General features: G+C 70.8%; 59 protein-coding genes and 1 pseudogene (2 of these 60 only partly in view). 34 read left to right on the top strand and 26 right to left on the bottom strand.

Features of this window, described 5'->3' with window-relative positions:
• Window positions 1–449: the 5' portion of a hypothetical protein gene (locus ACIA77_RS10035; RefSeq protein WP_395885435.1), read on the bottom strand. 424 nt of this gene lie to the left of the window's left edge; only the first 449 of its 873 coding nucleotides appear in the window; its start codon is at window positions 447–449; its stop codon lies beyond the left edge, outside the window.
• On the opposite strand from ACIA77_RS10035, the gene ACIA77_RS10030 reads away from it, so the two are divergent.
• The 12 genes from ACIA77_RS10030 to ACIA77_RS09975 all read left to right on the top strand — a co-directional run bounded on the left by ACIA77_RS10030 (window position 427) and on the right by ACIA77_RS09975 (window position 11,219).
• Window positions 427–1,194: an SDR family NAD(P)-dependent oxidoreductase gene (locus tag ACIA77_RS10030; RefSeq protein WP_395885434.1), complete on the top strand. Its 768-nt coding sequence runs from the start codon at window positions 427–429 to the stop codon at window positions 1,192–1,194. The genes ACIA77_RS10035 and ACIA77_RS10030 overlap by 23 nt on opposite strands.
• Window positions 1,195–1,270: 76 nt before the next feature.
• Window positions 1,271–2,014 carry an ABC transporter ATP-binding protein gene (locus tag ACIA77_RS10025; protein WP_395885433.1) on the top strand — a complete coding sequence of 248 codons (744 nt, stop codon included), beginning with the start codon at window positions 1,271–1,273 and terminating at the stop codon, window positions 2,012–2,014.
• On the top strand, window positions 2,014–4,500 hold the full coding sequence (locus tag ACIA77_RS10020; RefSeq protein WP_395885432.1) for an ABC transporter permease: 2,487 nt from the start codon (window positions 2,014–2,016) through the stop codon (window positions 4,498–4,500). Before ACIA77_RS10025 ends, ACIA77_RS10020 begins: the two co-directional genes overlap by 1 nt.
• Before the next feature lie 40 nt (window positions 4,501–4,540).
• On the top strand, window positions 4,541–5,104 hold the full coding sequence (gene pyrE / locus ACIA77_RS10015) for an orotate phosphoribosyltransferase (protein ID WP_395885431.1): 564 nt from the start codon (window positions 4,541–4,543) through the stop codon (window positions 5,102–5,104).
• A gap of 80 nt (window positions 5,105–5,184) precedes the next feature.
• Window positions 5,185–5,739, top strand: a complete 555-nt coding sequence (locus ACIA77_RS10010) for an RNA polymerase sigma factor (protein ID WP_395885430.1) — start codon at window positions 5,185–5,187, stop codon at window positions 5,737–5,739.
• On the top strand, window positions 5,730–6,305 hold the full coding sequence (locus ACIA77_RS10005) for an Asp23/Gls24 family envelope stress response protein (protein ID WP_395885429.1): 576 nt from the start codon (window positions 5,730–5,732) through the stop codon (window positions 6,303–6,305). Before ACIA77_RS10010 ends, ACIA77_RS10005 begins: the two co-directional genes overlap by 10 nt.
• Window positions 6,302–6,670 (top strand): Asp23/Gls24 family envelope stress response protein, encoded by a 369-nt coding sequence (locus tag ACIA77_RS10000; protein WP_395885428.1) that lies wholly within the window; start codon window positions 6,302–6,304, stop codon window positions 6,668–6,670. The genes ACIA77_RS10005 and ACIA77_RS10000 overlap by 4 nt, the downstream gene beginning before the upstream one ends.
• Window positions 6,655–6,930: a hypothetical protein gene (locus tag ACIA77_RS09995; RefSeq protein WP_395885427.1), complete on the top strand. Its 276-nt coding sequence runs from the start codon at window positions 6,655–6,657 to the stop codon at window positions 6,928–6,930. The genes ACIA77_RS10000 and ACIA77_RS09995 overlap by 16 nt, the downstream gene beginning before the upstream one ends.
• Window positions 6,931–7,017: 87 nt before the next feature.
• Window positions 7,018–7,449 (top strand): Asp23/Gls24 family envelope stress response protein, encoded by a 432-nt coding sequence (locus tag ACIA77_RS09990; RefSeq protein ID WP_395885426.1) that lies wholly within the window; start codon window positions 7,018–7,020, stop codon window positions 7,447–7,449.
• A 179-nt stretch (window positions 7,450–7,628) separates the two neighbouring features.
• Window positions 7,629–8,012, top strand: a complete 384-nt coding sequence (locus ACIA77_RS09985) for a DUF2784 domain-containing protein (protein ID WP_395885425.1) — start codon at window positions 7,629–7,631, stop codon at window positions 8,010–8,012.
• A gap of 16 nt (window positions 8,013–8,028) precedes the next feature.
• Window positions 8,029–8,685, top strand: a complete 657-nt coding sequence (locus ACIA77_RS09980; protein ID WP_395885424.1) for a TrmH family RNA methyltransferase — start codon at window positions 8,029–8,031, stop codon at window positions 8,683–8,685.
• A gap of 1,517 nt (window positions 8,686–10,202) precedes the next feature.
• Window positions 10,203–11,219, top strand: a complete 1,017-nt coding sequence (locus ACIA77_RS09975; RefSeq protein ID WP_395885423.1) for a glycoside hydrolase family 76 protein — start codon at window positions 10,203–10,205, stop codon at window positions 11,217–11,219.
• A gap of 3 nt (window positions 11,220–11,222) precedes the next feature.
• Here the strand turns inward: ACIA77_RS09975 and ACIA77_RS09970 are convergent, their stop codons facing one another.
• Complete coding sequence (locus ACIA77_RS09970) at window positions 11,223–12,089, bottom strand: LacI family DNA-binding transcriptional regulator (protein WP_395885422.1); 867 nt, start codon at window positions 12,087–12,089, stop codon at window positions 11,223–11,225.
• A 107-nt stretch (window positions 12,090–12,196) separates the two neighbouring features.
• A complete protein-coding gene (locus ACIA77_RS09965) occupies window positions 12,197–13,225 on the bottom strand; it encodes a LacI family DNA-binding transcriptional regulator (RefSeq protein ID WP_395885421.1) in 1,029 nt (342 codons plus the stop codon).
• Window positions 13,226–13,332: 107 nt separating this feature from the next.
• On the opposite strand from ACIA77_RS09965, the gene ACIA77_RS09960 reads away from it, so the two are divergent.
• The 7 genes from ACIA77_RS09960 to ACIA77_RS09930 all read left to right on the top strand — a co-directional run bounded on the left by ACIA77_RS09960 (window position 13,333) and on the right by ACIA77_RS09930 (window position 19,100).
• Window positions 13,333–14,352: a substrate-binding domain-containing protein gene (locus ACIA77_RS09960; protein WP_395885420.1), complete on the top strand. Its 1,020-nt coding sequence runs from the start codon at window positions 13,333–13,335 to the stop codon at window positions 14,350–14,352.
• A complete protein-coding gene (locus tag ACIA77_RS09955; protein WP_395885419.1) occupies window positions 14,349–15,344 on the top strand; it encodes an ABC transporter permease in 996 nt (331 codons plus the stop codon). Before ACIA77_RS09960 ends, ACIA77_RS09955 begins: the two co-directional genes overlap by 4 nt.
• The gene (locus tag ACIA77_RS09950) at window positions 15,341–16,165 is read left to right on the top strand and encodes an ATP-binding cassette domain-containing protein (RefSeq protein ID WP_395885418.1); all 825 of its coding nucleotides are present in this window, start codon (window positions 15,341–15,343) and stop codon (window positions 16,163–16,165) included. Before ACIA77_RS09955 ends, ACIA77_RS09950 begins: the two co-directional genes overlap by 4 nt.
• Before the next feature lie 7 nt (window positions 16,166–16,172).
• On the top strand, window positions 16,173–17,027 hold the full coding sequence (locus ACIA77_RS09945; protein ID WP_395885639.1) for a PfkB family carbohydrate kinase: 855 nt from the start codon (window positions 16,173–16,175) through the stop codon (window positions 17,025–17,027).
• A complete protein-coding gene (locus ACIA77_RS09940; RefSeq protein ID WP_395885417.1) occupies window positions 17,024–17,659 on the top strand; it encodes a nucleoside/nucleotide kinase family protein in 636 nt (211 codons plus the stop codon). Before ACIA77_RS09945 ends, ACIA77_RS09940 begins: the two co-directional genes overlap by 4 nt.
• Window positions 17,656–18,402 (top strand): SDR family oxidoreductase, encoded by a 747-nt coding sequence (locus ACIA77_RS09935; RefSeq protein ID WP_395885416.1) that lies wholly within the window; start codon window positions 17,656–17,658, stop codon window positions 18,400–18,402. The genes ACIA77_RS09940 and ACIA77_RS09935 overlap by 4 nt, the downstream gene beginning before the upstream one ends.
• Window positions 18,403–18,686: 284 nt before the next feature.
• The gene (locus ACIA77_RS09930) at window positions 18,687–19,100 is read left to right on the top strand and encodes a VOC family protein (RefSeq protein ID WP_395885415.1); all 414 of its coding nucleotides are present in this window, start codon (window positions 18,687–18,689) and stop codon (window positions 19,098–19,100) included.
• 7 nt (window positions 19,101–19,107) lie between these two features.
• On the opposite strand, the gene ACIA77_RS09925 is transcribed toward ACIA77_RS09930, so the two are convergent.
• The 4 genes from ACIA77_RS09925 to ACIA77_RS09910 form a co-directional block, all read right to left on the bottom strand.
• Complete coding sequence (locus ACIA77_RS09925; protein ID WP_395885414.1) at window positions 19,108–19,797, bottom strand: DedA family protein; 690 nt, start codon at window positions 19,795–19,797, stop codon at window positions 19,108–19,110.
• A 191-nt stretch (window positions 19,798–19,988) separates the two neighbouring features.
• Window positions 19,989–20,813: a YceI family protein gene (locus tag ACIA77_RS09920; RefSeq protein WP_395885413.1), complete on the bottom strand. Its 825-nt coding sequence runs from the start codon at window positions 20,811–20,813 to the stop codon at window positions 19,989–19,991.
• The gene (locus tag ACIA77_RS09915) at window positions 20,810–23,434 is read right to left on the bottom strand and encodes an MFS transporter (protein WP_395885412.1); all 2,625 of its coding nucleotides are present in this window, start codon (window positions 23,432–23,434) and stop codon (window positions 20,810–20,812) included. The genes ACIA77_RS09920 and ACIA77_RS09915 overlap by 4 nt, the downstream gene beginning before the upstream one ends.
• 7 nt (window positions 23,435–23,441) lie before the next feature.
• Entirely contained in the window at window positions 23,442–23,960 is a 519-nt protein-coding gene (locus tag ACIA77_RS09910; protein WP_395885411.1) for a MarR family winged helix-turn-helix transcriptional regulator, read from the bottom strand.
• A 245-nt stretch (window positions 23,961–24,205) separates the two neighbouring features.
• Between ACIA77_RS09910 and ACIA77_RS09905 the strand changes: the two genes are divergently transcribed.
• Both ACIA77_RS09905 and ACIA77_RS09900 read left to right on the top strand, forming a co-directional pair.
• Window positions 24,206–24,631 (top strand): PPOX class F420-dependent oxidoreductase, encoded by a 426-nt coding sequence (locus ACIA77_RS09905; protein WP_395885410.1) that lies wholly within the window; start codon window positions 24,206–24,208, stop codon window positions 24,629–24,631.
• 63 nt (window positions 24,632–24,694) lie between these two features.
• The gene (locus tag ACIA77_RS09900; protein ID WP_395885409.1) at window positions 24,695–26,089 is read left to right on the top strand and encodes an FAD-binding oxidoreductase; all 1,395 of its coding nucleotides are present in this window, start codon (window positions 24,695–24,697) and stop codon (window positions 26,087–26,089) included.
• Window positions 26,090–26,166: 77 nt separating this feature from the next.
• Here the strand turns inward: ACIA77_RS09900 and ACIA77_RS09895 are convergent, their stop codons facing one another.
• The 4 genes from ACIA77_RS09895 to ACIA77_RS09880 form a co-directional block, all read right to left on the bottom strand.
• On the bottom strand, window positions 26,167–26,880 hold the full coding sequence (locus ACIA77_RS09895) for a DedA family protein (RefSeq protein ID WP_395885408.1): 714 nt from the start codon (window positions 26,878–26,880) through the stop codon (window positions 26,167–26,169).
• Window positions 26,881–26,970: 90 nt separating this feature from the next.
• Window positions 26,971–27,330, bottom strand: coding sequence for a hypothetical protein (locus ACIA77_RS09890; RefSeq protein ID WP_395885407.1), 360 nt, complete (start codon window positions 27,328–27,330; stop codon window positions 26,971–26,973).
• A 30-nt stretch (window positions 27,331–27,360) separates the two neighbouring features.
• Window positions 27,361–28,551, bottom strand: a complete 1,191-nt coding sequence (nagA, locus tag ACIA77_RS09885) for an N-acetylglucosamine-6-phosphate deacetylase (protein ID WP_395885406.1) — start codon at window positions 28,549–28,551, stop codon at window positions 27,361–27,363.
• A 59-nt stretch (window positions 28,552–28,610) separates the two neighbouring features.
• Complete coding sequence (locus ACIA77_RS09880) at window positions 28,611–29,198, bottom strand: SigE family RNA polymerase sigma factor (RefSeq protein WP_395885405.1); 588 nt, start codon at window positions 29,196–29,198, stop codon at window positions 28,611–28,613.
• Window positions 29,199–29,375: 177 nt separating this feature from the next.
• On the opposite strand from ACIA77_RS09880, the gene ACIA77_RS09875 reads away from it, so the two are divergent.
• Window positions 29,376–29,657: a YciI family protein gene (locus ACIA77_RS09875; protein WP_395885404.1), complete on the top strand. Its 282-nt coding sequence runs from the start codon at window positions 29,376–29,378 to the stop codon at window positions 29,655–29,657.
• Here the strand turns inward: ACIA77_RS09875 and ACIA77_RS09870 are convergent, their stop codons facing one another.
• From ACIA77_RS09870 to ACIA77_RS09850, 5 genes are all read right to left on the bottom strand, one after another.
• A complete protein-coding gene (locus tag ACIA77_RS09870) occupies window positions 29,658–30,602 on the bottom strand; it encodes a PDR/VanB family oxidoreductase (protein ID WP_395885638.1) in 945 nt (314 codons plus the stop codon). It lies immediately after the preceding gene.
• Between the two features lie 50 nt (window positions 30,603–30,652).
• Window positions 30,653–31,513, bottom strand: a complete 861-nt coding sequence (locus tag ACIA77_RS09865; protein WP_395885403.1) for a metal-dependent hydrolase — start codon at window positions 31,511–31,513, stop codon at window positions 30,653–30,655.
• The gene (locus ACIA77_RS09860; protein WP_395885402.1) at window positions 31,510–32,982 is read right to left on the bottom strand and encodes a flavin-containing monooxygenase; all 1,473 of its coding nucleotides are present in this window, start codon (window positions 32,980–32,982) and stop codon (window positions 31,510–31,512) included. The genes ACIA77_RS09865 and ACIA77_RS09860 overlap by 4 nt, the downstream gene beginning before the upstream one ends.
• Before the next feature lie 149 nt (window positions 32,983–33,131).
• Entirely contained in the window at window positions 33,132–33,605 is a 474-nt protein-coding gene (locus ACIA77_RS09855; protein WP_395885401.1) for a pyridoxamine 5'-phosphate oxidase family protein, read from the bottom strand.
• An 11-nt stretch (window positions 33,606–33,616) separates the two neighbouring features.
• The gene (locus tag ACIA77_RS09850; protein WP_395885637.1) at window positions 33,617–34,498 is read right to left on the bottom strand and encodes an SDR family oxidoreductase; all 882 of its coding nucleotides are present in this window, start codon (window positions 34,496–34,498) and stop codon (window positions 33,617–33,619) included.
• Window positions 34,499–34,600: 102 nt separating this feature from the next.
• Here ACIA77_RS09850 and ACIA77_RS09845 point away from each other — a divergent pair, with 102 nt between their 5' ends.
• Complete coding sequence (locus tag ACIA77_RS09845; protein ID WP_395885400.1) at window positions 34,601–35,242, top strand: maleylpyruvate isomerase N-terminal domain-containing protein; 642 nt, start codon at window positions 34,601–34,603, stop codon at window positions 35,240–35,242.
• A gap of 43 nt (window positions 35,243–35,285) precedes the next feature.
• Here the strand turns inward: ACIA77_RS09845 and ACIA77_RS09840 are convergent, their stop codons facing one another.
• Window positions 35,286–36,200 carry an aldo/keto reductase gene (locus ACIA77_RS09840; protein ID WP_395885399.1) on the bottom strand — a complete coding sequence of 305 codons (915 nt, stop codon included), beginning with the start codon at window positions 36,198–36,200 and terminating at the stop codon, window positions 35,286–35,288.
• A gap of 61 nt (window positions 36,201–36,261) precedes the next feature.
• Here ACIA77_RS09840 and ACIA77_RS09835 point away from each other — a divergent pair, with 61 nt between their 5' ends.
• Both ACIA77_RS09835 and fbaA read left to right on the top strand, forming a co-directional pair.
• On the top strand, window positions 36,262–37,083 hold the full coding sequence (locus ACIA77_RS09835; protein ID WP_395885398.1) for an LLM class F420-dependent oxidoreductase: 822 nt from the start codon (window positions 36,262–36,264) through the stop codon (window positions 37,081–37,083).
• A 115-nt stretch (window positions 37,084–37,198) separates the two neighbouring features.
• Complete coding sequence (gene fbaA, locus ACIA77_RS09830) at window positions 37,199–38,230, top strand: class II fructose-bisphosphate aldolase (protein ID WP_395885397.1); 1,032 nt, start codon at window positions 37,199–37,201, stop codon at window positions 38,228–38,230.
• Window positions 38,231–38,277: 47 nt separating this feature from the next.
• Here fbaA and ACIA77_RS09825 read toward each other — a convergent pair whose 3' ends face one another.
• From ACIA77_RS09825 to ACIA77_RS09815, 3 genes are read right to left on the bottom strand one after another with little or no spacing between them, the layout of a single operon-like run.
• The gene (locus ACIA77_RS09825; RefSeq protein ID WP_395885396.1) at window positions 38,278–38,658 is read right to left on the bottom strand and encodes a type II toxin-antitoxin system VapC family toxin; all 381 of its coding nucleotides are present in this window, start codon (window positions 38,656–38,658) and stop codon (window positions 38,278–38,280) included.
• Between the two features lie 16 nt (window positions 38,659–38,674).
• Window positions 38,675–38,956 carry a type II toxin-antitoxin system Phd/YefM family antitoxin gene (locus tag ACIA77_RS09820; RefSeq protein WP_395885395.1) on the bottom strand — a complete coding sequence of 94 codons (282 nt, stop codon included), beginning with the start codon at window positions 38,954–38,956 and terminating at the stop codon, window positions 38,675–38,677.
• A gap of 32 nt (window positions 38,957–38,988) precedes the next feature.
• On the bottom strand, window positions 38,989–40,152 hold the full coding sequence (locus ACIA77_RS09815; protein ID WP_395885394.1) for a hypothetical protein: 1,164 nt from the start codon (window positions 40,150–40,152) through the stop codon (window positions 38,989–38,991).
• Between the two features lie 370 nt (window positions 40,153–40,522).
• Between ACIA77_RS09815 and ACIA77_RS09810 the strand changes: the two genes are divergently transcribed.
• The 3 genes from ACIA77_RS09810 (at window position 40,523) to ACIA77_RS09800 (ending at window position 42,031) form a co-directional block, all read left to right on the top strand.
• Window positions 40,523–40,933 carry a DUF3151 domain-containing protein gene (locus tag ACIA77_RS09810; RefSeq protein WP_395885393.1) on the top strand — a complete coding sequence of 137 codons (411 nt, stop codon included), beginning with the start codon at window positions 40,523–40,525 and terminating at the stop codon, window positions 40,931–40,933.
• Between the two features lie 71 nt (window positions 40,934–41,004).
• Entirely contained in the window at window positions 41,005–41,880 is an 876-nt protein-coding gene (locus ACIA77_RS09805; RefSeq protein WP_395885392.1) for a helix-turn-helix domain-containing protein, read from the top strand.
• Window positions 41,852–42,031, top strand: a complete 180-nt coding sequence (locus tag ACIA77_RS09800; RefSeq protein WP_395885391.1) for a DUF397 domain-containing protein — start codon at window positions 41,852–41,854, stop codon at window positions 42,029–42,031. The genes ACIA77_RS09805 and ACIA77_RS09800 overlap by 29 nt, the downstream gene beginning before the upstream one ends.
• On the opposite strand, the gene ACIA77_RS09795 is transcribed toward ACIA77_RS09800, so the two are convergent.
• The 3 genes from ACIA77_RS09795 to ACIA77_RS09785 form a co-directional block, all read right to left on the bottom strand.
• Entirely contained in the window at window positions 42,028–42,174 is a 147-nt protein-coding gene (locus tag ACIA77_RS09795) for a hypothetical protein (RefSeq protein ID WP_395885390.1), read from the bottom strand. The genes ACIA77_RS09800 and ACIA77_RS09795 overlap by 4 nt on opposite strands.
• Before the next feature lie 281 nt (window positions 42,175–42,455).
• Complete coding sequence (locus tag ACIA77_RS09790; RefSeq protein ID WP_395885389.1) at window positions 42,456–43,682, bottom strand: GGDEF domain-containing protein; 1,227 nt, start codon at window positions 43,680–43,682, stop codon at window positions 42,456–42,458.
• Window positions 43,683–44,189: 507 nt separating this feature from the next.
• The gene (locus ACIA77_RS09785) at window positions 44,190–45,458 is read right to left on the bottom strand and encodes an MFS transporter (RefSeq protein ID WP_395885388.1); all 1,269 of its coding nucleotides are present in this window, start codon (window positions 45,456–45,458) and stop codon (window positions 44,190–44,192) included.
• A 386-nt stretch (window positions 45,459–45,844) separates the two neighbouring features.
• On the opposite strand from ACIA77_RS09785, the gene ACIA77_RS09780 reads away from it, so the two are divergent.
• Window positions 45,845–47,740 (top strand): FAD/NAD(P)-binding protein, encoded by a 1,896-nt coding sequence (locus tag ACIA77_RS09780; protein WP_395885387.1) that lies wholly within the window; start codon window positions 45,845–45,847, stop codon window positions 47,738–47,740.
• Between the two features lie 39 nt (window positions 47,741–47,779).
• Here ACIA77_RS09780 and ACIA77_RS09775 read toward each other — a convergent pair whose 3' ends face one another.
• The 3 genes from ACIA77_RS09775 to ACIA77_RS09765 all read right to left on the bottom strand — a co-directional run bounded on the left by ACIA77_RS09775 (window position 47,780) and on the right by ACIA77_RS09765 (window position 50,015).
• On the bottom strand, window positions 47,780–48,160 hold the full coding sequence (locus ACIA77_RS09775; protein ID WP_395885386.1) for a hypothetical protein: 381 nt from the start codon (window positions 48,158–48,160) through the stop codon (window positions 47,780–47,782).
• 253 nt (window positions 48,161–48,413) lie between these two features.
• A complete protein-coding gene (locus tag ACIA77_RS09770; RefSeq protein ID WP_395885385.1) occupies window positions 48,414–48,626 on the bottom strand; it encodes a transposase in 213 nt (70 codons plus the stop codon).
• A 66-nt stretch (window positions 48,627–48,692) separates the two neighbouring features.
• On the bottom strand, window positions 48,693–50,015 hold the full coding sequence (locus ACIA77_RS09765; RefSeq protein ID WP_395885383.1) for a PQQ-binding-like beta-propeller repeat protein: 1,323 nt from the start codon (window positions 50,013–50,015) through the stop codon (window positions 48,693–48,695).
• A 192-nt stretch (window positions 50,016–50,207) separates the two neighbouring features.
• On the opposite strand from ACIA77_RS09765, the gene ACIA77_RS09760 reads away from it, so the two are divergent.
• From ACIA77_RS09760 to ACIA77_RS09740, 5 genes and pseudogenes are all read left to right on the top strand, one after another.
• Entirely contained in the window at window positions 50,208–50,762 is a 555-nt protein-coding gene (locus tag ACIA77_RS09760) for a hypothetical protein (RefSeq protein ID WP_395885382.1), read from the top strand.
• Between the two features lie 98 nt (window positions 50,763–50,860).
• Window positions 50,861–52,132 carry an acyl-CoA dehydrogenase family protein gene (locus ACIA77_RS09755; protein ID WP_395885381.1) on the top strand — a complete coding sequence of 424 codons (1,272 nt, stop codon included), beginning with the start codon at window positions 50,861–50,863 and terminating at the stop codon, window positions 52,130–52,132.
• Window positions 52,129–53,133 carry a phosphotransferase family protein gene (locus tag ACIA77_RS09750; protein ID WP_395885380.1) on the top strand — a complete coding sequence of 335 codons (1,005 nt, stop codon included), beginning with the start codon at window positions 52,129–52,131 and terminating at the stop codon, window positions 53,131–53,133. Before ACIA77_RS09755 ends, ACIA77_RS09750 begins: the two co-directional genes overlap by 4 nt.
• A gap of 101 nt (window positions 53,134–53,234) precedes the next feature.
• Window positions 53,235–54,272, top strand: a complete 1,038-nt coding sequence (locus tag ACIA77_RS09745) for an LLM class flavin-dependent oxidoreductase (protein WP_395885379.1) — start codon at window positions 53,235–53,237, stop codon at window positions 54,270–54,272.
• Window positions 54,269–54,537 (top strand): annotated as a pseudogene (locus tag ACIA77_RS09740) (AMP-binding protein) (its annotated part continues 822 nt past the right edge of the window); the annotation flags it as partial. The gene ACIA77_RS09745 and the pseudogene ACIA77_RS09740, both read left to right, overlap by 4 nt.

The following is a 54,537-nucleotide window of genomic DNA, read 5'->3' as shown; positions in this document are numbered from 1 at the left end:
CAAGCACCCTCCCGCACGGAACCGTCGAGGGCCGAAGCGGCCATCCGCGACGAATCGGCGGTCATCAGCTCCGCCGGCGAACCCAAACGCGGCGCTGGAGAAAAGCCGTTCGCCGACTTCACCGCAGTGAGTGAATTCGAAGGGTCGCACAGGACGAAATCCGACACCACCGCAGCGAGCGAAGGCCCCACCGACAGTTCGCGGGCCGCCGTGGCCAGGGGGTCCGGGACAGCGGCCAGCGGCAGGCCGTCGAGGGGAAGAGTGGGGTCGGCCAGGGACGGAGCGGGGGTGGTGGGCAGCAGTGCGCCGGGTGCGGCACCGGTGGCCACGGTCGGCAGGTGGCCGGGGGTTCGCTGGGTGTGCTTGCCCATGCGCCGGACCATACTTCGCGACTTGGACAAACGCACTTGCAGGTAGGTTCGGCCCATGACCGTCACCGCCGTGATCACCGGAGCCACCGCTGGCATCGGAGCGCAGTTCGCGCGCACGCTCGCCGCCGAGAAGTACGACCTCGTGCTCGTCGCCCGTGACCGGGAGCGCCTCGACGCGTTCGCCGGGCAGCTGCGTGAGCGCCACGGCGTGGCCGTCGAGGTGCTGCCGGCTGATCTGTCCGAAGTAGACGGACGCGCCGCCGTCGAAGAACGCCTCGCCGCGGGCCCCGTCGACCTCCTGGTCAACAACGCCGGCTTCGGCCTCTCCGGCGACTTCTGGCAGATCTCGCCCGACGCGCTGCAGCGCCAGCTCGACGTGAACGTCACCGCCGTCCTGCGCCTCACCCGCGCCGCCCTGCCGGGCATGGTCGAGCGCGGCCGCGGCGACGTCATCAACGTCTCCAGCGTCGCCGGCTTCTTCTCCGGCCGCGGCTCCACCTACACCGCCAGCAAGAACTGGGTCACGTCCTTCACCGAGGGCATCGCGACGTCGCTCCCGCCGGGCCTGCGCATGATGGCCCTGTGCCCCGGCTTCACCACCACCGAGTTCCACGAGCGCGCGGGCCTCGAGAAGGAAGGCCCCAAAGCCTTCTGGCTCGGCGTCGAGCAGGTCGTGGACGAAGCACTGACGGACCTGCGCCGCGGCAAGGTGATCTCCGTGCCGAGCCTGCAGTACAAGGCTTTGGTGGCCGTCGGCGGCCTCTTGCCGCGCGGTGTCCTGCGCCGGCTCTCGGCCGGGTTCGGCAACCGCAAGCGCACGTGAGGTAGGGCTGGCCCCACCGCGTCCCGGCGAGCTGGCACCAGGGTGCGAACCGCCGCCGATGCCTAGCGTTTCCCGCATGACGACGGATGAGGCGGTGCGGCTGCGCGCCGTGCGCAAGGTTTACGGGCGCGTGGCCGCGCTCGACGACGTCGACCTGTCGTTCCCGCGCGGCGGTTTCACCGCCGTGATGGGACCGTCGGGGTCGGGCAAGACGACGTTCCTGCACTGCGCGGCGGGCCTCGACCGGCCGACGGCGGGCACCGTGCACCTCGACGGCCAGGACCTCGCCGCCCTGTCGGAAACGCAGCTGACGAAGCTGCGCCGCGACAAGGTCGGGTTCGTGTTCCAGGCGTTCAACCTGCTGCCCGCGCTCACCGTCGAGCAGAACGTGGCGCTGCCGCTGCGGCTGGCCGGCCGCCGGGTCGACAAAGCGCTCGTGGCGCGGATGCTCGCGCACGTCGGGCTCGCCGAGCGGCGCCGGCACCGGCCCGGCGAGCTGTCCGGCGGCCAGCAGCAGCGCGTCGCGATCGCGCGGGCGCTGCTCACGCGCCCGGCCGTGCTCTTCGCCGACGAACCCACCGGCGCCCTCGACACCCGCACCGCGGCCGAAGTGCTGGCGCTGCTGGGTGCGTCCGTCCGCAGCGGGCTCACGGTGGTGATGGTGACGCACGACCCGGTCGCCGCGGCGCACGCCGATCGCGTGGTTTTCCTCGCCGACGGCCGCGTCGCCGGCGAGCTCGTGCGCCCCACGGCCGAGGCCGTGGCCGAGCGCATGACGCACCTGGGCGCGTGGGGCCGCGCCGCCGTGGGTGGTGCGTGATGTTCCGGCTCGCGCTGCGCACGCTCCGGCTGCGCAAGGGTGGTTTCCTCGCGACGTTCGTGGCCGCGTTCCTCGGCGCCGTCATCGTGTCCGCCTGCGGCGGCCTGATGGAGACGGGCATCCTGGCCGACGCGCCGCCGCAACGGCTGGCAGCCGCGCCGATCGTCGTCGCCGGGCAGCAGGAAACCGAGCTGCCCAAAAGGGATCCGGCCGAAGAAGACCCCAAAACGGAAAGCGTCCTGTTGCCCGAGCGCGTGCGGCTCGACCCGGGGCTGGCCGACCGCATTCGCTCGACGCCCGGCGTGTCCGCGGTGGTCGGTGACGTGACCGTGCCGGTCGTGACCCCCGGCGGTCCGGCGGCCGGGCACGGGTGGAACTCCGCTGTGCTGACGCCGTCTTCGCTGACCGCGGGCCACGCACCGGGGCCCGGGGAGGTCGTGGTCGCCGGGCTGCCCGCGCAGCCGGGCGCGATGATCCAGCTCGCGGCTCACGGCACCACCGGCCAGTACCGCGTCGCCGGAATCGCCGGCGCGACCCAGCCCGAGGTGTTCTTCACCGAAGCCGACGCCGAGAGCCTCGCCGGTGGTCAGGTCGACGACTTCGGTGTGTTCACCACGGAAAACCCCGAAACCGTGGCCGCCCGCCTGAACCTCGGGCCCGGCGTCGTCGCGCTCACCGGCGACGACCGCGGCCGTGCCGAGTTCCCGCAAGCCGAGGCGGCCGGTGAAGGCCTCGTGGCCCTCTCCGCCGTTTCCGGTGGGCTTTCGGTGCTGGTCGCGCTCTTCGTCGTCGCGAGCACGCTCGCGCTGGCCACGCAGCAACGCCGGCGCGAACTGGCTCTGCTGCGCGCCATCGGCACGACCCCCCGGCAGCTGCGGCGGATGGTGCTCGGCGAGGCCATGACGATCGGCGTGCTCGCGATCGCCGCGGCGGTCGCGCTCGGGCCGCTGCTCGGCCGCTGGCTCTTCGGCCGCCTCGTGAACGCGGGTGTCGTCCCGGAAGTCGTCCGGTTCCACCAGGGCTGGCTGCCGATGACCGTCGCGGCCGGAGCCACGGCGCTGGCCGTCCTGATCGCGGCGCTGGTCGCGGCCCGGCGCGTGAGCCGCATCCGGCCGACGGAGGCGCTGGCCGAGGCGAGTGTCGAACGCCGGTGGCTCACGCCGGTGCGGTTCGTCCTCGCGGTGCTCTGCTTCGGCGGCGGGACAGCGCTCGGGATCGTCACGCTCGCGGTGATGACCGGTCCCGTCGCGGCGAGCACGGCGGGACCCGCGGTGCTGTTGTGGGCGATCGGCGTCGCAGCGATCAGCCCCGGCGTCACGAAGCTGGTGGCGGCGCTGCTCCACGGCCCGGTGCGGCTGTTCGGGGGCGTCACCGGGTGGCTGGCGGTCGTGAACACGCGCGCCACCGCCACGCGGGTGTCGGGCGCGGTCACGCCGATCGTGCTCGCGGTGGGCATCGCCACGGGCAACATCTACCTCCAGACCACGCAGCAAGCCGTGTCGCAGCAGGCGTTCACCGAGGACCTGCGCGCCGACGCCGTGGTCGCCGCTCCCGCAGGCGTCAGCCCCGAGCTGCTCCACCGCGTGCAGCAGGCACCCGGCGTGGCAGCCGCTTCGGAGTACGCGACCAGCACGGTCTTCGTCACCGCGCCCTTCGACGACAGCCGGGACGGTCACCCCGCCCTCGGCCTCACCGCCGCGAGCGCCGCCGGCACGACGTCGGCCGCCGTCACCGGGGGCAGCCTCGGCGCGCTCACCGGCGACACCGTCGCGCTGCCGGACACCGTGGCCGCCGAACTGCACCGCGGTGTCGGTGATCCCGTCACGCTCCGGCTCGGCGACGGGCACGACGTGACCGTTCGCGTCGTCGCGCTGGTCGCTCAGCGCCCGGGCTTCGAGGCGCTGCTGTTCCCCGCCGGCCTGCTCGCCGCGCACACCACCGCCGGTCTCGCGCCGCAGGTGCTCGTGCGGGCCGCGCCCGGCGTGGACCACGCCCGGCTCGCAGCGAGCCTCACCGCGGCCACCGCGGGCGAGCCCGTGACGGTCGGCGACCGCGAGGCGCTGCTCGCCGCGCACGCCGCGGACGACGAGATCGGCGCGTGGGTCAACTACCTGATGCTCGCCATGATCATCGGCTACACCGTGATCTCCGTGGTGAACACGCTCGTGATGGCCACCGCGCGCCGCCGGCGCGAGTTCGGGCTCCAGCGCCTCGGCGGCTTCACGCGCACGCAGGTGCTGCGCATGGCCGGCGTCGAGGGCGGCGTGATCGCGGCGATCGGGATCCTGCTCGGCACGGTCGTGTCGGCGGGCGCGATCGTGCCCTTCTGCCTGGTGGCGACGGGCTCGCCGCTCCCGATCGGCCCGGCGGCGGTCTACCTCACCGTGATCGCCATCGCGGCAGTGCTCGCGCTGGGCGCGTCGGTGGTCCCCGCGTGGGTGGCGACGCGGGCGCGGCCCGTGACGGCTGTCGCGCTCGACGAGTGACGCGCCGGTGCGCGCGGCGGAGTGTGTAAGACTCTCGCCCGTGGCGTACCCCGGGTTGGATCAAACAGCGAAGCTCGAACTGGCCAGGCTGGTCACCGAACTGGCCGTGGTGCACGGCAAGGTGACCCTCGCGTCCGGCAAGGAAGCCGACTACTACGTCGACCTCCGCCGGGCGACCCTGCACCACGCGGCCGCGCCGCTGATCGGCAAGCTGCTCCGGCAGCTCACCGCCGACTGGGACTACGTGGCCGCAGGCGGGCTGACGCTCGGCGCCGACCCGGTGGCGCTGGCGATGCTGCACTCCGCGGCGACCGACGGGGTCGTGCTCGACGCGTTCGTCGTCCGCAAGGCGGTGAAGGAACACGGCATGCAGCGCCGCATCGAGGGTGTCGAGGTGCGCGGGCAGCGGGTGCTGGCCGTGGAGGACACGTCGACGACCGGCGGCAGCGTGCTCACGGCCGTCGAGGCGCTGCGCGAGGCCGGGGCGATCGTCGCGGGCGTCGCGACCGTCGTGGACCGCGACACGGGCGCGCGCGAGGCCATCGAGAAGGAAGGCCTCGAGTACCGCTACCTCCTGAGCAAGGACGACCTCGGCCTGGACTGAGCGCGTTCGCGCGCGTTCCCCGAGAATGCGTGCGTGACGATCACCCGCCCGGCCGTGTCCCCCTGGTGGAAGGGGGTGCCGTGACCGCGACCGGGACGCAGCTCGACGACGCCACGCTCGTCGGGCGGGCGCGCGATGGCGACGTCCGCGCCTACGAGCAGCTCGTGCTGCGCTACCAGGGCCCGATGTTCCGGCTCGCCGCGAAGATGCTCAACCACCGCGGCGACGCCGAGGACGTCGTGCAGGAGGTCTTCCTCGGCGCCTGGCGCAAGCTCGCGCAGCTCAACGACGACAGCGCGTTCGTCGGCTGGCTCTACCGCAGCACGGCCAACCGCTGCCTCAACGTGATCCGCGCGCGCCGGCCCCAGGCCGACGTCGACCTCGACCTGGCCGAGTCACCCCGCACCGACGCGCAACCCGAGCACGCCGCGCAGGTCAGCGGCCAGCTGGCGGCGCTCACCGAGGCGCTGCAGCAGCTCACGCCGCAGCAGCGCGCGTGCTGGCTCCTGCGTGAGGTCCACGGCCGCTCCTACGAGGAGATCGCCGAGGTCGTCGGTGCGAACCCCGTCGCCGTCCGGGGTCGCATCGCCCGGGCCCGCGCGCAGCTGGCGGAGGTGATGAAGCCGTGGCGGTGAACGAGAGCACGACCTACGAACTGCCGTGCGGCCGCGACCTGGACGACGTCTGGGCCCGGCTCGACTCGGACCGGCCGGACGAAACCGGGCACGCCGAGACCTGCCCGCACTGCCGCGGCGCGCGCGAGAGCCTGCTGGCGCTGCGCGAGGCGACGCGGGAGCTCATCGACGAACCCGATCCGCCGCCGCCGGACCTCGTCGGGCGCATCATGTCGGCCGTGCGCGCGGAGGCGCGCCGCGGCCGGGTGCTCGACTTGCCGACACCGGAGCCCGGCGGCGTGGCGGTGAGCGAAGCGGCCGTCGCGGTGGTGCTGCGGTACGCCGCCGACTCCGCGGGCGGCGTACGGGCCCGCCGCTGTCGCGTCCGGACGGTCGGCGTGACGCCCGAGGGCGCCGGCGTCGTCGAAGTCGAGCTCACCCTCGCGGTGCGGCTCGGGAACGCTGCGGGCGCCGAGACGTTGGCCCGGGTGCGGGAGCTCGTCACGGCCGCCGCCACGGCGCGCGTCGGGCTCTCGCTGGCGAAGCTGGACCTGCTGGTGGAAGACGTGTACGAGGACGGGGAATGACCGCGGAGGTCGAATACGTGATCGCCGACCCCGTGGTCGCGGGCGTCGCGGCGCGTGCGGCGCTCGACACCCCCGGGGTCGTGCGGCTCGAGCCGGGGCTGCGCGGCCTCGTCACGGCGTGGACGCGCACGGCGCGCGGCCGGTGGCAGGGGCTGGACCCGGCGCCGATCGACGGCGTGCGCGTGCGGACGTCGGCCGGGGCGCTGTCGGTGGAGGTCGACGTGGTGACCTCGGCGGCCGACCAGGCGGCGGCCGTGGGCCGGGCGGTGCAGCGAGCGGTGACGCGTGAAGTGGCCGCGCAGACGGGCCTCGCGGTCGACGCCGTTCTGGTGTCCATTGTGGACATCGAATGGACGCGCCGGTGAGCCGGGCCGTCGCCGACGGGATCGTCGCGGCGCTCGACGAGGTGGCGGGGTTGCGTCCGGCGGTGGCCCTGGGCGTGGCCGCGGCCGTGGAGCTGGGCCCGGACACGGTGCAGGTGCGGCTGATCGCCACGCGGCTGCCGTTGCCGCCCTTGCTCGAACAGGCCGAAGCCGTGGTCCGGCCCGTGCTCGCGGGCACGGAGTGGGCGGGCGCGAAGCTGCGGCTCGTCGTCGCGGACCTCGACGGCGGCGCGTTCGGCTGAGCTTCACCCGATCGGAGCGTGACGATCACCCGCCTGCCGGGTCGATAGCGGTGACGGGAATCGTTGGCCGATCCGAGGGAGAACTCGATGACCACTGCCGAAAAGTCCGCTGCGCTCGTCGTCGCACCGGGGCTCGTGACGGAGCAGGGCACCACGACGATCGCCGACGTGGTGGTGCAGAAGATCGCCGGCCTCGCGACGCGCGACGTGCCGGGCGTGCACGCGCTCGGCGGCGGGGCGGCGCGGGCGCTGGGCGCGCTGCGTGACCGCATCCCCGGCGCGTCGGCGAGCGCGGGGCAGGGCGTGGCCGTGGAGGTCGGTGAGAAACAGGCGGCGGTGGACCTCGAACTCGTCGTGGAGTACGGCGTGGCCATCGCGGATCTCGCGCGCCGGGTGCGCCGCGACGTCACCGACGCGATCGAGCGCATGACGGGCCTGGAGGTCGTCGAAGTCAACATCGCCGTCACCGACGTACACCTTGCGGACGAAGAGCCCACCGCGAGTGATCGAGTGCGGTAGCGGAAGTTCCCGGCACGATCTTCATACCCGGAGTGACCGCTCCGCTACGCCTCGGGTGAACCCGTTGCTCCTGTGGGTTGAACATCACAGCGGGTGAGCGTTATTCGCTCTCGCGTGCCGGTGATCAGGAGTAACGTCGCTGGTAGGGGCACGGAAAGGGGGCGGCGGTGAATCCTTCGGTGGCACACTTCCTCGCCGACGTGACGGTGGCGCTGCACATCATCGCGCTGCTGTTCATCGGCCTCGGTGGCTTCCTCGCCTGGCGCTGGCCGAAGGTTGCGTTCGTCCACATCTTCTTCGCGATCTGGGGCGTGCTGGTCAACGTCGCGCCGATCCCGTGCCCGCTCACCGCCGCCGAGAACGTCTTCCGCCACCAGGAGGGCCTGGGCGATCTGCCCGGCGGCTTCAACGCGTACTACCTGTACGACACGGTCGTGCCGCGCTCACTGCTGCCCGCCGTGGCCGTGATCGCGCTGGCGCTGGTGATCTTCTCGTACATCGGCGCCTACGTGCGCTGGCGCCACCGCCACGACACGCCGACTCACCGCGTCCGCCTGGGCTGAGCCAGAATCGTTCCCCGTGAGCGATGATCCCGAAGCCGGCCCGACCGAGTGGGCGGGCCGTGAACCGGTCGGCGTGGGCCCCTGGGAGGGCCCTTGGCCCACCGACCCGCGCTACGACCCGGAGCTGCTGGCGAACGGCGACCGGCGCAACGTCGTCGACGCCTACCGCTACTGGCGCCGCGAGTCCATCGTGTCCGATGTGGACGCCCGACGGCACCCGTTCCACGTCGCGATCGAAAACTTCCAGCACGACCACAACATCGGCACCGTGGTCCGCACGGCGAACGCCTTCGCCGCCGCCGAGGTCCACATCGTCGGCCGCCGCCGCTGGAACCGCCGCGGCGCGATGGTCACGGACCGCTACCAGCACCTCCGCCACCACGATGACGTCTCGGGCCTGGCGTCGTTCGCCACCGCGGCCGGCCTGACGGTGGTCGCGGTGGACAACACACCGGGTTCGTCGCCGGTGGAAGTGGCCGAACTGCCGCGCGACTGCGTGCTGCTGTTCGGGCAGGAGGGCCCGGGGCTGTCGGCGGAGGCGCAAGAGGTGGCGGCGATGGTGGTGTCGATCGCCCAGTTCGGGACGACGCGGTCGATCAACGCGGGGGTTGCGGCGGGGATCGTGATGCACAGTTGGGTGAGACAGCATGCGGATTTGTCGAGGGCTTGGTAGGGGTTTTGTGCGGGTTGTGTGAGGTTGGCTTGGGGCGGTTTGTCCCGGTGGGCGAAACCGCTTCCTTCGCCTGAAAACCGGCGCTCTTCGTACGGGAATCGGCAACGCGTATACGAAACCGGCGCGGACCCACGCAGATCTCAGTGCACCCAGACTCCGCCCTGCACCTCGATCCGAAGCCTCCACGCGGTCTGGATCATCTTGTCAAGGCACGCTTTCCAGCCTTGACAAGATGATCCAGACCGTCGTTACCATCATCGGCTTCGGGGTGCAGGACGAGTCTCGGGCGCAATGTCGCGCGCTAGCGCGGCGAGGCGTCCGTTTGAAGACGTGACGTTGAAACGCGGACGTGAAACGCAGACGTTGAAACGCAGACGTCGAACCCCAGGCTCTCAAGGCGAGACTTGAAGGACGCCCACGACTCGGCGCGCTGGCGCGCACCATCGTCGGGCGTAGGTCACGTGGGCACCCCGACCCCTGATGGTCACCACGGTCTGGACCACGTGTCAAGGCGGGAAAGAGTACCTTGACACGTGGTCCAGACCGCGGAGAAGGCGGGGATCGAGGTGCTGAGCGGGGGCTGGGTGCCTGGTTGGTTTTCGTAGTGGTGTTGCGGGGGCGTTCCGCGGTGCGGGTTTGGGTGGTCAGCGCGTCGGTTGCGGGGTGGTGTGCTGCAGGGCTGCTGCGGCGCGGCGGGCGGTGATTGCTTGGGCGATGGTGGAGCGCTTCGCTGCGCTCGGCGCCGTGGCCTCGGTGCGGCGGGTGGGTGCCGGGGTTGTGCGGTGTGCAGCCGGGGCGGTGGCCGCGGTGTGGCGGATCGCCGCCGCTGAGCGGTGCTGGGCCGGCGCGGAAGCAGAGGTGCGTCGCGCCGGGGCCGGTGTGGCAGTCCGGTTGGCAGGGGCAGGGCTGGCGGCCCGTCGAGCCGGAGCCGTAGTTCGGCTGGCAGGTGCCGGGGTGGCAGCGCGCCGCGCCGCAGCCGGAGCCGCGGTCCGACTGGCAGGCGCGGGAGTCGCAGCGCGTCGTGCCGGGGCCGGAGTCGTGGCCCGCCGTGCCGGGGCCGGAGTGCTGTCCCCACTGGCGGGCGCGGGAGCCGCAATGCGTCGTGCCGGGGCCGGAGCCGCAGTCCCGTCGGCAGGCGTCGGAGTCGTGGCCCGTCGAGCCGGGGCCGGTGTGGCAGTCCCACGAACGGGAGCCGGAGTCGCAGCGTGCCGTGCCGCGGCCTGTCGAGCTGGGGTCGGAGCAGCAGTCCCGCGAACGGGAGTCGAAGCCGGACCAGCGTTGTGCTGCGCGACCGGTGCCGGTGCTGGCGTGGCAGCATCGGCGGCCGGGGCGAGTAGGGCGAACGAGCCGGCCGCGGCGACGACGCTCAGGAGGCCGGCGGTGGTGAGGCGCTTGAGATTCACGGGGGAACTCCCATCAGTCGATCTTGGTCACGTCGACCGTAGGCACGGGTTGTCAGGAACCCGTGTCGATCGGATCAGGGCGCGATGTGGTGCGCGAACGGGCACAATCCAGGGATGGATGGGGCTGAGCGGGCCGCGGTGGCCGAACGGGCGGTGCGGGTGCGGCACCTGCGGCCGGTGTGGGGTGTGCCGGGCACGGTGCTCGGGCGGAGTGGGTGGCCGCCGAGTTTTGGGCAGCGGTGGCATTGGCATTGGAACTACTGGTGGCAGGCGCATCTGCTCGACTGCCTCGTCGACGCGCAGGTGCGGGATCCGCGCGAGGATCGGGCGAAGGTCATCGCCCGGTTCGTGAAGTCGGTGCGGTTCCGGAACTTCGGGAAGTGGACCAACGACTTCTACGACGACGTCGCATGGCTCGGTCTCGCGCTGCAGCGGGTTCGTGCGCTCGAGTTGTCCGATGTGGATGATGCGATCGCGGCGATCGATGAGCAGTTGCACGAAGGCTGGACTGATGATGCTGGCGGCGGGATCTGGTGGCGCCGGGGGGACAAGTTCAAGAACGCGCCCGCCAACGGGCCCGCCGCGATCTTCCACGCGCGGGAGGGTGACGCGAGCCGGGCGGCGGAGATGACGAGCTGGCTCACGCACACCCTCAAAGATCCTGCGACGGGCCTCGTCTGGGACGGCCTGCGGGTCGACACCGGGGAGCTGGTCAAGAACATCTTCACCTACTGCCAAGGCGTCTACCTCGGTGCCTGCCTCGAACAATCCGATGTGGACAACGCGGCGAGCACGATCGACGCCGTCGCCGAGTACCTCGCGCCCGGGGGCATCATCCGGGGCCAGAACGGCGGCGACGGGGGGCTCTTCGGGGCCATCCTCGCCCGGTACCTCGCCCTCGCGGCCAAGAAGCTCACCGGGCCGGCGGCGGACAAGGCGAAGCACCTCGTCCTCACCTCGGCCGACGCGTGCTGGGGTGGCGCGACGACAACGCTCACCGGCCCGCTGTTCAGCGCGGAATGGGCCGCTCCCGCGCCGCCGGACCCGCCGGAGAGCGGAGCGCCCGAGCGGGACTTGTCCGTCCAAACAGGAGCGTGGTTGCTGCTCGAAGCCGCGGCGACGCTGGGCTGAAAGTCAGCAGCCGCACGAAGCCCCGTGCATGAAGCGCGGCGCCAGCCGGACCGCTTCGGGCCGGCGGTCCGGCTCCCGGACCCGAGCCATCAGCAGCTGCACCGCGCGCCGGCCGATCTCGGCGATCGGTTGCGCCATCGTCGTCGCGGCGGGGGAAACCGTCCGCGCCCACGCGACGTCGCCGAACCCGACCAGCGCCAGTTCGGAACCGATGCGGATGCCGCGGCGGTGCGCTTCCCACTGGACGCCGATCAGCATCGCCTCGCCGGCCACGACGATGGCCGACGGCGAGGGCCAGCCGTCGAGCAGTTTGGCGGCGGCGCGCGCGGCGCCGCCCGGCGAGGACATGCCGCCGGCGACGAGTTCGGAGTTGTAGCGCAGGCCGGCGCGGTCCAGTCCGAGCCGGTAGCCGAGGGTGCGCTCTTCGCTCACCGCGGAGTCCGCCGCGCCCGTGATCATGGCGATGCGGCGGTGGCGCCGCGCCGCGAGGTGCTCGACCAGCGACGACACCGCCTGGATGTTCTCGGACCCCACCTGGTCGACGTCGTTGCGCCCGGCGATGCGGTCGACCAGCACCGTGGGCAGGCCCATGCGCACCAGGCCGTTGATCACGGCGTCGTCGCCCGGCGCGGGCACGAGCAGCACGCCGTCGACGCGGTCGGCTCGCAACGCGCGCACCGCGGCGGCCTCTTCGCTCACGGAGTCACGGGTGTCGGCGAGCATCAGGTCACAGCCCGCGCGGGCGGCGGCGCCGCGGATCGCGCGCAGGAGGTCACCCGTGTACGGGTTCGCGTGCATGCCCAGGGCAACACCGAACCGATGGGTGACCGGCGTGTCCCAAACCGGGATCTCCGGCGCCAGAGCGGTCATGTCCCGTGCCCTCGTCGTCGTGCTTACCCAACGGTAACCGGTGGGCGGGCCCCGCCGAGATGCGCGAGCGCTGATCAGCTCCAAGAATCACGCGTGTGAGTGAACCGTCAGGCCGCTCCGGAGCAGCCGCACGACTCTCGGTGGCACAACGTGGGCGGCAGCCGCACCGTCTCGGCCGCGCGCGACGGGTCGGCGATCCGCGCCAGGAGCAACCGCACGGCCTGGCGGCCGATCTCCTCGATCGGCTGCGCCATCGTCGTCAGCGGCGGGTCCACGAGATCGGCCCACTCCACTTCGTCGTACACCACCACCGGCAGGTCGCGCCCGATGCGCAAGCCGCGCCGGCGCGCTTCGTGCAGGACGCCGACCATCATGCTGTCGTTGGCCACCACCAGCGCGGTCGGCGGCTCGGGCAGCGCGAGCAGCGTGCTCAGCGCCAGCGCCCCGCCGTCGCGCCGGGAGTTCCCGCAGGCCACGAGGTCGGGCGACCACGCGAGCCCCGATCGGCCCAGCCCCAGCCGGTAGCCGAGCACGCGCTCGTCACTGGTCGTGAGCCCCGGCGCGCCGGAGATCATGCCGATCCGGCGGTGCCCCAGCGCCGCGAGGTGCGCGGTGAGCGCCGACGTCGCCTGGATGTTCTCCGCGCCCACCTGGTCGACGTCGCCGCGGGTCGCGAGGCGGTCGATCAGCACCGTCGGCACGTCGAGCGACACCAGCTCCCCGATCACGGCCCCGTCGCCCGGGGAAGGAGTCACCAACAGCCCGTCGACGCGACGGGACCGCAGGGCCCGCACCACGTCACGCTCGGACGCCACCGTGTCGTGCGTGTCGGCGAGCAGCACGGTGTACCCGTTGGCCGCCGCCTCCCGTTCGATCGCCTGCATCAGCGCCGCGAAGTACGGGTTCGCCACCAGCGAGATCGCCATGCCGATCGACCGCGTCCCGCCCGTGACCAGCGAACGCGCGATTGCGTCGCCCGTGTAGCCGGTCTTCTCGATCGCCCGCAGCACGGCGGTCTTCGTGTCCTCCGCGACCGCCCGCGTGCCGTTGACGACGTGCGAAACCGTCGTGATCGACACCCCGGCGAGATCGGCGATGTCGCGCTGGGTCGGGCGGGTGGAGCGGGGTCTCGGCATGTCAGTCCTTCACGGGAGCTCACTCGCAAGCGTTTGCGCAAACGCTTGCGACGTGCCGACAGTCTGTCTACCTTGCCGTCCATCGGCAACCTCGCAGGAGGGAATTCATGAGACAGCGCAGTCTCACCGCACTGGCTCTGGCGGCCGCCGTCTCGGTCGCCACCGCCGGCTGCACGGTCGAGCGCCACTGGGGCGGGAACACGAACACCGGCGGCAGCGGAAAGGCCAAGGTCGGCCTGGTCACCAAGACCGACACGAACCCGTACTTCGTCGAGCTGCGCAACGCGGCCCGCGCGGCCGCGGCCGCCAACGGCGCCGACTTCAGCGCGCTCGCCGGCCAGTTCGACGGGGACAACGACGGCCAGGTCCGCGCCATCGAGAACCTCACGCAGCAGGGCGTGAACACCATCCTGATCACCCCGAGCTCGTCCACCGGCGTGCTCAAGGCGATCAAGGACGCCCGCGACGCCGGGATCCTCGTGATCGCGCTCGACACCGCCACCGAGCCCGCGGACGCCGTCGACGCCACGTTCGCGACCGACAACTTCGCCGCCGGTCAGCAGCAGGGTGCCTACGTCAAAGCCGCGTTGCACGGCACCGACCCCAAGTTGCTGATGGTCGACGGGACCGCCGGCTCGTCGGTCGACACGCAGCGCCACGGCGGGTTCCTCAAGGGCATCGGGCTCACGGACTCCGCACCCGAGATCAAGGGCCACACCAACGCCAACGGCGACCAGAGCCAGGCCCAGCAGGGCATGGAGAACCTCCTGCAGCGCACCACGGACGTCAACGCCGTCTACTCCATGAACGAACCCATGGGCCGCGGCGCGTACGCCGCGCTGAAGGCCCGCGGGCTCACCGGCCAGCTCGTGATGGGCTCGATCGACGGCGGCTGCGAAGGCGTGCAGAACGTCAAGGACGGCCTGTACGCGGCCACCGTCATGCAGTTCCCCAAGAAGATGGCTGAACAGGGCGTGCTCGCCGCCGTGCAGTACGCGAAGACCGGCAAGAAGCCCACCGGGTTCGTCAACACCGGCTCCACCGTGATCACCGACAAGCCCCTGCCCGGCGTCCCGAGCCAGAACACCACGTGGGGCCTGCAGAACTGCTGGGGAGGCACCAAATGACGACGGCGACGGTGACCGGGACGCGTGAGCGCGAGTCGCTCGGCGAGTTCCTCCTGCGAGCGCCCGCCGTCGGCCCCGCGCTCGCGCTGATCGTGGCCATCGTGGTCTTCTCGCTGGCCACGGACACGTTCTTCGACCTCGACAACCTGTCCACGGTCGTGCAGCAGTCGCTCGTCGTCGGCACGCTCGCGCTCGGCCAGACGCTGATCATCCTGATCGCCGGCATCGACCTGTCCAACGCGTCGTCGATGGTCGTGGCCACGCTGGTCATGGCGAAGCTCGCCGCGGCCGGGACCAACGGCTTCGTCGCGCTGCTGGCGGGAATCGTGCTGACGATGATCGTCGGCCTGTTCATCGGCGGGCTGGTCACGCGGGTCAAGCTGCCCGCGTTCATCATCACGCTCGGCACGTTCACCGGCCTGACGGCCGTGGCGAAGCTGATCGCCGGCGGCCAGGCTGTGCCGGTCACCGACCCGCTGCTGCAGTGGCTCGGCACCAAGCGCTACCTCTTCGGCGGCATCCCGATCACCTACGGCATGACGCTCGCGCTGATCATGTTCCTGATCGTCTGGTACGCGCTCACGAAAACCGCGTGGGGCAAGCACGTCTACGCGGTGGGCAACGCGCCGGAATCCGCGCGTCTATCGGGCATCAAGGTCAACCGCACGGTGCTTTCGGTCTACCTGGTCGCGGGTTTCTGCTTCGGCATCGCCGCGTGGCAGGCGCTCGGCCGCACGCCCAACGCCGACCCGAACCAGTTCCAGCTGGGCAACCTCGACTCGATCACCGCCGTGGTGCTGGGTGGCACCAGCCTTTTCGGCGGCCGCGGTTCGGTGCTGGGCACGCTCTTCGGCGCGCTGGTCGTGGCCGTGCTGCGCTCGGGGCTGACGCAGATGGGCGTGGACGGCAACTACCAGGACCTCGCCACCGGCGCGCTGCTCATCGCGGCCGTGGTCGTCGACCGGATCGCACGGAGGCAGCAGCAGTCATGACTTCCGACAACGGCAAGCAGACCACCCTCTCGGCTCGCGGCCTGGTGAAGCGCTACGGCCGCGTGACCGCGATCGACGGCGCCGACTTCGACCTCCACCCCGGTGAGGTGCTCGCCGTGGTCGGCGACAACGGCGCCGGGAAGTCCAGCCTCATCAAGGCGTTGTCCGGCGCGCTGATCCCCGACGCGGGCGAGATCCGCGTGGACGGCGAGGTCGTGCACTTCAAGTCCCCTTTGGACGCTCGCCACCACGGGATCGAGACGGTGTACCAGGACCTGGCCGTCGCGCCGGCGCTGGACATCGCGTCGAACATGTTCCTGGGCCGGGAAAAGCGGCTGCGCGGGCCGTTCGGCGGGCTCGGCCGCAAGCTCGACACGGGCGAGATGCGGAAAGAAGCGCAGCGGATCCTCGACGAGCTGGGCATCAAGGTCAAGTCCATCACGCAGCCCGTCGAAACGCTCTCCGGCGGCCAACGCCAGGGTGTCGCGGTGGCGCGCGCCGCCGCGTTCGGCACCAAGGCCGTGATCATGGACGAGCCGACGGCCGCCCTCGGTGTCGCGGAGTCCGCGAAGGTGCTGGAGCTGATCGGCCGCATCCGCGACCGCGGGCTGCCGGTGGTGCTGATCAGCCACAACATGCCGCACGTGTTCGACATCGCCGACCGGATCCACGTGCACCGGCTCGGCAAGCGGGTGGCCGTGGTGTCGCCGGAGACGCACACGATGAACCAGGTCGTCGGCCTGCTCACGGGCGCGCTGCAGCTCGACGAGGCAGGTGGGGTCGTGGAGGTCGCGGCCACCACGCACGCCGGGCTGACCTGACGTGCGCGTGCTGCTGGCGGGGTTGTGCACCGTCGACGTCGTGCAACGGGTGTCGGAGTTCCCGGCGCCGGGCGAGAAGGTGCAGTCGCTGCGGGTCGACGTCGCGGCCGGGGGGCCCGCGACCAACGCCGCGGTGACCGTGGCCGCGCTCGGCGCCGGCGCGACGCTCGTGACGGTCGTCGGAGCGCACCCGCTGGCGGCCCTCGCGCACGGGGACCTCATCGCGTGCGGGGTCGACGTCGTGGACCTCGACCCCGAGCGCACCGACTCACCGCCGGTCAGCGCCGTGGTCGTGCGCGACTCCGACGGCGAGCGCACGGTCGTTTCGCGCAACGCGGCGGCCGACGCGCCGCTCACCGTCGGCGACGTCGAGCCGCTCGTGCGGGAAGCGGGCGCGGTGCTCGTCGACGGTCACCACCCGGAGCTCGCGCTGGCGGTCGCGCGCGCGGCGCGCTCACTCGGCGTGCCCGTCGTGCTCGACGCCGGCAGCTGGAAACCCGTCCTGGACGAACTGTTGCCGCTGGTCGACGTCGCCGCGTGCTCCGCGCACTTCCGCGCGCCCGGCGCGAACCTGCGTGAACGGGGAGTGCCCGTCGTGATCGTGACCGCGGGGCCGGATCCCGTTCGCTGGAGCAGTGCGGAAGACTCGGGACAGGTGCCTGTCAACGTTGTCGGAGCTCGGGACACACTGGGCGCCGGCGATGTGTGGCACGGTGCGCTGGCACACGCGGTCGCGAGCGGCCGCGCGTCGGTGCCCGAGTGGATCCGGCAAGCGAACGCGGTGGCCGCGGTGCGCGTCCGCCACGTCGGGCCACGGTCGTGGACGGCGGCCGTTTCGGAGTTGGGAGAAGGAGTGCGATGACTGCGTTCGAGGACCTCCTGGCGCGGGCCGAAGGGCTCGCCAAGCCGCGGCAGCGCAGCGTGCTGGGCATCGTCGGCGCGCCTGCCTCCGGCAAGACCACGCTGGCCTGGGCGATCGCCAGCGCGCTCGGCTCCCGCGCGGCCGTGGTCGGCATGGACGGCTTCCACCTCGCGCAGGTGGAGCTGCGGCGGCTCGGGCGCATCGAACGCAAGGGCGCGCCGGACACGTTCGACGCGGCCGGCTACGTCCACCTGATCGGCCGGCTGGCCGACGGCGAGGAAACCGTTTACGCACCGGAGTTCCGCCGCGAGATCGAGGAGCCCATCGCCGGCGCGGTACCGGTGGCGCCCGAAGTGCAGCTCGTGATCACCGAGGGCAACTACCTGCTGCTGCCCGACGACCCGTGGAGCGGCGTGCGCCGGCACCTCACCGAAGCCTGGTACCTCGCGCCCGACGAGCCGGAGCGGATCGAACGACTGGTTTCGCGCCACCGCCGCTACGGCCGGTCGCTGGTCGAGGCCCGGCAGCGCGCGCTCGGTTCCGACCAGCGCAACGCCGACTTGATCGCGAACACCCGCGACCGCGCCGACCTCGTGCTGGAGAACCTGCCGCTCGTGAACTTCGCCCTGTGACCGGAGTTCTCGTCGTCACCGGGGGCAGCCGCGGGATCGGCGCGGCGATCTGCGAGCTCGCCGCCTCGCGGGGGTACGACGTGGTGGTCAACTACTCCGGCGACTCCGAGCCGGCTTCCGCAGTGGTGGACCGGGTGCGCGCGCACGGGCGCAAGGCGCTCGCCGTGCGGGCCGACGTCGCCGACGAACGCCAGGTGCGCAAGCTCTTCGGCACCGCCGGGGAGATGGGTTCGCTCGCGGGCGTGGTGAACAACGCGGCGATCGTCGGCCCCACGCCGGGCCGGCTCGACGAGCAGAGCGCGGCCACCGTGCGGCGCGTGCTCGAGGTCAACGTCGGCGGCGTGTTCCTGTGCTGCCGCGAGGCCGTGCGGCGGCTGTCGACGAAGTACGGCGGGCCCGGTGGCGCCATCGTCAACGTCTCCTCGACGGCGGCGCGCACGGGCTCCGCGGGCGAGTGGGTGCACTACGCGGCGACGAAGGCGGCTGTCAACACGCTCACCTACGGGCTCGCGCAGGAGGTGGCCGCGGAGGGCATCCGCGTGAACGCCGTGGCGCCGGGCCTGATCGCCACGGGTCTGCACGAAGCCGCGGGGCTGCCGGACCGGCTCGAGCGGCTGGCGCCGGCCATTCCGCTGGGGCGCCCGGGTGAGCCGGCGGAAATCGCCGAAGCGGTGTTGTGGCTGCTGTCGCCGTCGTCGTCGTTCACCGCCGGCGCCGTGCTGGAGGTCGGCGGCGGACGCTGAAGCCGTGTCCCACTCTGTGGGCTGCCGGACCGGGATTGCCTGGCGGTGACGGTCCGGTCTCGTCTCGGCGTCATCCCGTCAAGTGGGACGCCGGGCGACGACGAGATCACGATTCGTGGCGGAAGTCGGTGAACCCGTCCGCCCGATCGGGGCGGCTGTGTCACCCTGGTGGAGCTCTCGGGGCCGTGGAATCGCCCCGCGGGCGCGGCGGCGCCGGGTCACAGGGTTGGGTGGCGAGCGCCCCGCTGCGCAGCCGGGGGTCGGAAAGGACGGCCGCTCACACCATGCCCAAGCTCACGTCTGTGCACCATCTGGCGCTCACCGTGACCGATGTGGAACGAAGCGTCCCGTGGTACGCACGGGTGCTCGACCTCGAAGAGAGTCACCGCCGCGAAGACCCCGAGACGGGCGTCCACAAGGTGGTGCTCAAATCCGCCGGCGACGGCTTCTCCGTCGTCCTCGTGCAGCACCCGGACACCGAACGCCGCGCGTTCGACGAACGCCGCACGGGCCTCGACCACGTCGCGTTCTCCGTGTCGTCCAAAGCGGAACTCTGCGAGTGGGAAACCCGCCTGGCCGAGTACGGCGTCTCCTACCACCCGCCGCGGACCTCGCGCACCTTCGAAGGCTCGTCGGTCATCATCTTCCGCGACCCGGACGGCATCCAGCTCGAGATCTGGTCCGACCCGGAGCTGTAGAGCGGGCTCAGCCCTGCTCGGTGACCGTGGCCGCGGTGGCGTCTTCGCGCTCGTCGACCGGGCGGCGCATCTCCTGGCGGTAGCGCAGGACGCCGTAACCGGTGCCGAACACGAAGAACGCCACGCTCACCCACAGCGCCGCCGTCTTGAGCCACGGCAGGACGTCGAGCAAGCCGGCGCCGTAGTAGCCCAACAGGACGAGCGTGGGCACCCACAGCAGGCCGCCCAGGCTGGTCGCGACGAGGAAGCGGCGCGAGTCCATGCGGGCGGCCCCCGCGATGAGCGGCGCGAGCGTGCGGATCCACGGGATCCAGCGCGCGGCGACGATCGCGAAGAACCCCTTGCGGTCCAGGAACCGTTGTGCGCGATCGAGGTTGTGCCGGTTGAGCACCTTGCCGCCGCGGCGCGCGATCAAGCGCGTGCCGGTGCTGCGGCCGATGTAGTAGCCCACCTGGTTGCCGCCGACGGCGACGACGAGCGCGGCGCCCGAGAGCAGCCACGCGTTCGCGTCGGAACCGTGCTGCGCCAGCACCACACCCGCGCCGAAGAGCAGCGAATCGCCGGGCAGGAAGAGCCCGACGATGAGCGCGCATTCGACGAACACGAAGGAAAGCACGATGACCCACACGAGCAGCGGGCCGGCGGTGTCCAGCCAGCTCACGCCGACGCCGGCGGCCTCGATGCTTGCGACGTTCACGCGGAGAGCCTACGTGGCCGTTATCAGCGTGGAATACGGAACCATCTAATCCTGCCTTCCGGTCACTTTCGGTATTCCTGCGATGAACGGCGCGTTCACCTGGCGCGGCGAAAACACGCACCGTCGACGAAACGAACGGGCCGCCCGGAACAGTTCCCGGGCGGCCCGTTGGAAAACGCGTCAGAACTTGGTCAGAACTGGGGCAGGGACTCGCCTTGCACCGCTTCGATGTCCAGCTCCACCTTCACCGTGGTGCCGATCGCGGCGACGCCCGCGCGGACCATCGCGCTGTAGTTGATCGCGAAGTCGTTGCGGTGCAGCTGCGTTTCGGCGTGGAACGCGGCGCGCACGCCGCCCCACGGGTCCGGGCCGTGGCCCTGGTAGCGCAGGTCGAGCTCCACCTGACGGCGTTCGCCGTGCAGCGTCAGCTCACCCAGCAGCGTCCACGTGTCCGCGCCGCGCTGCGACAGGCCCGTGCTCTCGAACGTGATCAGCGGGTACGCCTCCACGTCGAGGAACTCGGCCGAGCGCAGGTGGTCGTCGCGCATCTTGATGCCGGTCTCGATGCTGCCCGCCTTGATCTCGGCGCGCACCGTCGAACGCTCCACCGGGCGCGTGATCTCGATGCGCCCGCCGACGTCCGGGAACCGCACCTTGATGCTCGCGATGCCCATGTGCCGCGCGGTGGCGACCACCGACGAGTGCACCGGGTCGATCGTCCACGGCCCGGCCGGCGGCAGCTCGACGGCCTCGGCCACCGGGGCCAATGCGATGTCGCCCAGGAGCCCGGCACCGTCGGAGCCGATCTGCACCGTGCGCGCGGTCGGGCTGTACCCCGGCGCCGTGATCACGGCGGTGTAGACGCCCGGGGGCAGCGGGTCGGTGGCCACTGCCCCCTTCGCGTCGGTGATCTGACGGGCGACCTGGCGGCCGTTGAGGTCGGTCACCGTGAGCACGGCGTTCTCGACCGGCCAGCCGCCGTTGGCCCGCAGCTGTCCTCGCAGGCCCGCGGTCATGAGCGGTCGACCAGCTCGTCGAGTGCCTGGTCGTAGCTCAGGCGCACGTCGTGCTCGGCTTCGCCGTCCGACAGCGTCACCTGGCTGGTGGCCGGCGGGTAACCGCTCGCCACCACCGTGTACGCGCCGACCGGAAGGTCGCTCACCACGTAGCGGCCCTCACCGTCGGTGCGGGCCACCGCCGCGACGTTGCCGTTCGCGTCGAGCACGGTGATCCGCGCGTCCGGCACGATCCGCTCGCCCTCGGTGCGCGCGACGCCCTGCAGCAGCACGGCCCCGGCCAGCTCGACGTCGTGGCGCAGCACGCCGCTGTCGGGCACGGTCAGGGTGACCGCCACCGGGCGGTAGTGCGGACCGCTGGCGACCAGCGTGTACTGGCCCGCGCCGACCCCGCTGAAGGTGTAGACACCGTCGTCGGCCGTGATGAAGGCGCCGTTGACCTCGCCGCGCGAGTCGGTGAGCGTCACGGTCGCGTTGGCCAGCGGGGAGCCGATCCCCACCGACCGCACGACGCCGGTCAGCTCGCCCGAGCCGGTGAGCGTCACGTCGAGCTTCGCCGGCCCGCCGCCGACCACCACGCTGGAGGCCTGCGGCTGGTGGCCGGGCGCGGCCACGATCAGCACGTACGTGCCCGGGCCCTGCGTCGGCACCGAGTAGCTGCCGTCGCCGTTGCCGGTCGCCCGCGCGACCTGGCGACCCTGCTGGTCGATCAGGGTCAGCGCGGCGGCGCTGACGTGGCTGCCGTCCTGCCGGCGCACGTGGCCGGTCACCGGGGGACCGCCCGCGCCCAGCGGCACGTCGACACCCGCACCCGCGACCGAGTTCGTGATCGGCATGGGCAGCGAGCCCGAAACCGCCTCCGGGTCACCGTGACCGTTGTTGCTCATCGCGTGCCTTCCACCCACGCCGGCGAGAACGGGTTCCCGCGGCTTTTGCTCCTCGAACAGCGAACCCGCGTGGACCGCGTCGTCGACCGTGGTCGCCACCGGCTCGTCGTCCGTGTCGAGCAGCGCCTCGCCGCCTTCCATCGCCGCGGCCGCCGGGGCGGTGCCCGCGAGCGGGATCTCCTTCATGAACAGCAGCACGAGCGTGGCGAGCAGCGACACCGCACCGGCGACGTAGAACACCGTGGTGATCGACTCGGTGAACCCGATGAGGATCGGTGTCCGGACCGCGGGCTCCAGCGTCTGGATGACGCTGGTGTTGCTCGAGAGGCTGGCCAGCTGCCCACCGGCTCCGGCAGGCGCGTGCCCGCCGAAGGCCTTGGTGATGTTGCCCGGCAGCACGTTGAACAGGATGGTCAGGAAGACCGCGACACCCGCCGTACCACCGATCTGGCGGAAGAACGTGGCCGACGCGGTCGACACCCCGATGTCGCTGCGCGGCCCGGCGTTCTGCACCGCGATGACGAGCGTCTGCATGCACTGGCCGAGGCCGAGGCCGATCACGGCGGCGGCGACCATCGGCAGCCACAGCTTCGAGTCGTACTTGACCTGGGCGAAGATGATCGCGCCGCCGGCGATCAGCAGGGTGCCGACGACCGGGAAAACCTTGTAGCGCCCGGTCTTCGACGTGATCCGGCCCGACAGGATCGAACCGGTCATGATGCCGGCCATCAGCGGCAGCATCAGCAGCCCCGACGCGGTCGGCGAGTAACCCAGCACCACCTGGTAGTACTGCGGGATCATCGTGATCGCGCCGAACATCGCGACACCGACGATGACACCACCGACGATCGCGACGGTGAACGTCGAGTTCTTGAACAGCCGCAACGGGATCAGCGCCGCGTTCTTCATCAGCTTCTCGATGACGATGAAGAGGATCACGCCGAAGCCGCCGACGGCGTAGCAGAGGATCGACTTGGTGTCGCCCCAGCCCCACTTCTGGCCCTGCTCGGCCACGATCAGGAACGGCACCACGGCGATGACCAGAGCCAGCGCGCCCCACCAGTCGATCCGGTGGCTCTGGCGGCTGTGCGGCACGTTGAGGACGCGGCCCACCACGAGGAACGCGATGACGCCGATCGGCACGTTGATCAGGAAGACCCAGCGCCAGCCGGCGATGCCGGCGAGGCTGTCGAAGCCCGCGAAGAACCCGCCCAGCACCGGGCCGATCACCGTGGACAGACCGAACACGGCGAGGAAGTAACCCTGGTACCGCGCCCGCTGGCGAGGCGGCACGATGTCGCCGATGATCGTCAGGGCCAGCGACATCAGACCGCCGGCGCCGATGCCTTGGACGGCGCGGAAAGCGGCCAGTTCGTACATCGACTGCGAGAAGGTCGAAGCCAGTGAACCGGCGACGAAGATGGCGATCGCCGCGAGGTAGAAGGGCTTGCGGCCGTAGATGTCGGAGAGCTTGCCGTAGATCGGCGTCGCGATGGTCGACGTGATCAGGTACGCGGTGGTCACCCACGCCTGCAGGTCGAAGCCCTGCAGGTCGTTGGCGATCCGGACGATCGACGTGCTCACGATCGTCTGGTCGAGCGCGGCGAGGAACATGCCGCACATCAGGCCGCTGATGATCGTGAGGATCTGGCGGTGACTCAGCCCCAGTGCGTCAGCGCCGGCAACGGGTTCGCCCACCCGTTGCTGAGGTTCTTTCTGGACGGTTGACGTCATGTTTTTCCTAGGCCCCCTTGGACTGCTGCGGCACGGTGGTGTCGCCCATGTCTGGAAAGTTGTTCTCGATATCGGTGTTGAGCCGCCCGAACAGCTCGTTGAGGGTTTCCCGGTCCTCTTGGGTCCAGTCGCCGAGGACGTCGGCGAGCCAGACGTTGCGCTGTTTGCGGTTCTCCTCGAAGACCCGCAGGCCTTCGGTGGTCGGCGCGAGCAGGCACGCGCGGCCGTCCTCGGGGTCGGCCTGGCGCTCCACGAGACCGTGCTGGACGAGGGCGCTCGACTGCCTGCTGATCGTGGAGATCTCGGAGTGCAGGAACTCGGCGAGCTTGCTGGTGCGCTGCGGGCCCTCGTGGATGAGGCAGAAGAGGATCGCGTAGGCGGCCCTCTCGATGCCGTCCGGACCCTGCGCGGCGACCTGCGTCTTCGCCTTGGTGATCAAGCGCACGAACCGGACGAGCTCGTGGCCGAGCTGGTCGGCCAGGTCGAGCTCGCCCTTGGGCCTGGTGGCGGAGCTGTTCGGTGCCATTCGGTGGATCTTTCTCGCGGTGAACGAACCGGTTGTTTGGCGGCTGCAACTAGTTGCCTAGAGCAAGAGTGTTCCTGATCTGTGCTTCGCGCAAGCTCGCGGACCCCGGTTGTGTCGCATCACACTTTAGTTGTTGCATGCAAGCAGATTTTCACCGGACGGTGTTCGTCCGTTTTCTCCCGACTTCATTCTCCCTGGTCAGACGACGGGGGAACAAAGCGGAGTGTGACGGGTTGGATGGAGGTATGACCGACGACACAGCCCTGTACTCCCTCATCGGCTCCGGCAAGACCGGGGTCCTGGCCACGCTCAAGCGCGACGGACGGCCGCAGCTGTCGACCGTCAGCCACCACTTCGACCCGGAGAACCGCACGATCCAGGTGTCGATCACCGAGACGCGCGCCAAGACGAAGAACATGCGCCGCGACCCGCGCGTGAGCTTCCACGTCGGCAGCGAGAACGGCTGGTCGTACGCCGTGGCGGAGGGCGAGGCGTCGCTGACGCCGGTCGCCGCGGCCAAGGACGACGCGACCGTCGAGGCGCTGATCGAGCTGTACCGGAAGGTCGCCGGCGAGCACCCGGACTGGGACGAGTACCGCGAGGCGATGGTCGCGGACCAGCGGCTGGTGCTCACGATCAAGGTCGACCGGGTGTACGGCTTGGCGCGCTGAGCCGTTCTGGCGAAATCGGAATTTTTGTTCCGCAGTGCGGACATCTGGCTTTACGATGACCCCATGAGCAACGACGCCCTCATCCAGCGACTTCGCGACGAGCTCGGCAAGGACGCCGTTCTCACCGATCCCGACGTGACCGGAAGCTACGCGCGCGACATGATGCCGCTCGCGCCCTCGGGCAAGCCGCTGGCGGTGGTGCTGCCCGTCGACACCGCGGGGGTGCAGGCGGTCGTCAAAGCGTGCGCCGAGGCGCGGGTGCCGGTGGTGCCGCGCGGGGCGGGCAGCGGCCTGTCCGGGGCCGCCAACGCCATCGACGGGTGCGTGGTCCTCGTGCTCACCAAGCTCGACGAGATCGTCGAGATCGACCCGGGCAACCGGCTCGCGGTGGTGCAACCGGGCGTCGTCAACCTCGAGTTCCGCAACGCCGTGGAGAAGCACGGCCTCTTCTACCCGCCCGACCCGTCGAGCTACGACTGGTGCACGATCGGCGGCAACCTCTCCACCAACGCCGGCGGCCTCTGCTGCGTGAAGTACGGCGTGACCACCGACTCGGTGCTCGGCCTGCAGGTCGTGCTCGCCGACGGGTCGCTGCTCGAGACCGGCCGCCGCACCGTGAAGGGTGTGGCGGGCTACGACCTGACGAAGCTGTTCATCGGCAGCGAGGGCACGCTCGGCGTGATCACGCAGGCGACGCTCGCGTTGCGGCCGCTGCCGCAGGCGCCCGCGACGCTCGTCGCCGGCTTCTCCACGACGGAAGCGGCCGGCGAGGCCGTCGCGCGGGTCGTGCGCGAAGGGCTCGTGCCGTCGCTGCTGGAGATCATGGACGCGGCTTCGATCAAGGCGTCCGAGGCGTACCTGAACACGGATCTGGGCGCCGGCTCCGACTGCCAGGCGCTGCTGCTGGCCCAGTCGGACCTCGGCGGCGAGGCCGCGCTGCGCGAGCTGGCGGTTTTGGAGCAGATCAGCGCCGACTGCGGCGCCGACCTGGTCTACGCCACCGACGACCTCGAAGAGGGCAAGATGCTGCTGCAGGCCCGCCGCGTGGTCCTGACCGCGCTGGAGACCTACGGCGTCTGGCTCACCGACGACGTGTGCGTGCCGCGCACCCGCATCGCCGAGCTCATCCGCGGCTGCGAGCAGGTGAGTGAAAAGGTCGGCCTCAAGATCGCCGTGGTCGGCCACGCCGGCGACGGCAACATGCACCCGACGATCGTGTACTCACCGGACGACGAGGACGAATTCGCCCGCGCGCAGCAGGCGTTCGACGAGATCCTCGAGGTGGGTCTGGCACTCGGCGGCACGGTCACCGGTGAGCACGGCGTCGGCAAGATCAAGCGCGACTGGCTCGCCCGCGAGATCGGCCCGGTCGGCCTGCGCGTGCACCGGCAGCTCAAGCAGGCGCTGGACCCGGAGAACCTGTTCAACCCGGGCTCGATGTTCTCGCTGACCGACTGAGGTTCTGAAAGCCACTCCTGGCACGAAGAACGGCGCCGGCCCGGCACGGGCGGCGCCGTTCCTTCGTGTCTCGGGAGTCAGTCGCGCACGCGGGGGATCCGCTGCGTGACCTCGGGGTCGGTCTCGGGCGCGGTGGCGGCGTGCGCGTTCTTTTCCCGGCGGCCCTTGAGGTACTCGAACAGGATCGGCAGGACCGACACGAGCACGATCACCACGAAGATGGCGTCGACGTTGTTGCGGATGAAGCCGATGTTGCCCAGCAGCGCGCCCAGCACGGTGATCCCCGCGGCCCACAGGATCCCGCCCAGGACGGTGTAGGTGAAGTAGCGCTTGGGATCCATGCGCCCGATGCCGGCGATCCACGTGATGAACGTCCGCACGAACGGCACGAACCGCGCCAGCACCACGGCCTTGGGCCCGTGGTGGTCGAGGAAGGCGTGCGTCTTGTCGACGTACTCCTTCTTGAAGAACTTCGAATCCGGCCGGTTGAACAGCTTCGGGCCCACGAAGTAGCCGATGTAGTAACCGCAGACGTTGCCCAGCAGCGCGGCCACGGTGACCAGCACGCACACCACCCACAGCGGCGCGTCGAGCGTGCCGTTGGCGATGAACAGGCCCGCGGTGAACAGCAGCGAATCGCCCGGCAGGACCGGGAAGATGCTGCTCTCGATGAAGATGATCAGGCAGAGCACCGCGATGACCGGCACAGTCAGGCCGGACAGCAGCTGCTCCGGGTCCAGCCAGGACGGCAGGATGGACATGGTCGTCACTGTGCTCTGGGCGAGAATCACACCGAAAACGGTACAGGGGTGACGCTGAGTACCGGCACAGGGAGAACAACCGCAGGTCGTGGGGTTTTCAGGAGTGGGGAAACCCCCGGGTCAGACCAGTGTGAGCAACCCGATCACCGAACCGGCCGCCAGCCCGAGCAGGAGCGCCAGCAGCAGCACCCACAACGCCGGCAACGGCGCGGGTGCCGGAGCTGACTGGCGGACCGTCGGCGGATCGGGCGCCACGGGCGTGGTGCGCTGGCCGGCGGCGTCGTCGAGGGCGGCGCGTTCGCGGGCCAGCGAGTCGGCGCCGGCGCCGGAAAGGAGGCCGTAGCGCGGTGGCAGCTCGTCGGTGGTGCCCGTCGAGTCGCCGGGGGCGGACGCGGGCTGCGAGCTCGTGTGCGGTGCGAACACGGCCTGGGCGCGCAGGGCGTCGGCCAGCAGTCGCTCCGGGTCCTTCGGCTCGGTCATGCCTGTCCGTCTTCCCCCGTGTCGGTGCGGTTACGTGCTCAAGGTAGCCCGGCCGACCTCCGCGACCCACTCGCCCCGGCGCAGCACCCGGACCGGGCGCAGGTCGTCGTCGAGCACGACGAGGTCGGCAGCCAGGCCGGGCCGCAGCGACCCGGTGCGGTCCGCGATGCCCAGCAGCTCGGCGGGGCGCCCGGAGGTCGCCCGGACGGCGTCGAGGACACCGAGTTTGGCACCCTTCACCAAGTTGCGGAAGGCGTTGTCCATCGTCAACGTGCTGCCGGCCAGCGAACCGTTGTCGAGGGTGGCGACGCCGTCGTGCACGTCGACCGCCAGGCGGCCCAGCGTGTAGCGGCCGTCGGCGGCGTCGGTGGCCGACATGGCGTCGGTGATCAGCACCGTGCGCCCGTTGCCGGCGTGCGACGCGGCCAGCCGCACCACGGTCGGGTGCAGGTGCACGAGGTCGACGATCAGCTCGATCGTCACGCGCGGGTCGTCCAGCAGCACGCCGACGGGCCCGGGTTCGCGGTGGTGCAGCGGGCGCATGCCGTTGAACAGGTGCGTCGCGACCGTCGCGCCCGCGTCGATGGCCGGGGTGAGCTGCTCGGCGACGCCGTCGGTGTGCCCGACCGCCGCGATCACGCCCGACTCGGCGAGCTGCCGCACGGCCTTCACGCCGCCGTTCAGCTCCGGTGCGAGCGTGACCATCCGGATCGTGCCGGCGCCCGCGCGCAGCAGCTTCTCGACGGTGCCCGTGTCCGGTTCCCGCAGCGTGTCCGGATCGTGCGCGCCGCAGCGGGCGCGTGAGATGAACGGGCCCTCCAGGTGGATGCCGGCCAGTTCGCCGTCCTGCACGAGCTCGCGCAGCGCGGCGATCTGGTCGGTCAGCACGTCGATCGGGTCCGAGACCAGGCTCGCGAGCGTGGTCGTGGTGCCGTGGCGCCGGTGCGCCCGCACGGCCGTGAGCATCTCGTCCGGGTCCAGCGTGGAGAACGAGCCGCCGCCCCCGCCGTGGCAGTGGGTGTCGACGAACCCGGGCACCACCAGCGCCCCGCCCACGTCGACGACCTCGGCTTCCGGGCGGCCCGGCGGCGTGCCCGAGCCCACCGCGGCGATCCGCCCGTCCGAGACGGCCAGCCAGCCGTCGTCGAGTACGCGGTCCGGGGCGGCGACGCGGCCGCCCGTGATGACGAAGTCTCCGGCGTGCTTCACGCCCTCCAGCATATATTGGTCTGGACCAGACATGGCTACGCAACTCAGTGATCGAGATTGGTCCACCCGGGTCACTGCGGTGTCTGCATAGCCTTCTGCAGGGCCTCCAGCGCCCGGCTGGCGGTTGATTTAACGGTACCCTTCGAAATCCCCGCGGCCTCGGAGATCTCGGCCTCGCTCAGGCCGCCGTAGTACCGCAGCACCAGCACTTCCCGTTGCCGCGGCGGCAGCTTGGACAGGGCGTTCACCACCGCCTGGTGTTCACTCGACAGCATGGCGAGGCTCTCGGCGGAGCGCGCGTTCACCGCGTGCGGCGGCACGTACTCGCGCGCGGTTTTCCGCCGGCGCAGCACGCTGCGTGATCCGTTGACCACGGCGGTGCGCAGATAACCCACGGCGGCGGCCGCGTCGCGCAGCCGTCCCCAGTTGCGGTGCAGACCGGTGAAGGCCTCCTGCACCACGTCCTCCGCCGTCGCCGGCTCGTCGACCAGCAGGATCGCGAGGCGGACCAGCCGCATCCGGTGCTGGCGGTAGAGGTCCTCGAGGGTCAGCGGCGCGCTCGGCTGCTGCGCCGGGACCGGTCCGTCCATGGTCCGCAGGTGCCCGAGCGTCGCTTCGACACTGCGTTCGACCTCGTGCTCCGCGTTGCCCTCCAGCATGTACCCCTGCCTGTTCTCGCCTGGTCTCGACTCCGGTGGTGCCCTGCGCCGAGCGGTCTCACGCGAGCCCTAGCGTATCGGGTCGGCCTGCTCACGCCACTGCTCGGATGCTGGGACTGCCCGTTGTTGCCCGGTAGCGTTCGCGGCGTCACCGCAGCACTCACCCGGGAGATCCACATGGCCTGGTACCTCGTCGAAATCCGTTACGTGCAGGACAAGGTGGCCGACGTGCGGCCGCGTCACCGTGAGTGGCTGAGCAAGCACTCCGCCGAAGGCCGCGTGGCCGTCGCGGGCCCGCTCGCCGACAACTCCGGTGGATTGGTCCTGTGGCAGGCCGACGACGAAGCGGCGCTCAAGGAACTCATCGACGACGACCCCTACCAGCGCGAAGGGGTGGTCGCCGAACGCACCGTGCGCGAGTACAAGCCGGTGCTCGGCGCCTGGGTGCCGCGGGCCTGATCACAGCTCCAGGACGGCGGGTCCGCGGTCCACGCAGATCCGCACGGACCCGCCGTCCGGCGTCGCCACGGCGCAGGTGCCGCAGAAGCCCTGGCGGCAGGAGAACGGCACGTCGGGGAGCACTTCGCGCACCACGTCGAGGGTCGCCCGGTCGGCCGGCACGTCGAGCGTCCGCCCGCTGCGGCGCAGCACGACCCGGAACGGTTCGCCGCCGACGATCGGCGGCGTCGAGAACCGTTCGAAGTAAACGGCTTTCGCGCCCGTGCGCGCCAGATCCACGCGCACGCCCGTGATCATCGGCACCGGCCCGCAGCAGTAGACCGACGCACCGTCGGGCACGCCCTCCAGCAGCTCCGCGCCCGAGGCGGGGATCCCGTACTCGGTGTCGGGCCGGAGCCACACGTGCTCGTCCGGCAAACGCGAAAGTTCTTCCAGGAACGGCATCGACGCGCGTGAGCGTCCCGTGTAGACGAGCCGCCACCGCGCGCCGCGCGCGGCCGCCGCGCGGACCATCGGCAGGACCGGCGTGATCCCGATCCCGCCCGCGACGAACAGGTACGAGTCCGCGGCGACGAACGGGAACGCGTTGCGCGGTCCCTTCACGGCCACCTCCGCGCCGGGCCGCAGCGCGTGGACCTCGCGCGACGCCTCGCCGATCCGCCGCACGGCGACTCGGTAGTGGGAGCGGTCGCCCGGGTCGCCGCACAGCGAGTACTGCCGCACGCGGCCCGAGGGCAGCACGAGGTCGACGTGCGCGCCCGGCCGCCAGCCCGGCAGCGGCCGTCCCGAGGCGAGCCGCAGGGAGACGACGTCCTCGGCTTCCGGTGTCACGGCCGTGACTACCAGCGGAATGGTCCGGTCCACTGCCCGTACCGGCGGGCGGCGTTTGCCGGAGAGCTGCGCGAGCCGCCGGTACGCGGCGCCGACACCGACCAAAGTGGACATCAGCCGGTCGCGACGGCCGGTGCCGTCGAGCCGGGCCGGGAAGTCCGGGATCACGTCGGCGAATCGGCCGCCCGGGCCGCGGGTGAGCTCGCGAGGTACGCGACGGCTTGGTCGGTGTTGCCCGTTTCCACCGGGTGGTACGAACGGCGGAAGTACGGCCGGATCTCCTTCAGCAGCTCGCGCGGCGCGGGGACGACGCCCTGCCGCGCGGCCTTCAGGTATGCGCGCCAGCTCGCGCGGCCGGGCCGCGCCGGGTCGTTGCGCAGGAGGAACCGCGTGCCGCGCACGAAGATCCACGCCAGCACCGGCGTCACCACCGCCATGCTGCGCACGCGGCGCGAGTAGCGGCCGTCGAGGTGGCACAACAGGTCGAACGCCACCGAGCGGTGCTCCACCTCTTCCGCGCCGTGCCAGCGCAGCAGGTCGAGCATCGTCGGGTCGGCACCGGCGTCGTCGAGCGCTCTCGCGTCGAGCACCCACTGGCCGAGGAACGCCGTGTAGTGCTCGATCGCGGCGATCAGCGCGAGCCGTTCGACGAGCCACTCCTCGCCGGCGCCCGGCCGCTCGCCCAGGAGACGGCGGAACACCCATTCCATCTGGGCCACGAACGGCCGCACGTCGAGCCCCGTCGCTTCGAGGTGCCGCGCCGCGCCGTCGTGGGCCTCGGCGTGCACGGCTTCCTGACCGATGAAGCCGAGCACGTCCTGCCTGAGGCGCTCGTCGCGGATCAGCGGCACAGCCTGTTTGAAGACCTCGACGAACCAGCGTTCGCCTTCGGGCAGGGCGATGTGCAGCACGTTGATGCTGTGCGTGGCCTGCGGTTCGCCGGGGATCCAGTGCATCGGCAGCGCGGCCCAGTCGAACCGGACGTCGCGGGCGCGCAGGACGATCTGCTCGTGGTCGGTGCTCACGACGGGCGGCCGGTGAGCTCGTAGTCGCTGGGCTCGACGCGGCGCGTCTGCAGCCAGTACTTCCACGTGAAGCCGGGCCAGATCGTGCGGTTCACGCCCTTGGCGTCGAGGTACCAGCTCGTGCAGCCGCCCTGCGTCCACACGCCCTTGACGAGCTTGTCCTGGATCTCGCGCTGGAACTCGTCCTGCACGGCCGGGCGCACGTCGAGCGCGGCGGCGCCGTGGGACTCGGCGAGCTTGATCGCGTCGACGACGTAGCGCGACTGCGCTTCGATCATGAACACCACGGAGTTGTGGCCCAGCGCGGTGTTCGGGCCGAGGAGGAAGAACAGGTTCGGGAAACCGGCGACGGTGATGCCCTTGTGCGTCCGGATCCCGTCCGTGGCCCACGCTTTCGCGAGGCTGCGCCCTTCGACGCCGGTGATGTCCAGGTACTCCAACGCGTCCGTGACGTGGAAGCCGGTGCCGTAGATGATCGCGTCGACCTCGTGCTCCACGCCCGCGGTGTCGACCACGCTGTGTTCGCGGACCTGGGCGACACCGTTGGTGACCACGTCGACGTTCGGTCGGTTCAGCGCCGGGTAGTAGTCGTTGGACAGCAGCACGCGCTTGCAGCCCATGGTGTAGTCCGGGGTCACCTTGGCGCGCAGCCGCGGGTCGCCGATGGCCTTCGCGATGTGCCGGCGCGCCAGCGTTTCCGCGGCCTGCATCAGCTTCGGGTGGCCGTTGAAGCCGATCGCGCGGGATTCCAGCAGCCAGTACAGCGCGTTGCGGTAGACGCGCTGCGCGCCCGGCACGTACTGGAACGCCCGCTTCGCCCACCCCGGCATCGCGTGGTCCGGCTTCGGCATCACCCACGGCGGCGTGCGCTGGAACAGCGTCAGCCCGGCCACCTCGGGGGCGATCCGCGGCACGAACTGGATGGCGCTCGCCCCCGTCCCCACCACGGCGACGCGCTTGCCGTGCAGGTCGAACTCGTGGTTCCACTGCGCCGAGTGCCAGGCCTGGCCCTCGAACTTCTCGATGCCCGGCAGCTCCGGGATCTGCGGGATGTGCAGACCACCGACACCCGACACGAGGAACTGCGCCGAGAACTCCGCGCCGCCCTTGGTCGTCACGGTCCACCGGCGCTCGCCCTCGTCCCAGTGCGCGCCTGTGATCTCCACGCCGAACCGGATCCGCTCGCGCAGCCGGTACTTGTCCGCGACGCCCTTGAGGTACTCGAAGATCTCCGGCTGCGGCGAGAACGACCGGGACCAGTCCGGGTTCTGCTCGTAGGAGAACGAGTACAGGTGGGACTGCACGTCGCAGGCGCACCCGGGGTACGAGTTGTCCCGCCACGTGCCGCCCACTTCGCCGGCCTTCTCCAGGATCACGTAGTCCCGGATGCCGGCCTTCTCGAGCTGGATCGCTTGTCCGAGCCCGGAAAACCCGGTGCCCACGATCACGACCTTGAACCGCTCGGTCATCTGTCGGCCTCCGCTGCGCTGGGGGTCTGCCGAAGATGACGTTACCTCAAGTAACAGTTACCCGAAAGTACTAGCTACTGGTTGGTACGGATCACTGCCTCCCGAGCGACCGTGCCCGGGGCAGTCCCCAGGCACGGTCCGCCAATCGATCAGTACGTGCCACCGAGCTTCGTGTGGTCCCAGGAGACGACCTTCGTCGGGTGGAAGATCAGGCCGATGCGCTTCGGGGCCTGGCGGCCGATGAACTCGCGTAGCTCGTCGGGCACCGGGTCGCCGGGCTGGGCGCCGGCGTAGCGCTGCATGAGGGTGATGCCCATGCGCGTGACCTCGTCGGTGTCTTCGATGAGCTGCACGTCCGCCTCGAGGGAGACGCCGCGGAGCTTCTCGTAGGAGTCGCCGCTTTCGATCAGGACCGTGGCTTCCGGCAGGCGGCGGAGGTTCTTCGCCTTCTGGGAGCTGCCGTAGGTCCACGTCGCGACGCCGTCCTCGTGCGGGAAGTACCACAGCGGCGCCAGGTGGGGCCGGCCGTTCGGGCCCACGCTGGCGACGTTGATGACCTTCTGCTCGGCGAGGTAGGCCCGGACTTCCTCCGGGGACATGCGGATCTGGTCGCGACGGGACATGCGCGGCTCCTCTAGTCCTGTTTGGTCGCAGCCCGTCCGCCGTGGCCGGTCACCGCCGACTCGTACGCGCCGCGCTGCTCGATGTCGTCCAGCGCGGCCTGGTCCGCCGCCGGCACGCGGGTCCGGCTGCCGAGTTCGACGATCGGCGGCAGGAACGCGCGCAGCAGCTTCAGGCCGCCGACCCAGCGTGGCACGTGGATCGTCCGCGCGCGCTTGAGGATGCCCGCTTCGAGGTCGTCGAGGGCCACGTCGAGCGGGTACGTCTTGCCGATCAGCCCCGGCATCGACGCGCGGAGCTTGCCGAACACCGGGTGCGCGTCGGCGCTCTCGACCAGGTTCGTCCGGATCCACGTGGGGTGCGCGACGCCCACCTTCACGCCCAGGTGCGCCACTTCGGCGCGCAGGCTGTTGGAGAACGCCTCGACGCCGGCCTTGGCCGCCGCGTAGTTCGCCATGCCGGGCGCGTGCGTGATCGCGGCCAGCGACGAGATCGCCAGCAGGTACCCGCGCCGCTCGATCACGTGGGGCAACGTCACGCGGAACGTGCGCCACACCCCGAGCAGGTCGACCTCGATCACCTTCTCGAAGGCCTTCGGGTCCACGGATCGCACGAAGCCGGCCGTCGCGATGCCCGCGTTGGCGATCACGACGTCGATCCCGCCGAAGTGCTCGACCACGCCCTCGGTCGCGTTTTCCAGGTCGTCCCAGCTGGTCACGTCGGCTTCCCACGCCCGCGCGTTCGGCCCGATCCGCTCCGCGACCGCGGCTTGCTCCTCGGCCTCCAGCCCGACCAGCGCCACCTTCGCCCCGCGCGCGGCCAGCCGCTCCGCCAGCCCGGCCCCGATCCCCCGGGCGGCCCCGGTGATCAGCACGACCTTCCCGTCGACGTTCATGGCCACGGTGCCCTCCTGAACTCGCTTGTGGGAGGGACGGTACCCCAACCTACCCTGAGTAAACTACTTCTCGGTAGGTTCGACTGGTGCCACGATGCGGGCATGGATCACTCGCCTGTGGGGAACCTCGACCAGCCGTTTCTCGACGCGGCCGCCGTCTGCTCGACGCTGCTGCGCGCCGATGCCCTGCGCGAACGCTGGGCCGAACCCAGCGCGTTGCCGGAGCTGTCCGTCGGTGCCCTCGCCTGCCACCTCGCCCGCCAGGTGACCCGCGCCGCCGAGCTGCTCGCGGCGCCGGCGGCCCGGCCGGCGCTCGCCGCCGTCGACGAGCACTACGACCGTGCCGCGTGGGTCACCGCCGAATCCGTGGACGACCCGGCCAACGACCGCACCACCGACGACGCCGAAGCGGCGAAGGGCGTCGACTGGATGCTGGCGCGCTTCGACGCGGACCTCGCCGCCGTCACCGACCGCCTGCCCGCCGCCTCGGACACCGTCGACATCCCGTGGCAGGGCTGGTCGCTGCGCCGCGACGACTTCCTGCACACCCGCCTGCTGGAACTGGTCGTCCACTCCGCCGACCTCGCGGCGAGCCTCGACGTGCCGGCGCCCGAATTCCCCGACGCGGCCTTCGCGCCGGTGCTGGCGCTGCTCGCCCGGCTCGCCGTCCGCCGGCACGGTCAGGGCGCCGTCGTCAGCACGCTGACGCGCCGGGAACGCGCGCAGAACATCAGCGCGTTCTGACCCGTGGCTGCCCTCCCCGGCGCGGGGAGGGCAGCCGGGCGCATCAAGCCGAAGCGGTGCTCAGTTCCGCCAGCTCCGTGTCCGTCAGGTCCAGCGACACGGACGCGATCAGGTCCGTCAGCTGCTCCGTCGTCCTGGCGCTCGCGATCGGCGCCCCCACCGTCGGCTGCACACGCAGCCACGCCAACGCCACGGCGGCGACCGACGTGCCGTGCGCGGCGGCCACGGAGTCGAGCGCCGCGAGCACCCGGGAGCCGCGCTCGTCCAGGTATTTCACGGCCCGCGGGGCGCGCGGGGAGTCGCCGAGTTCGTCGTGGGAGCGGTACTTGCCGGTCAGGAAGCCCATCGCCAGCGAGAAGTACGGCAGCGTCGAGAGGCCCTCGCGCGACACGAGCGGCGCGAGGTCCTTCTCGTAGTCCCGCTCGACGAGGTTGTAGTGCGGCTGCAGCGCGACGTACCGCGCGAGGCCCTCACGGTCCGAAATGGACAGTGCCTCGGCGAGCCGCTCGGCGGAGTAGTTCGACGCGGCGATGTAGCGCACCTTGCCCGCGCGCACGAGGGAGTCGAACGCCGAGAGGGTCTCCTCGAGCGGTGTGTCCTGGTCGTCCCGGTGCGCGTAGTACAGGTCGAGGTGATCGGTTTGCAGGCGCCGCAACGAATCCTCCGCCGCCGCGGTGATGTTCGCGGCCGAGAGGCCCTTGCGCTGCTCCCAGGCGCCGACCTTCGTGGCGATCACGACGTCGTCGCGGCGGCCGCGGCGGGCGAGCCAGGTGCCGATGATGGTTTCGGAACCGCCCCCGCCGCCGTACACGTCGGCGGTGTCCAGGAAGTTGCCGCCGGCTGAAGCGTAGGCGTCGAGCACCGCGTGGGAAGTCGCTTCGTCCGCGGTGTAGTTGAAAACGTTGCAGCCCAGGTTGAGGCCGTACACGTCGAGGTCCGAGTTGCCGAGCTTGGTCATGCCACGAAACTACCTTTGGAACACGGAAGAATCCGCAAGCCGACGTGCGTTGGGAAGGTTCATGGCTATCGAACTGGGCAAGATCGGGATCTGGCGTGGTGCCACGCAGACGAACGGCGAGTTCGCGGCGGAGGTGGAGAAGCTCGGCTACGGCGCGGTGTGGCTCGGCGGCTCGCCCGGCGGCGACCTGGCGATCGTGGAAGAGCTGCTCGACGCGACGGACCGCCTCGCCGTCGCGACCGGCATCGTCAACATCTGGGCCGACACCCCCGACTCGATCGCGAAGGCGTTCCACCGGATCGAGCGCAAGCACCCCGGTCGGTTCCTCCTCGGCGTCGGGGCGGGCCACCCGGAGGCGACGCAGCAGTACACCAAGCCCTACACCGCGCTCGTCGAGTACCTAGACGCGCTCGACGCGGCGGGCGTGCCGAAGGAGTCCCGCGCGCTGGCGGCGCTGGGCCCGAAGGTCCTCAAGCTCGCCGGCGACCGCACGGCCGGCGCGCATCCGTACCTCACGACGCCGGAGCACACCCGCACCGCGCGCGAGGTACTGGGCGAAGGCCCGCTGCTCGCGCCGGAGCACAAGATCGTGTTCGACACCGACGCTGAAAAAGCCCGCGCGCTCGGCCGCCGGACCGTGCAGTTCTACCTGCGGCTGTCCAACTACACCGCGAACCTGCGCAAGCTCGGGTTCGCCGACGAGGACCTCGCCGGCGAGGGCAGTGACCGCCTCATCGACGCGCTGGCCCTGCACGGCGACGCGCCGACCATCGCGGCGGGCGTGCGCGCGCACCTCGAGGCCGGCGCCGACCACGTGAACCTCCAGGTTCTGGACGAGGACCCGTTCCCCGCGTACCGGGCGCTCGCGGCCGAGTTGTTCTGAATCGTTCAACTTGAGATGGGGCACATAGAAAGCCCACATGAGGTGGACCGGCCCACGAGGCCGGTCCACCTCGTACGATGCGGCTGAGAAGACAGTCAGTTCCGAGGAGGAAACGATGCCCATCGCCACCCCCGAGGTCTACGCGGAGATGCTCGACCGGGCCAAGGCGAACGAGTTCGCCTACCCGGCCATCAACGTGACCTCGTCGGAGACCGTGAACGCCGCGATCCGCGGGTTCGCCGAGGCGGAGAGCGACGGGATCATCCAGTTCTCCACCGGCGGCGCGGAGTTCGCTTCCGGGCAGAAGGTGAAGGACATGGTCACCGGCGCGAGCGCGCTGGCCGAGTTCGCCCACGTCGTGGCGGCGAAGTACGACGTCAACGTCGCGCTGCACACCGACCACTGCCCGAAGGACAAGCTCGACGGCTTCGTGCGCCCGCTCATCGAGATCTCGGCCGAGCGCGTGAAGAACGGTCAGCACCCGCTCTTCCAGTCCCACATGTGGGACGGCTCCGCGATCGACCTCGACGAGAACCTGCAGATCGCGCAGGAGCTGCTCGCCAAGACGTCCGCGGCGAACATCATCCTCGAGGTCGAGATCGGCGTGGTCGGCGGCGAAGAGGACGGGGTCGCCCACGACATCAACGAGAAGCTCTACACCGCCGAGGGCGACTTCCTGAAGACCATCGACGCGCTCGGCTCGGGCGACAAGGGCCGCTACCTGCTGGCGGCGACCTTCGGCAACGTCCACGGCGTCTACAAGCCCGGCAACGTCAAGCTCCGCCCCGACGTCCTCAAGGGCGGCCAGGAAGCGGCGGCCAAGAAGCTCGGCCTCGACGCCGGCGCGAAGCCCTTCGAGCTCGTCTTCCACGGCGGCTCCGGCTCGCTGCCCGAGGAGATCCGCGAGGCCGTGTCCTACGGCGTCGTGAAGATGAACGTCGACACCGACACCCAGTACGCCTTCACCCGGCCCATCGCGGACCACTTCTTCAAGAACTACGACGGCGTCCTGAAGATCGACGGCGAGGTCGGCAACAAGAAGGTCTACGACCCGCGCAGCTACCTCAAGGCCGCCGAGGGCGGCATGGCCGCTCGCGTGGTCGAGGCTTGCCAGGCTCTCGGCTCGGCGGGCACGAAGGCCAAGTAGGTCCAGTGCGAAGGGCCCCCGCCCGCGGCGGGGGCCCTTCGTCGCGTTCAGACCGCGACGACTTCCACCTGGGTTTCGAGGCCCCGGAAGTCTTTCGGATTGCGGGTGTACAGCGGCAGCCCTCGGGTCGAGGCGATGGCGGCGATCATCAGGTCCAGCTGTCTCGGCCGTGGAGACCGGCCGGCGGCGATGGTCAACGCCACCATGGTCCCGTACCGCGTCGCGGCTTCGTCGTCGAACGGCAACGGGTCGAATTCGACGATCGCCGCACCGAGCTGTTCGTTCCGCAGGCTTTTCGTCGCCGGGTCGGCTGTCATGACGACACCCTGGTGAAGTTCCGCCATCGTCACTGCGGTGAGTTGTGGAAACCTCGGGAGTACTTGAGGGTCGAGTGCGTGGAGCTCGATGTAGGTGCAGGTGTCGAGCACGCCCTTCGCGCGGCGCTCAGCCACGCCGGCGCTCCCACGGGTTGTCCTCGTCACCCAGCAGCGGTCCTTCCGGGAAGAATTCGTCGGCCTCTCGCCTCATGGCGGCAGCATCCACCTTGGGCAGCCGCTTGTGTCGTTCGACCAGCTCTTCGGCAGTCAGCTGACGGCGGCGCGGGAGCGGTCGAAGCTCGGCGATCTCCACGCCGTTGCGCATCACGTGGAAAGTCTCGCCGGCTTCGACCGCGTCCATGACGGCGGCGGAGTTGTTGCGGAACTCCCGCTGCGTGATCACCTGCATGGCACAAGTGTAGCCCACTGTCGCACGTGGTGCTACACGGTCGCCTTCCGCGCCGTCCACCAGCGGGTTACCGGGCTCGCCGCAGCCCACAACACGAACACGCCCACCAGCGCCACCGCCACCGTCCAGTACGCGACCGGCGGCGCCGACTCCGTGTGCGAGTCACCGAGCAGCCACGGCCGCAGCTGCGACTGGACCCACAGCGCGCCGTACCCGAAGGCCGACACCAGCAAGGCCCCGATGGCCGCCGTGGCGACGCGGTGGCCGGCGCCGATCGTCACGGCGAGGTCCACCGCCAGGCCGACGGCCAGCAGGTAGAACGGCACCGTCGACACGGGGAAACCCAGCCCCAGCAGCAGCGGCCACATCACGCAGCGGTACGCGACGTACGCGCCCGCCACCGAAAGCGCCGCCCAGCGGAAGCCCAGCGTGCGGCGGGCCAGCACGAGGATCAGGGCCGTGACGCCGATGCCCCACAGCGGGTAGACCCACTCCGGGATCGGCATCGTGAAGTGCAGGATCGCCGTGCGGTCCACCGGGTGGCCGATCTGGTTCGCGGCGAACGTCAGCAGCGAAGGCTCCGCCTCCGGCGTCCCGCGCTCCCACGCGCGCAGGCCGAGCACGCCGTACTCCTGCTGGCCGTTGGGGAAGAACGTGTTCTCCAGGAAGAACGCCCACAGCGCCAGCAGCACGCCCGTCCGGAAGCGCCCCGGCGGCGCGAGCCGCAGCCAGCCGAGCAGGACGCCGGCCTGCATGATGCCGGTGCCGAGGTACAGCAGCAGGTGCGACGGGCTCCACGCGGTGAGGTCGAGGCCGTTGACGCGGTGGTTGATCACGTCGAGCGGCGCCGCGACGAGGAACACCACGAGCCCCGTCTGCATCAGCCGTAGCGACGGTTTGTCGCAGCCCAGGCCCGTGTAGCTGTGGATCGCGACGAGCACGATGATGATCACCGTGCCGACGGTGTTGATCAGGTGCGGCGGCGCGAGGTCGTCGCGCAGCCACTTGAAGTGCCACGACATGTCCCACGACGAGCCCAGCAGCTTGAACGCGAACGCCGCCAGCCACATCCCGTAGCAGAACCGCAGCACCCACGGCGGCGTCGGCTGCCCGGGTGCGCCCCGGTGCCAGTGCCGCTCGAAGAAGAGCCGCGTCTTGCCCACCGGGCTCCGCGGGATCACGTCAACCTGCGTCATGGATCGACATCATTCCCGGCACGCGCGTTGTGGTGGTGCGGAACGTGGCAAAGGGCTCGAAAACCAGGGTTCACCCCTACGGGTGGCGGACTTGCTTCGATAGCAGTGGGGGCGGCAGAGTGTCGCGCTGAGATCGCAGTGTCGCGCCTGAGATCGGACTGTCGCGCCTGAGATCGATAGTGTCGCGGCTGCGTTCGATACGGTCGCGCCTGCGCTCGAAAAATGTCGCACCTGAGGTCGGAAGGAGTCGTGCCATGATGCCGAAACGCGTGGTCGCCGCGGTCGTGATCGCCGCACTCGTGCTGGCCGGCGGAGGCGTGCTGACGAGCCTGTTCCTCTGAGTTCCCGGGGACGTGGGCAGAATGTCGGTATGACGCACAACCTGCTGGGCCCCGAGCCGACGTTGCTGCCCGAGAACACCGCCGCCCAGGCCGCGCTCGACGCGGGCAGCAGCCCGACGTCCGTCGCCGCCGAACACCCCGACTTCAGCGCCGCGTGGGCCACGCTGGCCGAGCAGGCCCTCGAAGCCGGCGAAACGGTGGCCGCCTACGCCTACGCCCGCACCGGCTACCACCGCGGCCTCGACCAGCTGCGCCGCGCCGGCTGGAAGGGTTTCGGCCCGGTGCCGTGGTCGCACCGCCCCAACCAGGGTTTCCTGCGCGCGCTGGCCGCTCTCGGCATCGCGGCCGGTCGCATCGGCGAGACCGACGAGTACGAGCGCGTGAAGACCTTCCTCACCGAATCCGACCCGGCTGCCGCCGAGGCCACCGGCCTGAAGTGAGCCCGCGTTCGTTCGGGTGATCCCGGGTGCGGGTCCCGGTGTTGACAGGTGTGGACACTTACGTTCGGTGCATGAAAGGCACCGCCATGCTCACGCCGCGGATCCGCACCCTGGGCGCTTCCCTGCGCGAAGCCCGGCTCGGCGCCCACTTCAGCCTGCGCGAGCTGGCGCGGCGGATCGGGGTGAACCCGTCGCTGGTGTCGCACTGGGAGCGGGGTTCCCGGGTGCCGTCGGTCGAGGACGTGGCCGGGGTCCTCGGTGCGCTGGGCGTGGTGGGCGACGAAAAGCGGCGGATCATGTACATGGCCCGCGGATCAGCTGAGCCCGGCTGGATCACCTACGGCCTCCCTGGAGCGCCGAACCACATGGCCGGCGTCCTCGCGTGCGAGCGCGCGGCGACGGAGATCGTGGAGTGGGCACCAATGGTCCTCCCGGGTTTGCTCCAGACGCCGGGGTACGCGCGGGCGATCTTCTCCGCATCCGCGCTCGACCAAGCCGAAATCGAGCGGCGGGTCGCGGTGCGAATGGCGCGCCGCAAGCTCATCGCCGGTTACGAAGCAGTGCCGTTCGAAGGCCTGATCGGCGAAGCGGCCCTGCGCGAATCGATCGGCGGCACGGCGACGATGGCCGACCAGCTGCGCGCTCTGGTGGCATCGTCCGCAAAGCCCACGATTTCGCTGCGAGTGGTTCCCAGCGGGATCGGCTGGCATCCGGGCTTGGAGGGCCGATTCATCCTCTTCGGCCAGGAGAATTCTGGCCCAGTGATCTACTTCGAGAACTTCAGCTCCGGCTGCTTCGTGCCCGATGAGTACGACGTCGAGCAGTACCGCGCGGCGCTGAAGCGGATTCGCGCGGTCGCGATGAACCCCGAGGCCTCCGTCGAATTCGTCCGAGGATTGGCGGAGGAGGCCGAAGAACGTGATCGAGACAGGGTGGCGCAAGAGTAGCTACAGCGACAAAGAAGGCGCCTGCGTTGAGGTCGCGCTCGATCGCTCCGAAGTCCTCGTGCGCGACTCGAAGGCCCCGGCCCAGCCCGGCCACAGTTATCCCGCCGCTGCCTGGGACGCATTCCTCCGCCACCTCGGCGAAGAGCACTAGCGCGCGGAATCGCGGAGCAGCCGCAGGGCTCGTTCGAGCGCGTCGTCGTCGAGTCCGCGGGCCAGTGGCTTCAGGTAGTTCTCGATCCGGTACGGGCAGCTCTTCTCGCCTGACGAAGTGCCGGGGAGGCTGAAGTTCCCCACGGCCGCGCCGGTTCGGGCGTCGCGGACCGGGACGTGGCAGGTGCTGTCGAGGACGCTCGGCCCGGTGACGGCGACCGTGAACTGCGGGAGGAAAGCCGGCGACGGACCCGGGGACCGGTCCCGGCGCCGGGTGGTTCGCTGTGACCCAGGCGTTGGGCCGGCTGTCCTGAAGTGGTGGACGCTGCCGAGTGCGGTGAGGAGGAGCCGCGCCCGCGCCGGAGGTGGGCGCGGGACCGGCCGGCGAGGGGGAGGTAGTCGGCCGGTCCCGCTGAGCGCGGCGGTCAGGCGACCGCCGCGAGCGCGGGAACCGCCACCGAAGCGACCGAGTCCGTCGAGTTCGTCGAGTCCACTGTGGAGGCCGAGCCGACCACGCGGTTGCGGCCGCCGTGCTTGGCCGCGTACACCGCGGCGTCCGCGGACGCCATCACTTCCTCGATGCTGGACCCGTCGACGGGGAACGACGCGACGCCGATCGACGCCGTGCGCTGCATGATCTCGACGGCCTCGCCTTCGTTGGTGTGGGTCGGGATCACGAGTTCGCTGATGCGCTGGCGGATGCGTTCCGCGGTGGTGATCGCGTCTTCCTTCGACGTCGAGGGCAGCAGGGCCACGAACTCCTCACCGCCGAAGCGGCCGACCAGGTCGTGGGCGCGGGTCTCCTGCTTGACGACGGCGGCGACCGCCTTGAGGACGTCGTCGCCGGCGAGGTGGCCGAACGTGTCGTTGATGGACTTGAAGTGGTCCAGGTCGATCATCAGCGCGCCGAAGCTGCCGCGCTCGCGCTCGGCGCGGGAGATCTCGCGCTGGGCGCCGTCCTGCCACGTGGTGGCGTTGAGCAGCTGCGTCTTCTGGTCCGTGGTCGCGAGCTCCTCGAGGCGCTTGATCAGCACGGAGCGCTGAAGCACGTACAGCGGCAGGATCACCAGCACCGACAGGAGCGGCTCGTTGGTGAGCACCATCGTCAGCAGGCCGCCGACGCAGAGGATCGACGCCTCGAGGAGGTTGTCGTCCATGGTGCCGAGGCAGGACGCGGGGGTGGCCTTCACCGGGTCGGCCAGGTAGAGGCCGAGGCCGGTGAGCGCGGTGTTCACGGCGAAGTAGCCGAGCGCGGCGGCGGCGACGGTCGCGACGCCCTGGCCGCTGGCGAGGTGGCCGGCGAAGGCGGCGCCGAAGCCGGACAGGATCATCGTGGTCGCGTTGGCGGCGACGCGGTGGGCTTCACCCGGACGGGTGCCGTTCCAGCTGCGGAACGCGAGGTAGACGTACAGCAGCACGGCCAGCGCGGCCACCAGCTGCGGCGGCACCAGCAGCGCGGCGGGCAGCAGCCACACGGACGTCACGTTGATGTGCGGGCCCCGGCTCAGCATCCGGCGCTGCCGCTCGATCTGCCGGGTGATCTCGGTCTGCGCCACGGCCAGGCCGCTGATCAGCGCGAACAGCCGCAGCTCGCCCGCCGTGACCGGCACCAGCAGGCTGCTCGCGGCGGCCAGGACCACGGCGACGGCCATGCTCGTGAGCGTGACGGCGATCCACCGTCGCGGCCGCGACCACAGGGCCCAGCCCCTGACCGCAGCAACGAGACCCTGTCCAGACCGTTCCCCCGATGTGACCATTTTTCCCCCAAGCCCTTGCGCTGGTGTCCGGTGACAATCTCCTCACGCACAGTTTCGGGCCGTTTGCGGCCTGTCCACAAGGGCCTTAGGTGTGTACCTTTTTCCCGAACACGCCGGATGAAGGGTGACCAGCTATGCGCAGCAAGGATCAGTGACCGCGTAGCAGCACCGCAAGGTCGCGCAGGTCAGAGCCCACGCGTGGAACATGTTGTACATGTTCGGCGCGTGTGGCTTCCTTCGCCGTGCCCTCGTGCGAGCACGGCGCCGACGGGCGCCGTCACATGATCGTTAGATTAATCTTACTCGAGAAATGGTCAAATCGGGCAAGCTGACCAGCAATCTCGGACCCGCCGATCGGGTGGAACATCGCCCGATGGTGCTCGCCTCGCCCGGCGGCCCGCCTCAGGCGTGTTCCGCGCGGGTGGCTTCTTTCGCCGTGCCCTCGCCGCCCTCGTCGGATCGGACGGCCAGCGTCCGCTGCCACATGATCGTCAGCGGGATCGTGATCACGAGTCCGGCGAGCCCGAACAACCCGACCGTGGTCTGGGCCGTCAGGTGGTCGGCCAGGACGCCGCCGATCAGGGGGACCACGCCCATCGTGGTCGTCAGGCCCGTGTTGGAGAGGCCCATCGTCTGGGCCCGGCTCATGTCCGGCACTGCGACGGTGAGCGAGGCCGTCGCCTGCAGCAGCGCGATCGTGCCGAACCCGCCGGAGATCACGAACAGGATGATCGACACGACCGGCCCCGGCTGCAGGAAGCACAGCAGCAGCGGGATCGCCGCGAGCGCCGTCATCGGGCCGATCAGCTTCGGCCGCGCTTCGGCGGGCACCCAGCGCGTGTAGATGAACGTGAAGATCACGCTGCCCACCGGGTCGGCCGCGAGCAGCAGGCCGATCATCTCGGGGCCGCCGCCCGCCGACGCCGCGTACGGCGCCGCGATGCCCTCGTACACGGGCATCAGGCCGGCCAGCCAGGTGAACAGCATCAGGGAGCGCAGCGCGGCCGTCGCGAAGCCGACCTTGCCGCCCGCGCTCAGCGAGGCGAAGAACGGCTTGCGCTTCTCAGCGCTCGCGGCCGGTGGGCGCGCCTGCACGCCGAAGCGGACGAACAGCGCCGACAGGATGAACGTGCCGGCGTCGAGCACCAGCGCGAGCCGCGGGTCGACCGCCAGCAGCAGCGCGCCGCCGCCGGCGAAGCCGAGCAGCTGCGCCGACTGCACCGTCATGCTGCGGATACCCATGCCGACCACGAACCGGTCACCTTCGAGCACCTGTGGCAGCAGCGCGAGCTGTGACGCCTTGAACGGTGGGTTCAGCAGCGACACGCACCCGACGAACACGCACAGCGCCCAGAACGGCAGCCCGGGGATCGCCACCAGCAGGATCAGCGCCGCGCGGATCACGTCGACGGTCACCATCACCGTCCGGCGCGCGAAGCGGTCGGCGAAGCCGGTGAGGAAGATCCCGCCGAGCAGCGACGGGAAGAATGTCAGCGCGTAGGTGAGGCCTGTCAGCGTGGCCGACTGGGTATTGGCGTAGACCAGCACGGAGAGGGCGACGCGGGCCAGCTGGTCACCCGCTATCGACAGCAGCTCGCCGAACCACATGGCGCGGAACTCGGCGACTCCGAACACCTCGCGGAACGTGACCCGTCCCGGTGCTGCCGTCATGCGTACTTCTCCCGATGTTCGTGTGCAGATCGTGCCGCACGGTGATCAGGCGGTGACCATAGGACCTCGTGGTCACGGGTCAATCACAAAACGTGAGTTGCCAAGGTCAGTGTCTCGTGACTGTTGGTGAATCTCTAGGTTCTTTCGCCGGTATCCAAGGGGTCACGGACAGTTCTCCGGGTGTCCAGACGATAGCGCTGAGCGCCGTCAAGATCACGAGGAACCGAAGATGTGGTGTGCGCCACATTCGCGCGGTCGCTACGGGACCGTAGTGCATCTGCGCCCGGGTGGGGAGTGCGTAGGCACCGGGCGGTTTCGGTGTCCGGGGGCGTCCGCACTGTGGGAGGGCACCCTCGTGGCCACTTGGCCGGCGTAGCTTCGGGTTCGTGGCCGATCACGCGACGTTCACACTCGCCGTCGTGGGCGCCGGGCCTCGTGGGGTCGGGGTCCTGGAACGGCTGTCCGCCAACGCCGCCGAGCTGCTCGGCGGCCGTCGCTTCGTGGTGCACCTCATCGACCCGTTCCCGGTCGGGCCGGGGCGGGTGTGGCGCTACGAGCAGTCGCCGCTGCTGCGGATGAACTCGATGCCCGAGGACGTCACCGTCTACACCGACGAAACGGTGCGCATGGAGGGACCGGTCACGCCCGGGCCGTCGCTCATCGAGTGGGCGCGGCAGGTGCGCTCCGGCGAGATCGGCTACCCCGTGCCGCCCGACCTGCGCGCCGAGTTCGACGCGCTGGCCAGCACCGACTTCCCGACCCGGCGGCTGCAGAGCCTGTACCTGCGGTGGTTCTACGAGAAGCTGCTGGCCGAACTGCCGGCGGGCCTCGAGGTCGTGGAGCACCGCAGCGCGGCCGTCGCGATCGAGGACGGGCCGCCGCAGCGCGTGCGGCTGGAGAACGGCGAGGTGCTCACGGCCGACGCCGTGCTGCTGACCGTCGGGCACCTCGACGCGCAGCCCGACCCGGCGGAAAGCCTGCTGGAGTCCTTCGCCGGCCGCCACGACCTGCGGTACTACCCGGCGGGTTACACCGCCGACGTGGACTACTCCGCCGTGCCGGCCGGCGAGCCCGTGCTGGTGCGCGGGCTGGGCCTCGCGTTCGTCGACCTGATGCTGCTGCTCACCGAAGGCCGCGGCGGGCGCTTCGAGGACCTGCCGGGCGGCGGTCTGCGCTACCACCCGAGCGGCGCCGAGCCCGTGCTGCACGTCGGGTCCCGCCGCGGGGTGCCGTACCACGCGAAGACGGGTTACCGGCTGCGCGGGAAACCGTTGCAGCTGCCCAGGTTCTTCGACTCGTACGCGATCGAGCAGCTGTGCGCGAAGGCCGCGCCGCTCGACTTCCGCGCGGACGTCTGGCCCCTGATCGCCAAAGAACTCGCGTGGGCGTACTACACCGAGCTGTTCACCGGCCACCCCGACCGCGTGCGCACGGACTTCGCGGTGTTCGCCGACGCGTTCGCGGATCTGGCCTGGGGAACGTCCGAACTGGACAGTCTGATCGCGGCCGCCGTGCCCGCCGAGGAGGACCGGCTGGACCTGGAGCGGCTGGACCGCCCGTTCGGCGGCGAGTGGTTCGAGTCCGCGGAGCACTTCGGCAAGGCCGTGCGCGAGTACGTCGAAGCCGACCTCGCGCGGCGGGCGGACCAGCGCTTCAGCGCGGACCTCGGTGCGTTCATGGCGCTGCTGTCGGTGGTCGGCCAGCTGCCCGCGCTGCTCATGACGGGCCGGCTCTCGGCCGCGTCGCAGGTCGCGGACCTCGACGGCTGGTTCAAGGGCTTCTTCTCCTACTACGCGAGCGGCCCGCCGCCGCGCCGGCTGGAGGAACTGCTCGCGCTGGCCGACGCCGGGCTCGTGTCGTTCCTGGGCGCGGACCTGCTCGTGACGGCCGAAGAGGACACCGGCGTGTTCGCCGCCTCGAGCTCCAGCTTCCCCGACGTCGTCACGGCCCGGACCCTCATCGAGGCCCGCCTGCCGGAGGCGAGCGTGCCGCGCGTGTCCGACGCGCTGCTGCAACAGATGCGCGACGCGGGCACGCTCGCCGAAGAACAGGTGCCGGACGCGACCGGCGCGGACCTGCCGTCCGGCCGCATCGCCACCCGCATCACCGACTCGCGCCTGCTCGACGCCGCCGGCGCACCCCACCCACGCCGCTTCGCCATGGGCGTGCACACCACCACCCGCTCACCCGGCGCCTTCACCCGCCCGCGGACCAACGCGATCATGTTCCGCCAGAACGACGCGCTGGCCCGCGAACTGCTGCGGATGGAGCCCGAGAGCTAGGTCCTGACCCGGACTCGACGCCGAGTCCGACCCCGCCGGCTACCGGCCTTGCACCCACGGCGTGCAGCCGACGACGTCCGGCAGCACCGAGCCCTGGTCGAACCAGGCGCAGGCCCGCCACTTCAGCGATGCGTTGGAGCTCGCCTGGACCTGGCCGGGCCCGGCCGCAACGTGGTTGTGGGCGCTGCTGTCGAGCCAGGTGTTGCCGCCGTCGCTCTTGCCGGCCTCCACCCGGCCCTTGAAGGCGGCGATCGAGACGAACCCGCCGTTGGGGGCGTTGTAGACGCAGTAGTTGCGGTCCGGGAAGGTCTGGCAGCCCGTCGCCGGTGCCGCGTCGGCGACGGGGGCGGCGAGCAGTCCGACGGCCAGTACCAGGCCGCCGGTGAGGGTCCACGAGGCGAGGTGTTGTGAAGTCTTCATGGAGTCGATCTTGATCGTGAGAACCGTCTGGCGTAAGGGCTGTCACTCCACATTCGGGGCACCCCACTCGCATGGGAAAGCACGGTCTGCGCGGCGGTGTACGCGCCGGTAGCCGTGGTGCGCGGCGAGGGCCAGCACCTCAAAGTCGAATCGAACAGCGGTGGCGACCACCGCGTGAGGCACCAAGCTTCCGATGGCCGGATTGCTTCGGTCGGCAGGCATTGCAACACCACCTCGCAGATCCCATCGGGGGTCAGGCGTCGGTGCCGGGCCGCGGATCGTCTGCCACGGACCGAACTCGGCGGGGCCCGTCCCGCCGCGCGGTCCCGCACCGATACCGATAGATGATCCCCTCGGCCATCGCCCGCGCGTCCGAGAACGGCCGACCACGCTTACCGGCACGGACCGGCAGCAACTTCTCGATCAACGCCCACTGACCATCCGACAGTAGCTGAAACCCCTCCACACCCCAAGAATCTCAGTCACCAACCGCAACTTTTGCGGGACGCCCAAGAACCGGCGACGGCGCGCCTCAGTTCTTGACCGGGTACGCCTTCGGGGCGCCGTCCTTGTCGGCGGCGAGGCCGGCGTACTCGCTGACCAGGACCGGCGCGGCGCCGACGTCCTCGGTGGAGCGGTCCTTGCCCGTCTTGGCGTCCAGCACGATCGGTTGTCCCCCTTGGGTTTTGCCGTAGAGGGCGCCGTGCCAGGCGGCGGTGGGGTCGGGGGCGACGCGGTTGGCGGCTTCGTCGGGCAGGGTCCAGAGTTTGCCGGCGGTTTTGGCGTCGTAGGCGGTGAGCACGCCGTCTTCGTTGCACACCAGCACCGACTGCTGGTCGTAGAGGCATTCGCCGTAAGACCGGGAGCCGAAGCCGCCTTCGCCTTCGACCTTCGCCTTCTCCGCACCGGTCGCGGGGTCGAGGAACAGCAGGAAGGGGTGGCCGGAGCCGTAATCGGTGCGGTTGACCACGACCAGCGCCGGATCGGCGGGGACCATGGTGAGCTGGGACGATTCGCGCGCACCGACCCACTTCTGCTGGCCGGTGGCCACGTCGAGGGCGGTGGCCTGCGTCATCGAGGAGTTCTCGGGCACGTTGTAGTCGGTGCCGACGAGGATGTCGCCGTGGAGGCTGCCGGCGTCGTAATCCTTGCGCTGCCACAGGGTTTTGCCAGTGGCGGGATCGAGCGCGACCGTGACGTGCTCCTCGTCCTGGCGGCTGTAGCGGGCGATCACGGCCTTGTCGGTGACGGCGACGACCTCGGTGACGGCGTTGCCGGCGTCGGCGTACTGGTCCTCGGACACCTTGAGGTCGGCCTGCCACGCCTTGGTGCCCGTGGCGGTATCCGCGGCGATCACCGACAGCGTGATGTAAGCCGGAGTGGTGCCTTTCTCCGGCCTGACAACGGGAACGGCGGCGACGGCGAGCTTGTCGGTGACCGCGGGCGGGCGCGGCCCGGTGGGGTTGACGAACGGCCCGCTCTGGTTGTTCGGGTCGCCGGGCTCGCCCTCGACCGGGACGCTCCACTTCTGCCGGCCGGTCAGCACGTCCACCGCGTTCATCGCGGTCGGCGTGATGACGTAACCCGTGCGGTCGCGCAAGGTGACGAACGTCGACACGACGTTGCCGGCCACGTTGGCGCGCAGTGCTTCAGCGGGCAGGCCGACGGCGGCACCCGCGTCGAACGCGGTGGGCGGATCGGCGGTCTTGGCCGCGGGTTCGGCGGACGTCGGTGGTTGTGCGGCGGGCACCGAACCGGTCGGCCCCGAGGCGCTGCCGCCGTCCGTCCCGCCGCCACAGCCGGCGACAGCGACCGCTGTCCCCAGGCACGCCACGATGACCAGTGTTCGTCGCATGTGCATCGACCTTCCCCACAAGGACCACCGCTCCGAACGGAGCCATCGCGGACGATAGCCGACAAACCGCCGCCAGCGTGGCAGTTCACGCAAATGTGTAACAGTTCCCTGCTCGAGGCGCTAGATTCAGCCCCCGTCACCCGGCTTCTGTCGCTATCCTCCGAACGATCACCGCAGCCTGAAAGGTGCCTCATGTCCGCTCGTGCACTCTCTGTCCTGACCGTGGGCGCCGCCCTGCTGATCGCCGGATGCTCGAGCTCGGAAGGCGGCACGGCGCTGCCGGCTTCGTCGAGCGCAGCGACGGGCTCGACCACGGCGCCGACCACCGCCGCGGCCCCGACGACCACGTCGAACCCGCCGTCCACGTCGACCCAGCCGGCCACCTCGGCGGTGTCCAGCTCGGTCGAGGGCGCCGTCCAGCGCTACGAGACGTTCCTCGGCGCCATCGGCCGGGAAGACGTGACGACGGTCTGCGAAATCGCCGGCCCGGCCGCCAAGAAGGCGGAGGATGAGGGCTTCGGGACGTGCGAGCAGACGATCCCGATCACCTTCCAGATGATCTCCGCCACGCAGAAGCGCGCCTTGCGCAGCGCCACCGTCGACGAGTCCCGCATCACCAAGGACAGCGCGACGAAGGTCGAAATCCCGGCCAGCGCCGTCAAGGCGAGTGTCAAGTTCACCGACAGCGACCTCGGCGACGCGACCATGGAGTACCGCGGCGGCAAGTGGTACGTCGTCGACAACTGACCGCTGGAGAAAGCCACAACCGCTCCGGCCGGCTCCGCTGGTCGCCGCGCCGCCGCCGTTCCTAGCGTGGAGGCGTAGGCGGACCGGAAGGGCGGCACATGACCTGGGACTTCTCCACGGAACCGGAGTTCGCGGCGAAGCTGGACTGGGCGCGGGAGTTCGTGCGCAGCGAGATCTACCCGCTGGAGGTGCTCGACCTCGACCACCAGGGGTTCCGGCGCCTCGCGAAACCGTTGCAGCAGCGGGTGAAGGACCACGGACTGTGGGCCGCGCACCTGGGGCCCGAGCTGGGCGGCCAGGGCTACGGGCAGCTGAAGCTGGGGCTGCTGCACGAGATCCTCGGGACCAGCGAGTTCGCGCCGTACGTCTTCGGCTGCCAGGCGCTGGACTCCGGCAACGCGGAGCTGCTCGCCATCGCGGGGACCGAGGCGCAGAAGTCCCAGTGGATGCGGCCGTTGCTCGACGGCACGCTGCTGTCGGCCTTCTCCATGACCGAGCAGGGCACCGGCTCCGACCCGCGGCAGTTCACCACGAACGCCCGGCTCGAGGGCGACGAGTGGGTGCTCAACGGCGCGAAGTGGTTCGTGGGCAACGCTTCCCGCGCCGACTTCCACATCGTGATGGCCGTGACGGAGCCCGCTGCCGATCCGCACCACCGCATGTCGATGCTGATCGTGCCGACGAGCGCGCCGGGGATCACCACGCGCGAGATCGGGTTGATGAACGACCCGGAGCACCGCAACCCCATCTGGTCGCACTGCGAGGTCGGGTACGAGAACGTGCGGATCCCGCGGGAGAACCTGCTCGGCGAGCGCGGTGAAGCGTTCGCGCTGGCGCAGAAACGCCTGGGGCCCGGGCGGATCCACCACTGCATGCGCTGGGTCGGGGTGTGCCGGCGCGCGTTCGACATGCTGTGCGAGCGCGCGGTGAGCATCGACGTGCACGGCGGGCCGCTCGCGGACAAGCAGACGATCCAGAACTGGGTCGCCGACAGCGCCGCGCAGATCGAGTCCGCGCGCCTGCTCACGCTGCACACCGCGTGGCAGATCGACCAGGTCGGGGCCAAGGCCGCGCGCACCGGCATCGCGATGATCAAGTACCACGGCGCCACCGTGCTGCACGACGTGATCGACCGCGCGATCCAGGTTCACGGCTCGCTCGGCTTCTCCACCGACATGCCGCTGGAGCAGATGTACCGCTGGGCGCGCGCGGCCCGCATCTACGACGGGCCCGACGAGGTGCACCGCGTGACCGTCGCGCGGCGGCTGCTCAAGCCGTACCAGCCGGCGAAGGTGCCGACGGAGCACATCCCGACGCGCCGCGCCGCGGCGCTGGACCGCTTCCGCGAGCAGCTGGAACTGGCCCAATGACGGCGCAGCTGCTGCAGCGGCCACTTGCCGACTGGCTCACCGCGCACACGGGCGACCCCGGGCCGTGGGAGCTCACGCGGCTGACTGGAGGAAACTCCAACGAGACGTGCCTGCTCTCGGGCGCCGACGCGGGGTTCGTGCTGCGGCGCCCGCCGAGCCACGCGTTGTCGGCCTCGGCGCACAGCGTCGCGCGAGAGCACCGGCTGCTGAGCGCGCTCGCGCCGACGCCGGTGCGGGCGCCGCGGCCCGTCGCGCTGTGCGAGGACCCGGAGGTGCCGCTGGCCCCGTTCCTGGTGATGGAGCACGTGCGCGACTCCGTGTCGATCACGGACACGCTGCCGTACCCCGAAACGGACCTCACGAAGGTCGCCGACGAGGTCATCGACGCCCTCGCCGCCGTCCACACGCTCGACTGGCGGGCGGCCGGCCTCACCGGCTTCGGCCGGCCCGAGCGGTTCCTCGACCGGCAGGTCACGCGCTGGTACCGCCAGTGGGAAGGCATCGCGCGCCGGCCGCTGCCGGCCATGCCGAAGATCGCCACCTGGCTCGACGAACACCAGCCGGCAGGCAGCGAACCCGCCCTGCTGCACGGCGACTTCCACCTCGACAACTGCCTGTTCGCCGCGCACGAGCCGCGGCTGGCCGCCGTGATCGACTGGGAGATGGCGACGATCGGCGACCCGCTGCTCGACCTCGGCCTGCTGCTCGCGCTGTGGGGCGAACGCGGCACGGCGATGCCCGCCATCCAGGCCGTGTCCCGCGTGCCCGGCGCGCCCGGCCGGGGCCACCTGCTCGCGCGCTACGAGGACGCCGTGGGCCGCACGATCCCGGACGTCCGCTACTACCGCTGCCTCGCGCTGTTCAAGCTCGCCGCGATCGTCGAAGCGGCGTGGTCGCAGTTCCTGACCGGAGAGCTCACCACCGACTACGCCGCCGCGCTGGAGCACGACGTGCCGGCGCTGCTCGACGATGCACTGGCGACGGCGGGGGTGACGCCGTGACGTTGGAGCGGCCCACAACGCCACCCGCGATCGGGGCTGGCCCGCGGCCGGGCGGCTGAGCACGGTGTGAGGAGCAGGCGAACGTCGACAAAGGAGACGGCGTGACCGATCAAGAAGTCAACTTCGGGCTCTGGTACGACTTCCGCAACCCCGAGCAGTGGTTCCGGCCGTTCTCGACCCTCTACCGCGAGGCGCTGGACCAGCTCGCGTGGGCGGAGAGCATCGGCATCGGCTCGGTGTGGCTGACGGAGCACCACTTCTGCGAGGACGGCTACACGCCCTCGCCCTACACGCTCGCCGCCGCCATCGGCGAGCGCACGAAGAGAATGCGCATCGGCACGAACCTTGTGATCGCGCCGCTGCACAACCCGGTGCGCCTCGCCGAGGACGCCGCCACGCTGTCGCTGCTGACCGGCGGCCGCTTCGACCTCGGGCTCGGCCAGGGCTACTGGGCTCCCGAGTTCGCCGCGTTCGACCGCAACCTCAAGCACCGGCCGAGCCTGCTCGAGGAGAGCGTCGCGGTGATCCGGCAGGCGTGGTCGGGTGAGGAGAAACCGTTCCAGGGCAGGCGGTTCCAGCTGCCTTCGGTGAAGATCACGCCGAAGCCCGAGACGACGCCGAAGCTGCTCGTCGGCGCGATGGCCGAGCCGGCCATCGAACGCGCGGCCCGCATCTCCGACGGGTTCCTCAGCACCCAGAACGCGCACCAGCAGTCCTATGTGGACGCACTGGACCGCGTGGGCAAGTCCTCGGCCGAGGGCGCGATCTACGCCGGCCAGTGGGCCGTGATCGCGGAGGACCCGGAACGGGAGTGGGCCCGCATCGGGCAGCACGCGCTCTACCAGCTGAACAACTACATCCAGTGGGGCGCTTTCGGCCCGCCCGACGTCGTGCCGAAGTTCGAGACGGCCGACCAGATCGTCGAGGGTGGTGCGTTCCAGCTGTGGGACCCGGCCACGGCCGTCGACGAGCTGACCGCGCTGCTGCGCGGCCGGCCGCAGATCAAGGACGTGCACTTCTGGGCCCAGCTGCCCGGCGAACCGGTGGACAGCGGCTCCGCGCGCATCGAGCTGCTCGCGACGAAGATCGTGCCGCAGGTGCGGCAGCGGCTGGCCGAGACGGCGGAGGTGGCGGGGTGAACCAGCCACTCGTGCTCACCGACCTCCTGCACCGCGCGCGGGAGTTCTTCCCCGCCAAGGAGATCGTCGAGTACGGGGCCGGTGCGCCGACGCACCGCTACACCAACCGGGACTTCCACGAACGCGTCGTCGCGCTCGCGGGCGCCCTGGTCCGGCTGGGGGTGCGGCCCGGTGACCGGGTCGCCACCCTCGCCTGGAACCACCGGCGGCACCTCGAGCTCTACCACGCGGTGCCGCTCGCGGGGGCCGTGCTGCACACGGTGAA

Origin of the sequence: Amycolatopsis sp. NPDC051903, assembly GCF_044452505.1 — a bacterium.
Lineage (GTDB): Bacteria > Actinomycetota > Actinomycetes > Mycobacteriales > Pseudonocardiaceae > Amycolatopsis.
This window is presented reverse-complemented; position numbering and strand designations above follow the sequence as displayed.

Coding starts and splice junctions, on each gene's coding strand:
- ACIA77_RS09875 (WP_395885404.1), top strand. CDS start 29,376: ATGGCCTGGTACCTCGTCGAAATCCGTTACGTGCAGGACAAGGTGGCC.
- ACIA77_RS09910 (WP_395885411.1), bottom strand. CDS start 23,960: ATGGCACCGAACAGCTCCGCCACCAGGCCCAAGGGCGAGCTCGACCTG.
- ACIA77_RS09930 (WP_395885415.1), top strand. CDS start 18,687: ATGCCCAAGCTCACGTCTGTGCACCATCTGGCGCTCACCGTGACCGAT.
- ACIA77_RS09755 (WP_395885381.1), top strand. CDS start 50,861: ATGACCTGGGACTTCTCCACGGAACCGGAGTTCGCGGCGAAGCTGGAC.
- ACIA77_RS09860 (WP_395885402.1), bottom strand. CDS start 32,982: ATGACCGAGCGGTTCAAGGTCGTGATCGTGGGCACCGGGTTTTCCGGG.
- ACIA77_RS09995 (WP_395885427.1), top strand. CDS start 6,655: ATGGACGCGCCGGTGAGCCGGGCCGTCGCCGACGGGATCGTCGCGGCG.
- ACIA77_RS09775 (WP_395885386.1), bottom strand. CDS start 48,160: ATGAAGACTTCACAACACCTCGCCTCGTGGACCCTCACCGGCGGCCTG.
- ACIA77_RS09855 (WP_395885401.1), bottom strand. CDS start 33,605: ATGTCCCGTCGCGACCAGATCCGCATGTCCCCGGAGGAAGTCCGGGCC.
- ACIA77_RS09940 (WP_395885417.1), top strand. CDS start 17,024: ATGACTGCGTTCGAGGACCTCCTGGCGCGGGCCGAAGGGCTCGCCAAG.
- ACIA77_RS09890 (WP_395885407.1), bottom strand. CDS start 27,330: ATGACCGAGCCGAAGGACCCGGAGCGACTGCTGGCCGACGCCCTGCGC.
- ACIA77_RS09880 (WP_395885405.1), bottom strand. CDS start 29,198: ATGCTGGAGGGCAACGCGGAGCACGAGGTCGAACGCAGTGTCGAAGCG.
- ACIA77_RS10025 (WP_395885433.1), top strand. CDS start 1,271: ATGACGACGGATGAGGCGGTGCGGCTGCGCGCCGTGCGCAAGGTTTAC.
- ACIA77_RS09815 (WP_395885394.1), bottom strand. CDS start 40,152: ATGACGCAGGTTGACGTGATCCCGCGGAGCCCGGTGGGCAAGACGCGG.
- ACIA77_RS09820 (WP_395885395.1), bottom strand. CDS start 38,956: ATGCAGGTGATCACGCAGCGGGAGTTCCGCAACAACTCCGCCGCCGTC.
- ACIA77_RS09810 (WP_395885393.1), top strand. CDS start 40,523: ATGACGCACAACCTGCTGGGCCCCGAGCCGACGTTGCTGCCCGAGAAC.
- fbaA (WP_395885397.1), top strand. CDS start 37,199: ATGCCCATCGCCACCCCCGAGGTCTACGCGGAGATGCTCGACCGGGCC.
- ACIA77_RS09970 (WP_395885422.1), bottom strand. CDS start 12,089: ATGACCGCTCTGGCGCCGGAGATCCCGGTTTGGGACACGCCGGTCACC.
- ACIA77_RS09760 (WP_395885382.1), top strand. CDS start 50,208: ATGTCCGCTCGTGCACTCTCTGTCCTGACCGTGGGCGCCGCCCTGCTG.
- ACIA77_RS10000 (WP_395885428.1), top strand. CDS start 6,302: ATGACCGCGGAGGTCGAATACGTGATCGCCGACCCCGTGGTCGCGGGC.
- ACIA77_RS09960 (WP_395885420.1), top strand. CDS start 13,333: ATGAGACAGCGCAGTCTCACCGCACTGGCTCTGGCGGCCGCCGTCTCG.
- ACIA77_RS10020 (WP_395885432.1), top strand. CDS start 2,014: ATGTTCCGGCTCGCGCTGCGCACGCTCCGGCTGCGCAAGGGTGGTTTC.
- ACIA77_RS09845 (WP_395885400.1), top strand. CDS start 34,601: ATGGATCACTCGCCTGTGGGGAACCTCGACCAGCCGTTTCTCGACGCG.
- ACIA77_RS09835 (WP_395885398.1), top strand. CDS start 36,262: ATGGCTATCGAACTGGGCAAGATCGGGATCTGGCGTGGTGCCACGCAG.
- ACIA77_RS09840 (WP_395885399.1), bottom strand. CDS start 36,200: ATGACCAAGCTCGGCAACTCGGACCTCGACGTGTACGGCCTCAACCTG.
- nagA (WP_395885406.1), bottom strand. CDS start 28,551: ATGCTGGAGGGCGTGAAGCACGCCGGAGACTTCGTCATCACGGGCGGC.
- ACIA77_RS09920 (WP_395885413.1), bottom strand. CDS start 20,813: ATGACCGCGGGCCTGCGAGGACAGCTGCGGGCCAACGGCGGCTGGCCG.
- ACIA77_RS09955 (WP_395885419.1), top strand. CDS start 14,349: ATGACGACGGCGACGGTGACCGGGACGCGTGAGCGCGAGTCGCTCGGC.
- ACIA77_RS09975 (WP_395885423.1), top strand. CDS start 10,203: ATGGATGGGGCTGAGCGGGCCGCGGTGGCCGAACGGGCGGTGCGGGTG.
- ACIA77_RS09965 (WP_395885421.1), bottom strand. CDS start 13,225: ATGCCGAGACCCCGCTCCACCCGCCCGACCCAGCGCGACATCGCCGAT.
- ACIA77_RS09950 (WP_395885418.1), top strand. CDS start 15,341: ATGACTTCCGACAACGGCAAGCAGACCACCCTCTCGGCTCGCGGCCTG.
- ACIA77_RS10030 (WP_395885434.1), top strand. CDS start 427: ATGACCGTCACCGCCGTGATCACCGGAGCCACCGCTGGCATCGGAGCG.
- ACIA77_RS09750 (WP_395885380.1), top strand. CDS start 52,129: ATGACGGCGCAGCTGCTGCAGCGGCCACTTGCCGACTGGCTCACCGCG.
- ACIA77_RS09915 (WP_395885412.1), bottom strand. CDS start 23,434: ATGACGTCAACCGTCCAGAAAGAACCTCAGCAACGGGTGGGCGAACCC.
- ACIA77_RS09790 (WP_395885389.1), bottom strand. CDS start 43,682: ATGGCCGTCGCCGTGGTCCTGGCCGCCGCGAGCAGCCTGCTGGTGCCG.
- ACIA77_RS09805 (WP_395885392.1), top strand. CDS start 41,005: ATGAAAGGCACCGCCATGCTCACGCCGCGGATCCGCACCCTGGGCGCT.
- ACIA77_RS09905 (WP_395885410.1), top strand. CDS start 24,206: ATGACCGACGACACAGCCCTGTACTCCCTCATCGGCTCCGGCAAGACC.
- ACIA77_RS09765 (WP_395885383.1), bottom strand. CDS start 50,015: ATGCGACGAACACTGGTCATCGTGGCGTGCCTGGGGACAGCGGTCGCT.
- ACIA77_RS09990 (WP_395885426.1), top strand. CDS start 7,018: ATGACCACTGCCGAAAAGTCCGCTGCGCTCGTCGTCGCACCGGGGCTC.
- ACIA77_RS09900 (WP_395885409.1), top strand. CDS start 24,695: ATGAGCAACGACGCCCTCATCCAGCGACTTCGCGACGAGCTCGGCAAG.
- ACIA77_RS09785 (WP_395885388.1), bottom strand. CDS start 45,458: ATGACGGCAGCACCGGGACGGGTCACGTTCCGCGAGGTGTTCGGAGTC.
- ACIA77_RS09870 (WP_395885638.1), bottom strand. CDS start 30,602: ATGTCCACTTTGGTCGGTGTCGGCGCCGCGTACCGGCGGCTCGCGCAG.
- ACIA77_RS09850 (WP_395885637.1), bottom strand. CDS start 34,498: ATGAACGTCGACGGGAAGGTCGTGCTGATCACCGGGGCCGCCCGGGGG.